Here is a 56,395-nt window from a genome sequence, read left to right on the forward strand (position 1 = left end):
GATCCCGGTCGCTGGCCGTCCTTTGATCGATCGCGCTCTGGACATGGCACGAGAGGTTGCACCGACTGTGATAGTGGCCAACAGCCACTATAAGGGCGACATTCTGGCCCGCCACCTTGCCGACAGTGAAGTGGTGATCAGCCCCGAACAGCCACAAATCCTTGATACCGGGGGTGGACTGCAACAGGCCTTGCCGCTGCTCGGCGCACCGGACGGGCCGGTCTATACCGTGAATCCCGATGTGGTCTGGCGCGGGCCAAACCCGTTGCACCTGCTAAGAGCTGCCTGGAATCCGGAACGCATGGACGCGCTGCTGGCCTGTATTCCCATTGCTCGTACCATAGGGCGCATCGGTGTTGGCGACTTTCATACCGATGGTGACGGGCGCCTGCAGCGGGGCGGCGATCTGGTCTATGGCGGCGTACAACTTCTGCGCACCAACCGATTGGCAGAGATCGAAGAAACCGTCTTCTCACTGAACACACTTTGGGATCTGATGGCACAGGAGGACCGCCTGTTTGCGCTGGAATATCCCGGTCATTGGTGCGATGTCGGCACCCCCGAGGGGATCCCCCTGGCCGAGGAACTGATAGCCCAAGATGAGATTTGAGCCGCAAGACACGCCACGCCTCTTTGCCGTTCCCTGCGGCGTCGATTTCCCGCGCGCCCTTGTTGAGGGGCTAATCACACGCAGCCGAGCCGCACCACCGGAAGCGCTGGCGAAGGTGGAGCTGATCGTCAACACCTCCCGTATGGCGCGCCGGGTGCGGGATCTGTTTGACCAAGGGCCAGCGCTGTTGCTGCCCAAGATTTCTCTGCTCACGGATCTTGATATGCGCGCGACGCTGCGTGGTCTGCCGCCAGCATTGCCGCCGCTGCGGCGGCGACTTGAGCTGTCGCAGCTCATCGCCAAATTGCTGGATGCCCAGCCGGATCTGGCTGCGCGATCCTCGCTTTACGATCTCTCCGACAGTCTGGCAGCACTGTTCGACGAAATGCAGGGCGAAGGGGTCAGCCCTGACACCATTCGATCACTCGATGTCTCCGATATGTCGGGCCATTGGGCGCGTGCGCAGCAGTTCATCGCTATCGCAGATGAATTCGCAGAAACCCATGCAAACGCGATGGACGCGCAGGCCCGCCAGCGGCAGGTTGTGCTGGATCTGATCGAAGACTGGCAGGAGCAGCCGCCCGAACACCCTATCATCCTCGCAGGTTCCACCGGATCGCGCGGCACCACACTGATGCTGATGGAGGCCATTGCGCGGCTGCCGCAGGGCGCCGTGATCCTGCCAGGATTTGATGACCAGCAGCCCCGGCATGTCTGGGAGCATCTTGATGACCCGCTGATGTCCGAGGATCATCCGCAATATCGGTTCTTCAAGATCATGCGCGATCTGGACATGACTGCGGATGATGTTCTCCCATGGGTCGCAACATCACCAGCCTCCGTTGCCCGTAACAGATTGGTATCCTTGGCGTTGCGCCCAGCGCCGGTCACCGATGCCTGGATGCGCGAAGGACCGGAACTGCGCGACATCGACCGGGCCACCGCCGAGATGACCCTGGTCGAAGCGCCCAACCCGCGTGCGGAGGCACTGGCGATCGCGCTACGCCTGCGCCAAGCCGCCGAGGGTGGTCAGACCGCCGCCCTCATCACACCGGATCGTATGTTGACCAGACAGGTGGCCGCAGCGCTGGATCGCTGGGATATTCTGCCGGATGATTCCGCCGGTCAGCCCTTGCAACTGTCGCCGCCGGGCCGTTTTCTGCGCCATATTGCCGAGCTATTCTGTAAACCGCTTACCTGCGATGCGCTGCTGACCCTGCTGAAGCATCCTCTCTGCCACGATGGGGCAGGGCGCGGCGATCACCTGCGCCACACCCGCGAGTTGGAACTGCGCCTGCGCCGCTACGGACCTCCCTTCCCGGATGCCGACAGCTTTGCCGCATTTGAAGTCGGGCGCGACCTGATGCCGGGATGGACCGGTTGGCTGTCCCGGTGCTTTGCCGACAAACCCATCAGCGGAACGCAGCCACTGTCCCGGTGGGTCGATACCCTGCGGCAGCTGGCAGAGGCGGTAAGTCTGGGCAGTCAGGACGCTGCAAGCGGTGGCCTGTGGGACAAGAAAGCCGGCCGCAAGGCGCTGGAAATCATGGACAACCTGCGCGCCGAGGCTGGATATGGCGGCGAAATGACAGCTCGGGACTTTGCCGATCTCCTGCGGGCGCTGCTGTCGCAAGGTGAGGTCCGCGACCGGGATGCACCCTATGGCTCCATCCTGATCTGGGGCACGCTGGAGGCACGGGTGCAGGGCGCCGATCTGGTGATCCTCGGTGGCCTCAATGAAGGCAGCTGGCCGGAGGCAGCCACCCCCGATCCCTGGCTCAACCGCCAGCTTCGCCATCAGGCGGGCCTACTGCTTCCTGAGCGGCGTATCGGACTGTCAGCCCATGATTTTCAACAGGCGGTCGCCGCCCCTCAGGTCTGGATGACCCGCTCCGAACGGTCAGATGAGGCGGATACGGTGCCGTCGCGCTGGCTCAACCGTATGACCAATCTGTTGTCCGGGCTGCCGGGGCAGGGCGGCCCGGCGGCACTGGCGGAGATGCGGGCACGCGGGCAGGAATGGCTCGGCTGGGCCGACGCGCTTGAGGCACCGGTACCGATGGATCCCGCAAAACGTCCAGCACCGCGCCCACCCGTTGCTGCCCGCCCGCGGCGCCTGACCATCACTGAAATCCCTCGGCTGATCCGCGATCCATACGCGATATATGCCAAGCATGTGCTGAAGCTGCGCCCACTCGATCCATTGGTACAGGAACCCGACGCCCTGCTGCGCGGCATCGTTCTGCACAAGATCCTGGAAGATTTCATCAAGGCCACTGTTGCCGACCCAAGCCAGTTGACGGTGCCAAATTTTCTCGCAATCGCCGCCTCTCATCTGGAAGCCAAGGTGCCCTGGGCCATCGCGCGCAGCCTCTGGCTGGCCCGGCTGGAACGTATCGCTGACGATTTCATTAATGGTGAGCGCCAGCGGCAGGCCAACGCACGCCCCTCCGGGTTCGAGGTATCTGGTGCGGTACGGGTGGCACCGTTTGATTTTGAAATTGCTGGCACAGCAGATCGGATTGATGTGGATGAACGTGGAGGCCTGCATCTTTTTGACTATAAGACCGGCGATCCACCATCCGAGAACCAACAGAAAGCGTTCGAGAAACAGCTGCTGATTGAAGCTGCGATGGCGGAACGCGGCGCCTTTGATCGCTATGGTGAGGGCAGGGTGGAGCGCGCCATATTCCTTGGTCTCAAAAGCCCTCTGAAAGAGGTCGCAGCCCCGCTTCTGGACGAACCTCCCGGCAAAGTTTGGGAGGAACTGAGCAAGTTGATCGGTGCATATTTTAAGCCTGATCAAGGATATAGCAGCCGTCGCATGGTGTTTCAGGACACTCAGACCGGCGATTATGACCATCTGGCGCGCTATGGCGAATGGGACCGAAGCGCAACGCCGGAACCGGAGATTCTGACATGACCGCCCGCGATGCCGCCTCCGAAGCGCAGTTCCGGGCCGCCCGCCCGGACGCCTCAACCTGGCTGGCTGCAAACGCCGGATCAGGCAAGACCAAGGTGCTGACCGACCGGGTGGCGCGCCTGTTGCTGCGCGGCGTGCAACCCCAGCATATCCTCTGTCTGACCTATACCAAAGCCGCCGCCAGCGAGATGCAGAACCGGCTGTTCAAGCGGCTTGGTGAATGGGCCATGCTCGGCGATGAGGCGTTGACCACGGCGCTTACGGAGCTGGGTGCGCAGGATGTAATCTCTGCGGAGGGAATGGCGCAGGCCCGCACCCTGTTCGCGCGCGCAATCGAGACACCCGGTGGACTGAAGATCCAGACAATCCACTCCTTCTGCGCCTCATTGCTGCGGCGTTTTCCGCTGGAGGCAGGCGTCAGTCCGCAGTTTTCAGAGATGGATGACCGCGCGGCAGTGCTGCTGCGGGCCGAGGTTGTGGAGGCGATCGCAGAAAGCGCCGATCGGTTTGAGGCTGATCTGATTGGTAAGCTGGCCCGGCAAGTGACAGACAGCGATTTCGAGACTCTGACCGCTGCCATATGCCAACGCCGGTCTGATTTTGATGCGCCGCTCGATCGAGCGGGGCTTTTGACGCTGTTTGATCTGCCTGAAGGATTTGACACTGGTGCGTTGGAAGACGGCGTGTTTCTCGGGGGTGAAGGGGATCTTCTGGCGCGAACCTGCACCATGCTGGAGCAAGGCAGCAGCACGGATATCAAGGCAGCAGCCAAGCTGCGCAAGATAACGGAGCCAACCTGTGCGGACCTGCCGATTCTTGAGTCAGTTTTTCTGACGGGGGCGGCAGCCAAAGCGCCCTTCAGTGCCAAGATCGACGCCTTTCCCACTAAGAAGCTGCGCGAAAACAACGTTGCGCTGATGGATCAGCTGGAACCGCTGATGCGACGTGTCGAGGCCGCACGCGCCCAGCGTCTTGCCTTGGCTGCGGTCGAGAAATCGCTGGTTTTGCACGATTTTGCTGCTGTATTCCTGCCTGAATATGATCGCCGCAAACAGCTGCGCGGCTGGCTGGATTTCGACGATCTGATCCTGAAGGCCCGGCAGCTGTTGAATGATCCGGCTGTTGCGGCCTGGGTTCTTTACCGATTGGACGGCGGGATTGACCACATCCTCGTCGATGAGGCTCAGGACACCAGCCCGGTGCAATGGGATGTCATCGAAAAACTGGCCCAAGAGTTCACCGCCGGCGAGGGCGCACGATCCGACGTTGAGCGAACCATTTTTGTTGTCGGTGACAAGAAACAATCAATCTACTCATTCCAGGGGGCCGATCCAGACGCCTTTGACCGAATGCAGGCTGAGTTTGCCGACCGGCTAGCGGAAACAGGCAGCGCATTGCAGAATGCAGCGCTGGAGTTCTCTTTTCGCTCCTCCGCAGCGATCCTGGGGCTGGTCGATCTGGTGTTCAAGGACAGCCCTGGCGCAGGTTTTCACCGTGACGCGCTGCACCGCGCGTTCAAATCAGAACTGCCAGGACGGGTCGACCTCTGGCCCGTCGTCGACAAGATCGACACAGAGGAAGAGCGTGACTGGACCGATCCGGTAGATCGCCCCGGCGCCCGCCACCACACGGTCATTCTGGCCGAGCAGATCGCCAATACCATCAAGGAGATGATCGACAACAAGGTCACGCTACCCGAGGATGGCCCTGAGCGCAGCAGCTTTCAGCGCCGCCCTGTACAAGCAGGTGACTTTCTCATTCTGGTGCAGCGCCGGTCCGAAATATTTTCTGAGATCATCCGTGCCTGCAAAAAGGCTGAACTGCCTATTGCCGGTGCCGACCGACTGAAAATCGGGGCCGAGCTGGCGGTAAAGGATCTGGCCGCTTTGCTGTCATTTCTCGCCACGCCAGAGGATTCGCTGTCACTGGCCGCCGCCCTCAAATCACCTTTGTTTGGTTGGAACGAACAGGCCCTGTTCGATCTGGCTCACCGTCGTGAGGGCGGCAGCTACCTCTGGACCGCTCTGCGCGACCGGGCGGCGGAATATCCAGACACGATGGCAATTTTGGACGACCTGCGCGGCCAGACCGATTTTCTGCGCCCTTATGACCTGATCGAACGTATCCTGACGCGCCACGGTGGTCGTCAGCGCCTGCTCGGCCGATTGGGGCCCGAGGCGGAGGATGGCATCAACGCCCTGCTCAGCCAGGCGCTCGCCTACGAGCGCACCGATATCCCGAGCCTCACCGGGTTTCTGGTTTGGATGCAGGCCGATGATCTGGAAATCAAACGCCAGATGGGGGCGGCGGGCAATATGATCCGGGTGATGTCAGTGCATGGATCCAAGGGGCTGGAAGCGCCGATCGTGATCCTGCCCGACACAGCCAAACGCAAACCGCCACGCGACGATGAAATCATGCGCGCCGAGGCCGGGCCGATGTGGAAACTGCCCAGCGCCCTGATGCCGCAAGTGATGCACGGCGCCCGTGAAGCGGCGCAGGACAAGGCCAGAAACGAACGGCTGCGACTGCTCTATGTGGCGCTGACACGGGCCGAAAAATGGCTGATCGTCGCCGCTGCCGGCGAGCTGTCCAAAGACGGTGACAGCTGGTACCAGATGGTTGAACGCGCGTTGAGAGAGGCAGGTGCCAGCCCTTATCAGACCAGCTATGGTGAGGGGCTGCGCCTGCAACACGGCGATTGGGACGGGCTGCCGTTTCATTCTGCAGCGCCGGTCGTCCCTCTCCAGCCGCAGCTGCCGGATGTGTTCCGACATGCACCCCCCCCTTACACGCCGCCCGTGCCAACGCTAAGCCCATCGAATCTCGGCGGAGCGAAGGCCTTACCGGGCGATCTGGGACAGGATGAAGAAGCGGCCAAGGCGCGCGGCAGCCGACTCCACAGATTGCTGGAACATCTGCCCGGCACCGGCAAGGAGATGTGGCCGCAACTGGCTGAGACGCTGCTGGCAGGTCACGAAGACACCGCTGAACTATTGGCTGAGGCGACGCGGGTCCTGACCACACCGGAATTGCAGGAGATCTTTGCCCCGGATACCCTGGCAGAGGTCGCCGTATCAGCGGATCTGGATGGTCGCAGGATCCACGGCGTGATTGATCGGCTGATTGTCACCCCAAAACGTGTGCTGGCAATTGATTTCAAATCGAATGCCACTGTGCCGAGCCGTCCTGAGACCTGCCCGGAGGGGCTGTTGCGGCAGATGGGGGCCTACGCCCATGCTCTGGCCACGCTCTATCCGGATCGGCAGATCGAGACGGCTTTGCTCTGGACCCGCACTGCGTCGCTGATGGCCTTGCCACACGATATTGTGTCATCCGCCCTTAAGCGCCGCGAGATACCTTGACGATCCGTTAAGCCGTTCATAGGTTCACAGCCGAACTGCCACACTCTTAGGGAGACATGCCCATGTCCACCGTCGCCGTAACCGATGCCACTTTTGACGCCGAAGTGAAAAATTCCGAAGTCCCCGTTGTGGTGGATTTCTGGGCCGAATGGTGCGGTCCCTGCAAACAAATCGGCCCCGCTCTGGAAGAGCTGGCCGCTGAGTATGGCGACAAGGTGAAGATCGCCAAGGTCGATGTAGACAGCAACCCGAACTCCGCAGCGGCCATGGGCGTGCGCGGTATTCCTGCGCTGTTCATCTTCAAGGACGGTCAGGTCGTGTCCAACCGCTCAGGTGCGGCCCCCAAGGCTGCTTTGCAGAGCTGGATCGACGAGTCGATCTAAGACCGCCGGTAGGCCGAAGAGATCAGAGGCGTCCCATCGGGGCGCCTTTTTTATGGTTAGGTTTCAACCCAATGGACAGGAGCCGCATCATGGCTGAAACACGGGTACTGGTCGAATTTGGCATGGGCACGTCGCTGCGGCGAAATGACTATACCGAGGCCGCCAAACGAGCAATCAGAGACGCGCTCTGGCATAACTCCGTCAATGTTGCGGAGCTATTCGATTTCCCTAAGGAAGCAATGCGAATCCGCGCTGAAATCGGCGTGCAGAACCCTGAGGCCGTAGATCGGGCGGCGCTTTGTGAGATCTTTCCTTATGGTACACCAGACATCCACGTGAGCGAGGGAGGGCTTGATATTGACAAGCCGGGCGGCGGCCAGACCGTCATCGCCAACGCCGCCATCATCGTTTCATTTGATATGGAGCCGATTGCATGACTGAGAAACGCATTATTCTGGAGATGGGAACCGGCAACGATCTCTACGGGCAGGACTACACCAAAGCCGCCCGGCGCGCCGTGCAGGACGCGCTGCACCACTCATCAATCACGCTATTTGCCAAATTGGGCATTGATCATGCCGAAATGCGTGTCGAGGTTACCATCGGCGTTCAGGAACCGGATAAGGTAGATTGCGATCTGGTGGCAGGCGATCTGCCCCGCGGGCGTACGACAGTGCGCGCCGTACAGGGAGGGCTGGATGTGGTCGATGATGCCGATGGCGGCAAACATGTTATTGCAACCGCCGCTATTGAGGCTTGGCTCCCGGATCAGGCAGGGCGCTACCGGCTACGCTCCTGATGTCCTAGCGATCCTACGCAAAAGAAAAAGCCGCCCTGGAAGGAGCGGCCAAATCATCTTTGTGACTGAGGATGGGCGTCCTCAGATCTTTGCGATATCCGCGCGGGTCAGACCGATGTCTTCCAGCTGCGTATCGGTCAGCGCGGACAGAGCCTTGCGGGTGTCACGTGCTTCTTTCCAAGCCACGATCGAAGACTTGGCGTTGTAGACTGCGTCCACCAGGCGGAGTACGGTGACTGCTCCGAGCGGCGCATGGATGTTTGCGGTGGTAGCCATTTGCGCATTCCTTATGAGAACCAGCCGACACCGTGTCGGTTGTGAGCCTCATGTAGGGTGGCCTGCCGAGTCCCACAATTGCCGGTTCGACAGCTCCGAATTGCAGTTTTTGCATAGCATGAATTTCGGGCGCTTTGCCCGGATAAAGGCAACTCTCCCAGCGCGTTCCAGTCGTGACGAACACCTGTTCCATTTCACCTGAACAGAATACCCGCATCAGGGCGCAAATTGTCGGCTCTGCGATGATCATCAGATGACCACTTGTGAAAACCGTCCGGTCGGTCGTTGCAAGAAGATCATAGCCAGGGCGCGGGCAGGGCGCCTATTCGCTTGATCCCCGGCACCCGCAGCGGATAGCACCCGGTTGAGGTACAAAAGACCAGTGCCCATATAGGCCTGGAAACAAGGAGAACACGATGGCAGACGATCAATTCCCGGGCTGGCACGGTACGACAATCATCGGCGTGAAGAAGGATGGCGAGGTCGTCATTGCCGGCGACGGGCAAGTTTCCCTTGGGCAGACCGTGATCAAGGGAACGGCGCGCAAGGTCCGCCGCCTGTCGCCCGGAGGTTTCGATGTCGTCGCGGGTTTTGCCGGCTCCACTGCCGATGCCTTCACCTTGCTTGAGCGGCTTGAAGCCAAGCTTGAGGCCACCCCCGGTCAACTCGCACGTGCCAGCGTGGAATTGGCCAAGGACTGGCGCACCGACAAATATCTCCAGAAATTGGAAGCGATGCTGATCGTGACCGACGGGGCAGATATGTTTGTGATCACCGGCGCCGGGGACGTGCTGGAGCCAGAACATGATGTTGCCGCCATCGGATCGGGTGGAAATTTCGCGCTGGCCGCTGCCCGCGGCATGATGGACAGTGACCGCAACGCCGAAGCCGTGGCCCGTGACGCAATGGCCATCGCGGCTGATATCTGCGTTTACACCAATGGACGTCTGACAGTCGAACGGATCAGCCAGAAGGACTGATATGAGCCATATCGATCAAAACGACATTCGGGCTGCGGTTGGTGCCGGCCTTCTGAGCGAGGCGCAGGCCGCCTCGCTTATGGCGCTGGCCCACAGCAGACGCGGTGCGCGTGAAAATCTGGCACCGGGTGATGAGCCGTTTGAGCTGTTCAAAGGGTTCAATGAGATCTTCATCGTGATCGGTTTGATCATTCTGTCGACGGGCTGGGCCGCTGTTACCGGTATTTCCATGGCCGAAGGGTTGGGCGGGCTGGTTGAGAAAGCCACCATGTCCTCCATCATCGGCGCGGTCGTGCTTTGGCTGCTGAGCGAGTATTTCATCCGCCGTCGTCGCATGGTGGCGCCGGCGATTGCACTGTCGATCCTCTGGACGCTGAATGCAGGCGTCGGACTTACGGCTGAATTTTCGCAGGTGTTCATGGTCATGCAAGGTGACTATGGCAGCCTGCCCTTGCCCCTCGGGCTGACAACGGTTGCCATCGCGGTCTACTGGCTGCGCTTTCGGGTCCCTTTTGCCATGGCTCTGATCGCTCTTGGTGTCTTTGCGCTGGCCCTGATGCTGGCCGCAAATCAGTCGGGCAGCCTGACGGGCATTGGCGATCTCTTCCTGCTTTCTGCGTCGGGCCCGTTTGCCTGGGTGACATTGCTGGTTGGTCTCGCTGTGTTTGCCGTCGCAATGATGTTTGACCTGAGCGACCCGCATCGGGTCACACGACGCTCTGCGCAGGGCTTCTGGCTGCATGTTGTTGCGGCGCCGGCGCTGGTTAATACGATCGCGCTCAGCCTGCTTAACAGCGGCACCTCCGAGGCCAATCTGGCGCTGATGGCAGTGCTGTTTGCATTTGCCGTGGTCGCGATCATCATTGACCGGCGCTCATTTCTGATTGCGGCCATCGGCTATAGCGTCACCCTCGCGGCGACAGTGTTTGACGGCGATGGCGCTGCGACCACCATTCTCGTGCTGGGCCTGTTCCTGGTGATCCTCGGCGCGTTCTGGGCGCGGATCCGGGCCCTGCTGATCTCCCCCCTCTCACGGGTGCTGCCGCTTGACCGGCTGCCGCCCGCCCACTGAAACGGACCCCTCATGACTGATCTCACCCCTCGCGAAATCGTTTCCGAACTTGATCGCTTTATCATCGGCCAGACCGATGCAAAGCGTGCCGTAGCCGTCGCGCTGCGCAATCGCTGGCGTCGCAAGCAGCTGGGCGATGATCTTCGGGATGAAGTCTATCCCAAGAACATCCTGATGATCGGGCCCACCGGCGTCGGCAAAACGGAGATTTCCCGTCGTCTGGCCAAACTGGCCCGCGCGCCGTTTATCAAGGTCGAGGCGACAAAGTTCACCGAGGTCGGTTACGTCGGCCGCGACGTAGAGCAGATCATCCGTGATCTGGTGGATATCGCCATTGTTCAGACCCGCGAACACATGCGTGAGGACGTCAAGGCCAAGGCCCGCCAAGCGGCGGAGGAGCGAGTCATCCAGGCCATCGCCGGCGAGGATGCCCGCGACGCCACCCGCGAGATGTTCCGTAAAAAGCTTAAAGCCGGCGAGCTGGATGATACTGTCATCGAACTGGATGTCGCCGACAGCTCGAACCCGATGGGTTCCATGTTCGAAATCCCCGGTCAGCCCGGTGGCAACATGGGGATGATGAACCTTGGCGATCTGTTCGGCAAAGCTATGGGTGGTCGGACGACCCGCAAGAAAATGACCGTCGCAGACAGCTACGACATCCTGATTGGTGAGGAAGCGGACAAGCTGCTTGACGACGAAACCCTCACCAAGGCGGCGCTGGAGTCCGTTGAACAGAACGGGATCGTCTTCCTGGATGAGATCGACAAGGTCTGCGCACGTCAGGATGCGAGGGGCGGCGATGTCAGCCGCGAAGGTGTGCAACGTGACCTGCTGCCGCTGATCGAGGGAACGACCGTTTCGACCAAACACGGCCCGGTGAAGACCGACCATATCCTGTTCATTGCCTCCGGTGCGTTTCACATCGCGAAACCCTCCGACCTGCTGCCAGAATTGCAGGGGCGACTGCCAATCCGCGTGAACCTGCGTGCCCTGAGCGAGAAAGACTTCGTCCGCATTCTGACCGAAACCGACAATGCGCTCACTCTGCAATATACGGCGCTTCTGGGGACAGAGGATGTCAACGTGAGCTTCACCGACGATGGCATCGCATCACTCGCCAAGATCGCGGCCGAGGTGAATCAGACGGTCGAGAACATCGGGGCGCGGCGACTCTATACCGTGATCGAACGTGTCTTCGAGGAGCTGTCTTTCAGCGCGCCGGATCGGTCGGGTGAAACGGTCGTTGTAGATGCTGCTTTTGTCCGCAAGAACCTCGGTGAATTGACCAAATCGGCTGATGTCAGCCGCTATGTGCTTTAACGGTCGTCAGGGCATCTGCCCGATCTGTGGACATAGCGGCAGGCCGCCAGTAGCCTGCCGCTATTGTTAATAGATGGCCCCTCGCATGAATTTTTCACGAGTCCTGTTCAGCATCAGCATGGTTCTGATCGTGGCAGCAGGCTGCACCGACAGATCCTTTACCCCAACTGTGCCGGAAGCCTTGGAAATCGGCAAAGCCAAGACCATTTTTGGCGCAACGACACGTCGGCCCCTTCCAAATGGAACCTATGGCGCGGAGCGATCCGATACGCTGCGCCTACTGGAACTGACGGTCTCAATCCCGCCGAACCATTCACCGGGACAGCTGGATTTTGCCTATGCTGAACCCGATCCCGAAACGCAATTCACCATGGCGGGCCGGGAAGAGGTTGCCGATATGGCGGAACTGAACAATCGCGTCTCGCGGGAGCTGGATAACTACCCGGTTGGGGAGCGTGATATCACCGTATTTGTGCATGGGTTCAACTCCACCCAGGCTGAAACGGCGTTCCGGGCTGCCCAGCTGAGCAACGATATCAATATCCCCGGCGCCACGATCATCTATTCCTGGCCCAGCCAAGGAAACCCGCTGGGTTACGCCTATGATGGCGATAGCGTGTTGTTTGCACGTGACGGGTTGGAGCAGCTCCTGCGCAATCTGAAGCCCGGTGCGTCAAACCGCGTCGTTCTGGTCGCCCATTCCATGGGATCGCAGCTGGTGATGGAAACCATGCGCCAGATGGAAATCAAAACACCAGGCTGGAGCAGCAAGAACCTCGGCGCGGTGATCCTGATGTCCCCGGATCTTGACGTTGAGGTTTTCCGCAGTCAGATGCGCCGCATTGACCCGGTTCCACAGCCCTTCGTCGTCATGGTTTCGCGCAAGGATAACGTATTGAACCTGTCGCAGCGACTGCGCGGAACACATAACCGCGGTCGGCTTGGCAATCTGAAATCACTGGACGATGTCTCTGAGTTGCCGATCGAAGTGGTCGACACCACCGCCTATGCCGATACGGCGGAATCCGGGCATTTCGTAGCCGCGACCTCGCCGGCAGTGCTGTCGATCTTGAATTCAGCCCGCCAGACCGCAGCAGCCTTTGACCGTGACGCCGTGTCGATTCAGCGGCTGTTCCCCGGTCGTTTGGTTGTCGAAAAGGAAGACAACGCGGTCGAAATCACGCTTTCGGAAAACTATCAGGCCAATGTGTATCGCGGTGAAGATCGCTGAGGCAGTCCACCAATCAGCGATGTCGCCGAAGATAGATGTAATAGGCACCGCCACCACCATGGCTGACATGGGCCGGGGTCACCTGAAGTACGACCTGCGACAGTGGCGGCAGTGACAGCCACTGCGGTACCTGATGACGCAGGACGCCACGCGGAACAGGCATCGGTCCGGGTTCATCTCGATCTTTGCCTTTTCCGGTGATCACCAGAACCAGCCGCTTGCCCGCAGAATGGGCTGACAGGACAAACCGAACCAGCGCAGGGTGGGCTGCATCGACCCGCATTCCATGCAAGTCCAGCTTCCCCTCCGGTTTCAGCTTGCCACGTTTCATCTTGCGGTAGGCTTTGCCATCCATCTGCATCGGCGCAGAAATCAGCCCCCTTGTCACACTGGGCTTAAGATCATGTCTGGTCGGCTGGGATGTGGCTTTGGAACCCAGTTCAAACAGCTCTGGCGTGAACCTCTCCTGCGGTGGCAGAGGCGATTTGCTCGGCCTGGGCTTGGGCAGGGGAGCGGTGGCTGGCGCAGTACGTGTTTTAGGGTGCAGCCGCTCGGCCTGACGCGCCACCCGGTGCCAGAGGTCTATTTCTTCGGAGGTCAGTTTGCGGCGGCTCATCAGAAATCCCCCGGCAATAGCGCATAGGCTCGCTGGATCGGAAGCAGCACCACCATGCGACCGGGATCGCGTAGCTTGCCAGCTTCGATCCCCGCCTCATCCCCGCTGCCAAAGAACACATCGGCCCGCTGCGCGCCCTTTATCGCGGAGCCGGTGTCCTGCGCAATCATCAAGCGCCGCATAGGTTTAGCACCATCCTTTTCCAGCCAGACCGGTGCCCCCAGTGGCGTATATTTCGGATCAACAGCCAGGCTGCGCAAGGTGGTCACCGACCGGTTCATCGCGCCCAGCGGGCCGGCAGAGGCTGGAATACGGCTCACCTCACGGAAGAACACATAGGAGGGGTTGTGCATCAGCAAATCCTCGCCGGCGAGCGGATTGCGCCGCACCCAGCGTTTGATCACCGCAGCGCTGACCTGATGGATATTATAAATCCCACGGCGAACCAATTCGGTGCCAATGGATCGATATTCATGACCATTGGCGCCGCCATAGCCAACCCGGATCGAGGAGCCATCCGACAGGCGAATTCGGCCGGATCCTTGGATTTGAAGAAAAAACAGCTCGACCGGATCATCGACCCAGGCGATCTCCAGCCCGCGCCCTTCCATGATGCCGCTTGTCAGAAGTTCGCGCCGTGTCAGCCATTGGCTGGAGTTGCGCGCCTCCGGCGGCTGCCGGTAGACCGGATACCGATACCGGGAGCTGGGCCTGCGCGCGCCTGACAGCTCAGGTTCGAAGTAACCGGTAAACAACGCCGGCGTGCCATCCTCGATCAGGACAGGGCGAAAAAGCAGCTGAAAGAACCCGCGCGCAGATTGCGGATCCTGTTCACGCGCAAGCGCACAAAGCGCGCGCCAATCCGGATCGTCCAGATCCCGGCAGGTCTGCAGGAAGGCGCCGAGCGCCTCCTCATGATCGTCCTCCGCCCAGCCTTCTAACTGAGCAAAGGACAACATTGTATAGGTCGTTTCTGCCTGCCCGCCCTGCGGGAACAAATATGCGCCAGCCCCAAGGGCCAGCGCACAGAGTGCCCGCCGGAGCCCGTGCATCATGCGTCCGTGGCGACCAGATGCCAGTTCGGATCCGCACTGCCCATGGTGCGGCCAAAGACCCAGGTGTCCTTCTGGCGTTTCAGGGCCTTGGGATCGCCCTCGACGATATCACCGCCACGGTCCCGCACGACGGAGGTCAGTTCCGCGACAAACCTCATGGTGATTTCTGCATTGCCTGTAGCCGGATCAAAGCTGGTATCGGTCAAGGTCGTTTCACGCACGCCGACAAATTCCGCCTCGATGGTCAGACCTTGATCTTCGCGGTGCGAAACAGCGGTGACAAAGCTCTCAAAGACATCGGGCGCGAGGAACGGTTCGATTTCGTCCAGATCCCCTCGTTCAAACGCCATCAGGATCATCTCGTAGGCACCGCGAGCACCCTGCACAAAATCCCGTACCTCAAAGGACGGTTCGGCTTTCTTCATTGCGGCAAGGTCTTTGGCCTGCGAACTATCCTCAGGGACATAGTCAATGATGTCATGGTCCGGCCCACCTTCGATTACCTCGAGCTCGGGACGGCGGCTCTGGCGATCTGACTGAGGCAGGGCCGGCTTTTCGAACCCTTCACGGGTGCCAAGAACGCTCTTCAGGCGCAGGATCAAAAACACGGCAATACCGGCCAAAACCAACAGCTGAATCACGGGCGACTCCATAACAACCTCTACGGTAGATGTTCATGCTTCGTTTGAAACTAAAGCGTTCCAACCTTATGTAGGTGACGGGTCGGCGCAAGTCCACCGTCCCGCGCAAGTTCTGAGGAAACCCCGCATGTATCTTTTTCTGGCCTTCCTGATGGTTCCGATCATCGAAATCGCACTTTTTATTCAGGTCGGTGGCGCGATTGGCCTGTGGCCCACGCTGGCCATTGTGGTCCTGACTGCGGTTTTGGGAACCTGGCTGGTGCGAACGCAGGGTAGGCTGGCATTGGGCCAATTGCGCACGTCTTTTGAACGGTTGAATGACCCCACGGAACCTCTCGCGCATGGTGCGATGATCCTCGTTGCCGGCGCGCTGTTGCTGACACCTGGATTTTTCACTGATGCAGTCGGCTTTGCATTGCTTGTCCCGCAGATCCGTATGGCCGTCTACCGGTACCTGCGTTCCAAAGTGACGGTTGCACGGTTCCAAATGGGTCCTGGGAGCATGCAGGGGCGCAATTACCCCGGCGGTCACTCCTCCGGTAGGCCCGGCGATATCATTGACGGCGACTACGAGGACGTCACTCGGGATAGACCGCGCAATGGCCCGTCCGGTTGGGTCGATGACAAGAGGTGAGCGGCTCGCGTGACACCCCGTTGAGATACGTGCGCCAAGCTGTTAAGCACAGGCGAAACATAGTTTAGGAGTAGCTTCATGGCCGAAAACGGCGCAACAGAAGGCGTGCAGCAGCCGCAAGTCCAGATGAATATCCTGGGTCAGTTCATCCGCGATATGTCGTTTGAAAACGTCATGGCGCAAAAAGGCGTCGGCGCCGACGTTCAGCCCGATGTGAGCGTACAGGTTGCGCTTGATGCAAAGAAGCGTCAGGCCGAAAATCAGTATGAAGTCATGACCAAGCTGAACATCGAATCCAAGGACAAGGAGGGCAATGCTGTCCTGTTCGTTCTGGAACTGGAATATGTCGGCATCTTCAACATTGTCGGCGTGCCGGAAGACCAGCTGCATCCGTTCCTGCTGATCGAATGCCCCCGCATGTTATTCCCGTTTCTGCGCCGCATCGTCTCTGACGTGACCCGCGACGGTGGTTTCCCGCCGCTGAACCTCGACAATATCGACTTCGTCGCGATCTATCGCAACGAGTTGGCACGTCGTCAGGCCGACGCAGCTGCCGCCGACAAACCGCAGTAAGCATCATACAGCGGCGTCCTTGGCCCGCTGACAAAAAACGCCGCCGGGAAACCGCGGCGTTTTTTGGCTGGCAGTCGCGCGGGCGCGGGGGGTCAGCTGCCGGAGCTGTTCCACAGTGCTCCGTCACCCATCTTCGCAACAAACGCGTCATGCGCCTCCTGTTCTTCTGCGGTAAGTCGTGCGGGCAGGGGTGTCGGCCTTGCCGTAGGGCGCCAGTCCTCTGTGATCACAGTCCCGCTGCGCGCCTTATCGCTTGATGCTGAAAGGCCGAAATCGGGCTGCCGACCACCAATCAGTTCAAGATAGACATCTGCCAGAATCTCGGAGTCGAGCAGCGCGCCATGCAACGTACGATTGCTGTTGTCGATATTGAACCGACGGCAGAGCGCATCCAGTGTCGCCGGCGACCCAGGAAAGCGCTTGCGCGCTATGGCAAGCGTGTCAATTGCCTGATCCATCGGCAGTTTTGGCAGGCCCATCCAGTCCAGCTCGGCATTCAGGAATTTCATGTCGAATGCGGCGTTGTGGATGACCATTTTGGAATCCCGCACGAAATCCAGAAATTTCTGCCCGACTTTCGAAAATACCGGTTTGTCGCGCAATGTCGCCGCACCGGGCCCGGGTTGTTGTGGCGGTTCAAGAAGATCCGGCCCAATGCCGTGCACCTTGAACGCGTCCTGCGGCATGGAACGTTCGGGGTTGATATAGACATGAAAGGTTTCGCCCGTTGGCATGTGATTGAGCAACTCAACCGCACCGATCTCGACGATGCGGTCGCCAGAAAACGGATCAAATCCTGTTGTCTCGGTATCAAGGACGATTTCACGCATCTGCAACCTGCTTTCTGATCTGGGCAAGGATGGCGCGCACCTGATCGCGCGCATGGTCGGGCGTATCGGTCTGGATCAGAAAATCCGACCGCGCTTTCTTTTCCTCTATCGGCATTTGTTTCTGAAGGATCTGTTCAAATTGCTCAACCGACATTGTGCCGCGCTCCATGACCCGGCTGCGCTGCGTCTCAGCGTCGATCCACACGCAGGCCACCGCATCCATACCTGCGTCACCCCCGGTTTCAAACAGCAGGGGAATATCGAAGACCAGAACATCATGCGACGACGATGCTCTGAAAGCCTCGCGGTCAGCGGCGACAAGCGGATGCACGATTGCTTCGATGCGGGGCAGGGCGCTTGCATCGCCGGCGATGATCTCACGCAGACGTGCCCGGTCGACCCGTCCGCCGGCGATGGCCGTCGGGAACAGCGCGCCAATCGGCGCAACCGCAGCTCCATCTGCATCGTATAGGCGATGAACGGCTGCGTCGGCATCCCAGACCGCACATCCTTCATCGGCAAAGATCTGCGCGGTTGCGCTCTTTCCCATTCCGATGGATCCGGTTAGCCCCAGTGCAAAGCTCATGCCAACGCGGCCTCACGTGTGGCTTCATCGACCTCCGGTCGTTTGCCAAACCACCGTTCGAACCCTGGTACAGCCTGATGCAACAGCATCCCCAAACCATCTACCGTGGTACAGCCGATATCCTCAGCCCATTGCAGCATTTCCGTCTTCAGCGGAGTATAGACCAGATCGGTCACAACCGTGCCGGGGCGCAGGCCATCCAGCGGCACCCGCAGGCGCGGCTTTCCGATCATTCCCAGTGAGGTCGTATTCACGAGCAGCGCGGCCTGTTCGACGACGTTGCCAACCTGCACCCAATCCACCACCTCGATCCGCGATCCGAACTCACTGCGAAACTGGTCTGCCCGCTCCCGTGTTCGATTGCTGAGCAGGATCTCGGGGACGCCAGCTTCCAACAGGGAGGCAATCACGGCACGGCTGGCGCCGCCAGCGCCAAAGACGACCGCCGGACCTGATGCTGGATCCCAGTCAGGAGCGGATTGATGCAGATTGGTAATGAAGCCATATCCGTCTGTATTATCTGCCAGGATTGACCCATCAGGTCGGAAGATCAACGTATTGGCCGCGCCGATCAATGTCGCACGATCCGTCACCTGATCGGCGATATCCATGATCTTCTCTTTATGAGGAATTGTGACGTTGGCCCCAACAAATCCCATCATCGGCAGGCTGCGCACAACAGTTTCCAGCTGATCGGCTTCAACATGCAGCGGAACATAGTGACCGGCAATGCCATGCGTTCTAAGCCAATGGCCATGGACCAGTGGCGACCGCGAATGCGCCACTGGATTGCCAATCACACCAGCCAGAGGGATGCGTGCGTCGCTCATTGTTCTATCACTCCCTGCAGGGCCAAATAGTTGAGCAGCTCGAGGAGGGGTAACCCAAGAACATTGAAGTAGTCCCCTTCGATCGTGCTGAACAACCGCACCCCTTCTTCCTCAAGTTTATATCCGCCAACAGCATGGCGGATACTGTCCCAGTTACGCGCCACATAACCGCGAAGATAGGCATCCGAGCTGGACCGCATCCGCAATCGCACCTGCCCAACATGCCGCCACATCGGTTGACCATCGCGGTAGATGACCGCAGCGGACAGTAACATATGTCGCTGACCCCGCATTATTTTCAGCTGCGCAAAAGCTTCATCCGAATCTTTTGGTTTTGATAACAATTTTCCATCAAACTCGAGCACCTGATCACAGCCCAATACAAGGGCCCCGGGATACTTGGCACTGACTTTGCGCGCCTTCGCTTCTGCCAGCGTATCGGCGATGTCCCGCGGCTTGGCCTCCTCGGCCAAGAGCGCGGATTTGATGGCCTCCTCGTCGATGCGGGCGGCGGCAACCTCGAAAGGAACGCCGGCCTGTCGCAGGAGCTGGGCGCGAATTTGTGACCCAGAGGCCAGAACGATGTGGGTAGACATGTGGAAAACCCCGTGGGCAAGAGTGTGATGGGCCTTGGACGGTTTGTATGAAATTTCGGCCATTTCGCAAGCCGTGGAGAACCTCAAAATCCCCATTTGCTTGCCGGCAGATTCGCCCTGAGAGGATAGGGATAACTTCCAAATCGTGGATATCTCAGTTGCTCCGATTTCACCCCAAGCTTATCCCCACTTCAAACTTAGCTTACCGGCACAGTATTCCTGTTGTTTTTATGGCCTGCCGGCAAGAGTCATCATGTCGCTGGGGGTAAAGCTGGTAAGTTATCCAGAGCAGGGATAAGCCAGTGGATGAGTCAGTTATCCACCGTATTTCAGGTGCACTACTAAAACATCATCCTTTTAAAATACTTATATTTTAAGGGGAGAGAGGGAACCGAGAGGCCGACCATGGATCTGAGCGATCTACTGTTTGAAATTTACCCCTACGCCAAATCGCTGCACATCATGGCCGTGATCAGCTGGATGGCTGGTCTCTTCTATCTACCGCGTCTTTTTGTCTATCACGTGGAACAGGCAGAGAAGGTGCCAGAGAGCCTTCCGATCTTTGTCATGATGGAGGAGAAGCTGCTTCGTATCATCATGCGGCCCGCCATGTACGTCAGCTGGGCAGCAGGCCTCGTAATGGTGTTTACGCCGGGGTTGGTGGACTGGAGCGTTATCTGGCCCTGGAGCAAGGGCCTGAGCGTTCTGGGGATGACCTGGTTCCATCACTGGCTGTTGTTCCGTCACCGGGACTTCGCAAACGGGCAGAACACCCGAACCGGTCGCAGCTATAGAATGATGAATGAGGTCCCGACGCTGCTGATGGTGGTCATCGTCATATCAGTCATTTTCAAGTTCTGAGCGGGGGTTTGACTCAAACGGCAACACCCCTTATGTATGCGCCTTAACGGGCCCGTCCGGGCACTCGTGTCTTCCTTATACCTATGACACCGCTCCCCAGTTAACAGTGGGAGAATAAAGGCCGTATATATATGACCGTTCAATCCCTGAACCTTTCCGATCTGAAGGCAAAAAGCCCCAAGGATCTTCTGTCCATGGCTGAAGAGCTTGAGATCGAAAACGCCTCCACGATGCGCAAGGGCGAGATGATGTTCCAGATCCTGCGTGAACGCGCAGATGAAGGCTGGGAAATCGCCGGCGATGGCGTGCTTGAGGTACTGCAAGACGGCTTTGGTTTTCTGCGCTCTCCTGAAGCGAATTACCTGCCGGGTCCTGATGACATTTATGTCTCGCCTGACATGATCCGTCAGTATGCGTTGCGGACGGGCGATACCGTTGAGGGTCAGATTAAGTCGCCGCTGGAAAACGAGCGCTATTTTGCGCTGACAAATGTTACTAAGATCAACTTTGAAGATCCCGAAAAAGCGCGCCACAAGATCGCCTTTGACAACCTGACGCCGCTCTATCCTGATGAACGGCTGAAGATGGAGATCGAAGACCCAACCATCAAGGACCGGTCTGCCCGTGTGATCGATCTGGTTTCGCCGATCGGTAAAGGTCAGCGTTCTCTTATCGTGGCACCGCCGCGGACCGGTAAAACGGTGATCCTGCAGAACATCGCGCATTCCATCGCGAAGAATCATCCTGAGTGTTACCTGATCGTTCTGCTGATCGACGAACGTCCGGAAGAAGTCACGGATATGCAGCGGTCGGTGAAAGGTGAGGTTGTCTCCTCAACCTTCGACGAACCAGCGACCCGGCATGTTGCCGTATCCGAGATGGTGATTGAAAAAGCGAAGCGTCTTGTTGAGCATAAACGAGATGTAGTTATTCTTCTGGACTCCATCACAAGACTTGGTAGGGCCTTTAACACTGTGGTGCCATCGTCTGGTAAGGTTCTGACCGGTGGTGTCGATGCAAACGCCCTGCAGCGCCCGAAACGATTCTTTGGTGCGGCGCGGAATATCGAAGAAGGCGGTTCGCTTACCATCATCGCCACCGCATTGATTGACACCGGCAGCCGTATGGACGAGGTGATCTTTGAAGAATTCAAAGGTACCGGTAACTCGGAAATCGTCCTTGATCGTAAGATTGCGGACAAACGCGTCTTCCCGGCAATTGATATTCTCAAGTCGGGTACTCGGAAAGAAGACCTCCTCGTTGATAAGGGTGACCTGGCCAAGACATTTGTCCTTCGCCGTATCCTCAACCCGATGGGGACCACTGACGCAATCGAGTTTCTGTTGTCTAAGTTGAAGCAAACAAAGACAAATTCTGAATTCTTCGACTCAATGAACACCTAATACCCGGGCCGGCACGAAAGGAAGGTTCCGATGGACACGATCTTTGCGCTGGCCTCCGCTCAGGGGAAGGCCGGCGTTTCGGTTATTCGATTGTCAGGTCCTCAGGCGATCAACACCGCTTCTGTTATCAGTGGCGGTGCTTTGCCGTGTCCTGGGCGTAGTCTGCGGGTGATTTCCGATCAGGCTGGCGCTCGGATTGATGAGGCATTGATCCTGACATTTGCCGGCCCCAACAGCTTTACCGGTGAGGATACGGTTGAATTCCAGGTACATGGTAGTACAGCTGTTGTAACCGCGATGCTTGAGCTTCTGGGTATGTTCGATGATGTGCGCCTTGCGGATCCGGGCGAGTTCACTCGGCGTGCGCTCGAAAATGGTAAGCTTGACCTTTCTCAAGTTGAAGCGCTGGCGGATCTTATCGAGGCTGAGACGGATGCTCAGCGTGTCCAGGCGCAAGCCGTTCTCGCCGGCGGCTTGGCAGACCTGGCCGAGCGGTGGCGCAAGGATCTCATTCGCGCAGCCTCACTTATTGAAGTGACTATTGATTTCGCTGATGAAGATGTCCCTGTCGATGTAACCGCCGAGGTTGCGGCGCTGCTCGCCGGTGTAGCTGCTGATTTGCAGCCGCAGATTTCAGGTGTTCAGATTGCTGAACGTATTCGGAATGGATTCGAAGTTGCCATTGTCGGCGCGCCGAATGTCGGAAAATCGACTTTGCTCAATGCGCTCGCCGGCCGTGAGGCGGCTATTACTTCTGAATATGCGGGTACGACGCGTGATGTGATCGAGGTCCGGATGGATCTGGCGGGTCTCCCTGTGACGCTACTCGACACCGCCGGCTTGCGGGAGACTGACGACCATGTTGAAGGGATCGGTATCAAACTTGCAAAGAAGCGCGCTCAAGAAGCAGACCTTCGCGTGTTTCTGACCGACGATCCTGCTGCTATTGATATCGACGTCGAGCCTGACGATATTGTGGTGGTTCCAAAAGCCGACCTGGCCGAAGAACATCAGGATGTGCTGGCGATATCTGGAAAAACCGGGCAGGGCGTCGAGGCTTTGATAGTGGCTATCACTGATATCCTACAGAACAGGGCCGGAAAAGCTGGTATTGCAACGCGTGCGCGTCACAAGGAAGCGATGCGAACCGCATCTGATCGTCTAAACTCGGCACAGATGATCTTAGCCGGTGGACCTGAATACTATGATGTCGCAGCGGAGGATATCCGGTCTGCTATCCGTGCTTTGGAGATGCTTGTGGGACGGGTCGGTGTTGAGAACCTACTGGACGAAATATTCTCAAGTTTCTGCTTGGGGAAATGAGGAGTGTTTCACGTGAAACATCCAGATTATGATGTGATTGTTGTTGGCGGTGGTCATGCCGGCACGGAGGCTGCACATGCAGCAGCCCGCATGGGTGTGAGGACCGCACTCGTGACCCTGACGAAGGAGGGCATCGGTGTGATGTCCTGTAATCCCGCCATTGGCGGATTGGGGAAGGGGCATCTTGTCCGAGAGATAGACGCCCTTGATGGCGTCATGGGGCGTGTTGCAGATAAGGCCGGTATCCAGTTTCGACTGCTGAATAGACGTAAAGGCCCTGCAGTTCAGGGACCGAGAGCGCAATCCGATCGTAAGATCTACCGCCGGCAAATGCTCGCCGAAACTCAGGATCAGTCCAATCTGGATATCGTCATCGGTGAGGTTGTCGACTTTCTTATGACCGGTGACCGCATTCAGGGTGTGCGTCTCGCCGATGATAGTGAAATATTCAGCCGGGCCGTGATCCTGACTTCAGGCACGTTTTTAAGAGGCGTCATTCATATCGGGGACGTCTCCAGGCCCGGCGGCCGAATGGGTGATAAGCCCTCAGTGCGGCTTGCAGAGCGGCTGGACAGTTTTGATCTTCGCCTGGGAAGATTGAAAACCGGCACTCCGCCGCGACTGGATGGTCGGACAATCGCTTGGGATAGACTTGAAGGCCAACCTGGAGATGAAGATCCCACTCTGTTCAGCTTCCTGAGTAAGTCAATTTCAGCGCCTCAAGTGGTGTGTGGGATCACGCACACCAATGAAAACACACATGATATCATCCGGGATAATCTTGCCAGATCTGCGATGTATGGTGGCCATATTGAAGGGGTAGGGCCCAGATATTGCCCATCCATCGAAGATAAAATTGTGCGCTTTGCCGATAAGACAAGCCATCAGATCTTTCTTGAGCCGGAAGGTGCGGATGATCATACCGTTTATCCAAACGGCATCTCAACGAGCCTGCCGGTGGATGTCCAAGAGCGCTACGTGCGCTCGATAGTCGGATTGGAAAAAACCGAAATACTCCAGCCAGGATATGCAATTGAGTATGACTATGTCGATCCTCGCGCGCTTGGGTTGGATCTGGCGCTGAAATCGCATCAAGGCTTGTATCTAGCCGGCCAGATCAATGGCACGACGGGTTATGAGGAAGCTGCAGCTCAAGGGTTAGTGGCTGGTCTGAACGCGGCGCGCTATGCAAAAGGAAACGATCCGGTCACATTCAGTCGCTCTGAAAGCTATATAGGCGTGATGATCGATGATCTGACAACCAATGGCGTAACTGAGCCCTATCGCATGTTCACATCGCGGGCTGAGTTTCGCCTTTCACTTCGCGCCGATAATGCTGATCAACGGCTGACAGGTATTGGCATCGAGTTGGGTTGCGTGGGAGAACGCCGTCACGCTGCCTTCTCCAAAAAAATGGAGAAGCTTGAGGCTGCGCGGGATGTGATGGATAGCCGTCAATTCACGCCAAAGGAGATCAACGAGGCCGGCGTTACTGTGAACCAGGACGGGAACCGGCGAACTGCCACGGATGTGCTGGCGTTCCCGAATGTCGTTTTTGAAGATATCCTGCGCTTGCTTCCCGAGTTGGAGCAGTGCGAGGAGCCTATTCGCCGACAGATCGAGCGGGACGCACTCTATGCGAATTATATCCTCCGTCAGAAGCGCGAGATCGAGGCGATGAAGCGCGACGAAGGATATCTTATTCCCGCTGATTTTACCTATGATTTCGAAGGGCTTTCGAAAGAGTTGCGCGGAAAGTTGGAGCGATCAAGGCCTGAAACCCTCGCGCAGGCTGGTCGGGTGGATGGCATGACACCAGCTGCGCTTGCTTTGATCCTTGCCAGGCTCCGGCGTGGCAGTACTGTGACCCAGGGTAGGACCGCCTGAGATGATTGAAATGCAAATTGGAAAGTCATATGTTTCACGTGAAACATATGATCGCCTTAAGCATTATGAAAGTTTAGTAAAAAAGTGGTCTCCCAAGATCAATCTCGTAGCAAAATCCACTCTGGACAGTGTTTGGGACCGGCATATCGTCGACTCTATCCAGATTTGTGAGCTGACTGAGTTTCCGAAGACTTGGGTCGATATCGGCAGCGGCGGCGGCTTTCCTGGGGTGGTTGTGGCGATCATTGCAGCGGAGCGGGCGCCTGATTGTTCGATCACGCTGATTGAAAGCGATCAAAGGAAATGCGCCTTTCTGCGCACGGCTATTAGGGAATGCGGCGCGACGGCAAAAGTGGTTTCTGAGAGAATTGAAAAGGTTCCATCAATCGGCGCCGATGTCATGTCTGCCCGCGCTCTGGCTGATCTGACGACTCTTCTTGGTTTTGCCGAACATCATCTTCATCCCGGTGGAATTGCTTTGCTTTCCAAAGGAGTGCAATGGAAAAAAGAAGTGGATAACGCGAGGAGCCAATGGCAATTCGACCTGAAATCTACTAGTAGTTGGACTGAACCCGAGGCGGTTATACTAGAAATCAGGGGAGTGACGCGTGTCTGATTTGTCCCGGCCGGCTGGGCCTCGTATTATTGCAGTCGCCAACCAAAAGGGCGGAGTTGGCAAAACCACGACAGCAATCAATTTGGCGGCGGCCTTGGTAGAAACCGGCTACAGGGTTTTGGTGGTCGATCTTGATCCGCAAGGAAACGCATCTACAGGTTTAGGTATCGAAGCAGCTGACCGAACCCATACGACATATGATCTTCTCGTTGATGATGTCGCATTGAGCGATGTCATTCGAGAGACTGAGATCGAAGATCTTTGCATTATTCCTGCTACCGTCGACCTGAGTTCGGCTGATATCGAGCTTTTCACCAATGAAAAGCGCAGCTTCCTTCTGCACGATGCACTTCGTCAGCCGGCAATGGATGAATACGACTGGGATTATATCCTGATCGACTGCCCACCATCGCTGAACCTATTGACGGTTAATGCTATGGTGGCTTCGGATTCGGTTCTCGTTCCTTTGCAGAGTGAGTTCTTTGCTCTGGAAGGGGTGTCTCAGCTGATGTTGACCATCCGTGAGGTGCGTCAAACCGCCAATCCCAATCTTCGTATTGAGGGGATTGTCCTTACCATGTTTGATCGCCGGAATAATCTGTCTCAGCAGGTTGAGCAAGACGCTCGCGGTCATTTGGGGGAGTTGGTATTCGAAACGAAGATCCCTCGTAACGTACGTGTCAGTGAGGCGCCGTCTTATGCGCTGCCGGTGCTGAACTACGACACAAACTCGCTTGGGGCGAATGCGTATCGCGCCCTTGCAGAAGAACTGATTGCGAGACATCAGAAACTCGCAGCCTGACCACAGCTGGAGGCGCAGTAATGTCAGAAAAGAAAAACAAACCCAGAGGATTGGGAAGAGGCTTGTCAGCTCTAATGGCGGATGTGAACCCGGAACCTGTTAGCACAGAAAAACAGGCAATCAGAAGCACCGAAGTCATGGTGCCGATCGAAAAAGTAATCGCGAACCCGGATCAGCCGCGTCGCCAGTTCCTACAGGAGGATTTGGACGATCTGACGGCGTCAATCAGGGAAAAGGGCGTACTGCAGCCGCTGATCGTGCGCCCGCGCCCAGGCGGTCAATACGAGATTGTTGCCGGCGAACGTCGTTGGCGTGCCGCGCAAGGCGCTCAGCTGCACGAGGTCCCAGTTATTATTCGGGATTACTCGGATGTCGAGATGATGGAAGTCGCCATTATCGAAAACATTCAGCGGTCCGACCTGAATGCGATGGAAGAGGCGCAGAGCTATAAACAGCTTATGGATAAATTTGGCCATACCCAGGAGAAAATGGCCGAGGCATTAGGGAAGAGCCGTAGTCACATTGCAAATCTCGTCCGGCTGTTGCATTTGCCGGATGATGTTCAGACCTTGGTTCAGGAGCGCCGCCTTTCGGCCGGTCATGCTCGTGCTCTGATCACCTCAGACAACGCGTCAGAGCTCGCCAAGAAAATCGTCAAGGGTGGTCTGTCGGTTCGCGCAACTGAGGCTCTGGTGAAGAAGGATGCAGCGGGTCTTCAGGCTGCGACCTCTCGCTCGGCGAAGAAGTCTGCAGAGAAGGATGCCGATACCCGTGCGTTGGAAGCTGATCTATCAGCTGCCTTGCGTATGAAGGTGTCGATTGACCATCGTGCTGGTGGCGAGAGCGGGGTTGTATCTATCAGCTACGCGTCTCTGGATGAGTTGGATGATCTTTGCGGACGTCTCAGCCGTTAGGGCGCGTCCAAATAAAGACCATCACTGCGCTTAGGACAATGGCCTGGATGATCAGGACATGTGAAGGGGCAGACAGTAGAATGGATAGGCTAAAAACGGCGGCAACCGATAGGGTTGCCGCTTTTTTTGCGGCCGGGCGAATCGCTCCTCTTTCGTGCCAGTCCTGAATCATGGGGCCGAATAAGCGGTGACTGATGATCCAGTCATGCAGGCGTTCGGAGGAGTTGGCAAAGAAGAAGCTTGCAAGAAGAAGGAAGGGGACTGTCGGCAGAAGTGGGAGGGCAACACCCAGTAGCGCCAGGCCAACACAGAGCATTCCGAGCGTGGCGTATAGAACCCTCATTCGATCACTCCACCAACAGTTCGCGGAGGACCGCATTCAAGACTGCACGACCGGAATCGGTTGCCCGCAGACGGTTGCCCGAAATCTCGATCATACCGATATCTGCCAAGTCGGAGATACGGTCAGCAGGAAGTGATCGGCCGGAGATTTCCTGAAAACGATCACTATCTAGCCCCTCGACAAGCCGCATGCCCATCATCATGTATTCGGCGCTAGACTCTTCTGATGTCAATTGCGTGCGGCTGGTCTCACCAGTTGTGCGTTCGGCTGCATTGAGCCAGGCACCGGGTTGAAGATAGGTTTCAGTAGCATATCGCTGACCTCCAATGGTGAGGCGTCCATGGGCGCCCGGACCGATACCAAGGTAATCACCATACCGCCAATAGATCAGATTGTGTCGGGACTCGGCACCGGGGCGCGCATGATTGGAGATTTCATAAGCGGGCAATCCATGATTGTCGCAGATTTCTTGTGTCGCTAGATACATGTCTGCTGCGTTGTCATCACTGGGAAGGTCCCGCAGCTTGCCCTTGGCATAGCGATCCCCAAAGGCAGTGCCTTCCTCAATTGTCAGCTGGTAGAGAGACAGGTGATCAATGGCCATCGACAGGGCCTGATCAAGCTCCTGTCGCCAGTCGGTGAGTGTTTGGCCCTGTCGGGCATAGATCAGATCGAAACTGACTCGGTCAAAGCAGTTTCGAGCCACATCAAACGCCTTCTGCGCCTCGGCGACGTTGTGCAAACGCCCCAAGCGGCGTAGGTCATCGTCGTTAAGTGACTGAATACCCATAGAAATCCGATTGACCCCGGCATCTCGGTAGCCAGCAAAGCGACCGGCTTCGACCGAGGTCGGATTTGCCTCAAGCGATATCTCTATGTCATTGGAAAACGGCCATATTTCACGCGCCGTTTCGATGATGGAGGCGACAGTACCCGGATGCATCAGCGACGGCGTACCGCCTCCGAAGAAGATAGTGTTCAATACACGACCAGAAAGCTCTGGAGCAGCGCGCAGCATCTCTGCGCGATAGGCGGCGGCCCATCTGGTTTGGTCAATCTGCGCCGTGACATGGCTGTTGAAATCGCAGTAGGGGCATTTGGCCTGGCAGAACGGCCAGTGGATATAAAGCCCAAAACCCCCGTTGCGCCAATCATCCACCGAAACAAGCCTCGACGAATTTGGCAACGGCCTGGCCGCGGTGGCTGATCTTGTTCTTGGCCCAGCGATCCATTTCGGCGCAGGTCTGACCATGACCATCAGGTTGGAACATTGGGTCGTAGCCAAAGCCGTCCTTGCCCCGAATGGGCCAGACGAGTTGTCCGGGCATCACACCTTCAAAGACCTCATCATGACCATCTGGCCAGGCCAGAACCAAAGTGCAGCGGAATTGGGCGAGCCGCGGGTGGGGGGCTTGTTTCGCTTCCAGTTCATTATGGGCGCGCGTCATTGCCATCATGAAATCGCGTCCGTCACCGGTTTCTGCCCAGTCGGCAGTATACACTCCGGGGGCGCCGTCGAGCGCATCAATGGTGATACCCGAGTCATCGGACAGGGCGGGTAGGCCGGTCGCCTTTGCGGCGGCATGGGCCTTGATCCGCGCATTTCCGACAAAGGTATCTTCTGTCTCGGCCGGCTCGGGCAGGTCCATTTCGCCGGCACCAATTACCGTGACGCCAAACGGCTGGAGGAGATGCTTCATCTCCTCCAGCTTGCCTTTGTTGTGTGTGGCGACAAGCAGGCGGTCGCCGGCAAACTTGCGTGTCATGCGCAGGCTGCCTTTTGCATCTCGGCCAGTTCAGCGGTGCCTTTGGTCGCCAAATCCATCAGGGTGTTCAATTGCTCACGGCTGAACATGGATCCTTCGGCGGACATCTGGACTTCGATCAACTGGCCCGATCCAGTCATGATGAAATTGCCATCCACGCCGGCTTCGGAATCCTCCGGGTAGTCGAGATCCAGGACAGGTTGGCCTGCATAGATACCGCAGGAAACGGCCGCGACGGGATCAACAAGCGGGTCTATCTTGACCTCACCTGTCTTCATCAGTTTGTTCACTGCAAGCCGCAATGCCACCCAACCACCGGTGATCGACGCACAGCGCGTGCCGCCGTCTGCCTGGAGGACATCGCAGTCGATGCTGATCTGCCGTTCGCCAAGCGCGACTCGGTCAACACCTGCGCGCAGGGCACGACCGATGAGGCGCTGGATTTCGACAGTGCGGCCACCCTGTTTGCCCATTGCGGCTTCACGGCGCATACGGGTGTTCGTGGCACGGGGCAGCATCCCATATTCTGCGGTGACCCAGCCCAACCCGGTGCCTTTGATAAAGGGCGGAACGCGGTCCTCGATGGTTGCGGTACACAGCACATGGGTGTCGCCCATTTTGATCAGGCAGGACCCTTCGGCGTGTTTGGTGAAGCCTGTTTCGATGGAAACGGCGCGCATTTGGTTCAAGTCTCGTCCAGAGGGTCGCATGGGTCATCCTTTGTTTGCTTACCAATCGGGATAGCGCCCGCAGGGTTGACGATGCAAGCATGATTGACCTTTTGATGCTGCGCTCTTTAATGACAAGGGTAGGGGCGGGCAAAGCCTTGCGCAGAAACGGCAGCGACCACACATAGAGTGCGATGAACAGCAGTAGTGACATTCTGAAGGATATGAACGACCGGTCGCGGGACGTGTTCCGCGCTGTTGTGGAATCCTATCTTGAGACGGGAGACCCGGTTGGCAGCCGTACCCTGACGCGCTCCCTGAACGAGAAGGTAAGCGCCGCCACGGTGCGTAACGTAATGCAGGATCTGGAGCATCTGGGGTTGCTGAACAGTCCGCACACCAGTGCCGGGCGGGTGCCAACACAGGTCGGTTTGCGGATGTTTGTTGATGGTCTGTTGGAGGTCGGTGATCTCAATAATCAGGATCGTCAAAAAATTGATGAAACCATGGGTACGAATTCCGGGACCGGGTCCGCAGGTCTTGCAGGTATGTTGGATCGTGTCGGCTCCGCGCTGTCAGGCGTGACACGGGGAGCATCTCTGGTGCTGACGCCCAAGCACGAGGCAGAGATCCGGCACATCGAATTCGTCACCCTGGCCCATGATCGCGCTCTGGTCGTGCTGGTGTTCTCAGACGGCCACGTGGAAAATCGTCTGTTCACGCCACCGCCGGGGCAAACGCCAAGTTCGATGCGGGAGGCGGCAAATTTTCTGAACGCTTTGATCGAAGGGCGCACATTGGGCGATGTGCGCGGTTCGATACAGGAAGAGATCAAGGCCCGTCAGCAGCAGATCGACGTTCTGGCCCGTGAAATGATCGAAAGCGGTCTGGCGGCTTGGGAAGATGAGGGCAGCGATACGGCGCGACTGATTGTGCGCGGCCGGGCGAATCTGCTGTCGGAAGGGGGGGCGGCTGAGGAGCTGGACCGGATCCGAAACCTGTTTGATGACCTCGAACGGAAGCGCGATATCGAGGAGTTTCTCCAGCTGACCGAGGATGGCGAAGGTGTGCGCATTTTTATCGGTTCGGAGAACAAACTTTTTTCACTTTCGGGTTCCTCTTTGGTGGTGTCTCCCTATATGAACGCGGATCGAAAGATCATTGGTGCGGTGGGTGTCATTGGCCCGACCCGCCTGAATTACGGCCGGATCGTGCCGATTGTGGACTATACGGCGCAACTGGTCGGGAAGCTTCTTTCCGACCGGACTTAGAGGTGAAATATGGCAGAGCCCAAGAACGACGATTTTTTGGACGACATCACAGAAGCCGAAGCGGAAGAGCTCTCTGCGCAGACTGAAGAATATGATGATGCTGCACTGGAATTGGACAGCCTGCGTGCCGAACGGGATGAACTGAAAGACCGTTTCATGCGCGCGCTGGCGGATGCGGAAAACGCCCGCAAGCGCGGCGACAAGGCGCGTCGCGAAGCTGAGCAATACGGTGGGTCCAAACTGGCACGTGACATGCTGCCGGTATACGACAACATGAAACGCGCGATTGAAGCGGCGACCGATGAGCAGCGTGAAGTTTCTGCAGCGCTGATCGAAGGCGTCGAACTCACCATGCGGGCGCTGCTCGGCGTGTTTGAAAAACATGGTATGCAGGTGATCGCGCCGGAAGTGGGCGATAGATTTGACCCGCAGGTGCATGAAGCCATGTTCGAAGCTCCGGTTCCGGGAACCAAAGCCGGCGATATCATTCAGGTATCTGCCGAGGGGTTCATGCTGCACGACCGTCTTCTGCGCCCGGCGCAGGTTGGCGTGTCTTCGACACCGGCAGGTTGATACCGGCGGTCGTAGGCGGGCCTATGGCCCGTGCCTGCGGCGCGAGTATTTTTGGAAAGATGACAAGCGGCCCTTGGTGATCCAAGCTGGCCGCTTTTCTATGTCAGCTCGCGGCCTCCTTCAGGCGGTAGAGTGCCTCCAGCGCCTCTCTTGGTGAGAGATCGTCAGGGTGGATGTCACCCAGGAGCTGTTCCAATTGTGACGGGCCTGCCGGAGCTTTCGGTTGCGGAGGCGGGGCGGCTGCAAACAGCGGCAAATCGTCGATCTGAATTTTGCCGGCGCCACTGCGGCTGCCTTCCTCCAGCATGTCGAGCACATCGCGGGCCCGGGTGACAACGCTTGCCGGGAGCCCTGCGAGCTGGGCCACCTGTACCCCGTAGGAGCGATCTGCTGCGCCTTTCTTCACTTCGTGAAGGAAGATCACATCGCCTTCCCATTCCTTGACTGAAACCGTGGCATTCTCGACGCCAGGCAATTTGCCGGCGAGCTGGGTCAGCTCGTGATAATGGGTGGCAAACAGCGCCCGGGCTCGGTTGACCTCATGCAGGTGTTCCAGTGTTGCCCAGGCAATCGAGAGGCCGTCATAGGTTGCGGTGCCGCGTCCGATTTCATCGAGGATCACCAGCGCCCGGTCATCCGCCTGATTGAGGATTGCTGCGGTTTCGACCATTTCCACCATAAAGGTTGACCGGCCCCGTGCGAGATCGTCAGAGGCACCGACACGGCTGAACAATTGGCTGATCAGCCCGATATGAGCGCTGTCGGCGGGTACATAGCTGCCGATTTGCGCGAGTATGGCGATCAAGGCATTCTGGCGCAGAAAGGTTGATTTGCCGGCCATATTCGGGCCGGTCAGCAACCAGATCGCGGCACCACCGTTGGCCGTGAGTGCACAGTCATTTGCCACAAATGAAGTTCCACCCTGCTGGCGCAGGGCCTGCTCCACAACTGGGTGCCGTCCACCGGTGATGTCAAAGGCTCGGGAGTTATCAACCGATGGTCGTTGCCAGTTCTCACCTAGGGCCAGATCGGCAAGCGCTGTAACAAGATCCAGTTCCGCCAACCCGCGCGCGGCAGCATTCAATCTCGCGGCATGGTCGAGAATAGCGCAGGAAAGCCTTGTATAGAGCCGTTTCTCTATTTCCAAGGCGAGGTTGCCCGCGTTCAGGATGCGTGTTTCGATCTCACTGAGTTCGACAGTGGTGAAACGCACCTGGTTGGCGGTGGTCTGACGATGAATATATGTCTCTGACAATGGGGCAGAGAGCATTTTCTCGGCATGGGTTGCCGTGGTTTCAATGAAGTAGCCCAGCACATTATTGTGCTTGATCTTCAACGAGGTGATACCGGTGTGGTCCGAGTATTTCTTTTGCAGGGCCGCAATGACGGACCGCCCTTCGTCGCGCAGGGTGCGGGCTTCGTCCAGATCGCTGTCGTAGCCTTCGGCAATGAAACCGCCGTCGCGCGCCAAAAGTGGCGGTTCTGCGATCAGCGCTGCGTCAAGGAGGGGGAGGAGATCATCAAACCCGGTCAGGCCAGCGAGTGCCTGCTGCAACAGCTCAGGCATCTCCATCGTCGCGCATAGATTGGAAATCGCCTCCGCCTGGATCAGCGTATTGCGTACGGCGGCGAGGTCTCGGGGGCCGCCACGCTCAAGCGCAAGGCGGGAGAGTGCCCGATCAAGATCAGGTGTTTTGCGCAGGGTGGCCCGCAGAGATTGGGCCAGCTGCGTTTGCTCGACGATGAAGTCCAGAGACGCCAACCGCGCTCTGATTACATCGAGATTGCGGGAGGGGCTGGACAGCCGTTGTTCGAGCAGACGCCCACCGGCGGGCGTCACCGTGCGATCAACCACTGAAAGCAACGAGCCGCTTCGCCCCCCGGTCATCGAGCGGGTGAGTTCCAGGCTGCGGCGGGTTGCGGCGTCAATCTGCACGACGCGGTCTTCGGCTTCCTGTACCGGTGGCTGGAGAAGGGGCAATTTGCCCTTCTGGGTGATATCAAGATAGTCGATAACCGCGCCCATCGCCGAAATCTCGGCGCGGCTGAAGGTGCCGTATGCCTCGAGCGTCGAGACCTTGAACAGATCGCAGATACGTTTCTCAGCAGCGCTGCTGTCGAAGCTGGACTTGGCCAATGGGGTCACGGGGATCTGGTGGTCGTCAGCTATGGGACGCAGATGATCCAGCGCTGGGCCATCAGCCACAATCAGTTCGGAAGGGGCCAGACGCGCCAGTTCGGGCGATAGTCGCACGGCCGCGACGGGCATCACGTGAAATGCACCCGTCGAGATATCGGCCCAGGCAAGCGCCGCCTGGTCGCGCAATTCGCAATAGGCGGTCAGAAAGTTATGACGACGCGCCTCCAGCAGGGAATCCTCGGTGATGGTGCCGGGTGTGACCAGTCGCACCACATCGCGTTTCACAACGGATTTGGACCCGCGTTTCTTGGCCTCTGCGGGGCTTTCGAGCTGTTCACCGACCGCCACGCGAAAGCCTTTGCGGATCAGCGTCAACAGGTATCCCTCCGCCGCATGGACGGGCACGCCGCACATCGGGATATCCTCGCCTTCGTGTTTACCGCGTTTGGTCAGCGCAATGTCGAGCGCTTCGGCAGCGTTTACGGCATCGTCGAAGAACATCTCGTAGAAATCACCCATGCGGTAGAACAGGAGGGCATCCGGGTACTGCGCCTTGATGTCGAGGTATTGGGCCATCATCGGCGTGACTGTGGACAAAGTTCGGCTCCGTAAAATGGGGGATTTGGTTGGCGCGACCTTACAAATCAGGCGACTGCGACGAAAGGTGAAAACGCAACTTCGTTGAGATGATGCGCGTGCTGAGCTATGACGCTTGGGACAGTGAGAGGACACCCAAAGCCAATGCCCAAAGCCAAGATTACCAACGAAGAGGCGCTTGCCTTCCATCTGGAACCGACACCCGGAAAATGGGAGATCAACGCAACGGTCCCGATGACCACGCAGCGCGATTTGTCGCTGGCTTACTCGCCCGGTGTAGCTGTGCCCTGCGAGGCGATCGCCGCGAACCCGGAGACGGCTTATGATTATACGAACAAGGGCAACCTTGTGGCCGTGATCTCCAACGGGACCGCGGTGCTGGGTTTGGGAAATCTGGGTGCGCTTGGATCCAAACCGGTAATGGAGGGCAAGTCGGTCCTGTTCAAACGATTTGCGGATGTGAATTCCATCGACATCGAGTTGGACACCGAGGATCCGGATGAGTTCATCAAGGCGGTGCGCCTGATGGGGCCGACGTTTGGCGGGATCAATCTTGAGGATATCAAGGCGCCGGAGTGTTTCATTATCGAGCAGAAGCTCAAGGAAGAGATGGATATCCCGGTCTTCCATGATGATCAGCACGGCACCGCTGTGATCTGCGCGGCCGGCCTGATCAATGCACTGCATATCTCTGGCAAGAAAATCGAGGATGTGAAGATCGTCCTCAATGGTGCCGGAGCTGCCGGCATTGCCTGTATCGAGCTCCTGAAAGCTATGGGCGCGCGGCATGAGAACTGTATCGTCTGTGATACCAAGGGCGTGATTTATCAGGGGCGCACCGAAGGTATGAACCAGTGGAAGTCGGCCCACGCCGTCAAGACGGAACTGCGCTCCCTTGAAGAGGCCATGAAGGACGCGGATGTGTTCCTTGGCGTTTCTGTCAAAGGGGCGGTGACACAGGACATGGTAAAATCCATGGCCGACAATCCGGTGATTTTTGCGATGGCAAACCCGGATCCGGAGATTACACCGGAAGAAGCCCATGAAGTGCGCGTTGATGCTATCGTCGCCACAGGCCGATCAGACTACCCCAATCAGGTGAACAACGTGCTGGGGTTCCCATATCTGTTCCGCGGCGCACTGGATATTCATGCGCGCGCCATCAACGACGAGATGAAAATTGCCTGCGCCCATGCTCTGGCAGGTCTTGCGCGTGAGGATGTGCCGGATGAGGTGGCGCTGGCCTATGGGAAATCGCTGTCCTTTGGCCGTGACTACATCATCCCGACTCCCTTTGATCCGCGTTTGATCCATCGCATTCCGCCAGCAGTTGCCAAGGCTGGTATGGACACTGGTGTCGCGCGTCGGCCGATCATAGATATGGATGCCTATGAGCACGGCCTGCGTGGTCGGATGGATCCGACTCAGTCGATCCTTCGCGGATTGAACGCGCGTGCACGCGCAGCGCAATCGCGGATGATCTTTGCCGAAGGTGACGATCCCCGCGTCTTGCGTGCGGCGGTGATGTATCAACGCTCCGGCTTTGGTAAGGCGCTGGTTGTTGGACGCCCCGATGATGTGCGTAGCAAGCTGGAAACAGCCGGGCTGGGGGATGCGGTTCGTGAGTTGGAAATCGTGAACGCGGCCAATACTCAGCATTTCGAAACCTATAAGGACTTTCTTTATGAGCGGCTGAATCGCAAGGGGTTTGACCGTAAGGATGTTCACCGGCTGGTTGGCCGTGATCGCCATGTGTTCTCGGCCCTGATGCTTGCGCACGGGCATGGTGACGGCTTGGTCACCGGGGCGACGCGGAAGTCGGCGCATGTGCTGGACCAGATCAATCATGTGTTTGATGCGGATGCGACAAATGGATCGGCTGGTGTAACCGCACTGCTGCACAAGGGTCGTATCGTTCTGATCGGTGATACATTGGTGCATGAATGGCCGGATGAGAATGATCTCGCCAATATCGCCGAACATGCGGCCGGGGTGGCCCGTCATATGGGCCTGGAGCCACGGGTTGCGTTTGTGAGCTTCTCGACCTTTGGCTATCCGGTCTCCGAACGGGCCGAGAAAATGCACATCGCGCCGGCAGTTCTGGACAAGCGCGGCGTTGATTTTGAGTACGAAGGCGAAATGACGGTCGACGTGGCGCTGAACGCCAAGGCACAGGAGGCATATCCGTTCCAGCGTCTCACTGGTCCGGCCAATATCCTGATCGTGCCTGCGCGGCACTCTGCGTCGATCTCGGTCAAGTTGATGCAGGAAATGGGGGGCGCTACAGTTGTTGGTCCAATCCTGTCCGGTGTTGATAAACCGATCCAGATCTGCTCCACCACGTCGACTGCAAACGACATTCTGAACATGGCGGTTCTGGCTGCCTGCAACATCGGGTGATTTCATGGCGATCTGGAATTTGGGCTCAATCAACGCCGACATGATCTATGCGCTGCCTCACATGCCAGCTGCGGGGGAAACTCTTGCGGCGGAGGGGCTGGAGCAGTTCCTGGGCGGAAAGGGAGCAAATATGTCTGTGGCCGCCGCGCGCGCAGGCAGTCATGTCTGCCATCTTGGCGCGGTCGGACCGGACGGGGCCTGGGCCGTCACGCGGTTGTTGGAATATGGCGTCGACACGCGCCATATTGCGCAGCTGGAGGTGCCGACCGGCCATGCAATCATCGCGGTTGATCCGTCGGGCGAGAACCAGATTATCCTGTTTCCCGGGGCCAACCGTCAGATCGGCGAAGATCAGGTCGGCTCTGCGCTGTCAGAGGCGAGTGCGGGCGACATATTGGTGATGCAGAACGAGACCAACATGCAGGCCGAGGCTGCACGAATGGGTCGCGATCTTGGCCTGAAGGTTGCCTATGCCGCCGCGCCTTTTGATGCAGAGGCAGTCCAGGCGGTCCTGCCGTATCTCGACTATCTGTTCCTGAACGAGGTCGAAGCTGAACAGCTGCGTGAAGCGACCGGCAAGACGCCCGAAGCGCTGGGCGTGTCAGATGTTATCGTGACTCTGGGGGCCAAGGGCGCGCGCCATTATGCGTGCGAGAGTGGTGAAACCCACGATGTTGCAGCGCATTCGGTTGTTCCGGTCGACACAACGGGTGCCGGGGATACCTTCACGGGGTATGTGCTCTCGGGATTGGACCGTGGCATGCCGATGGCGCAGGCCTTGGCGCAGGCCAGTCGCGCAGCTGCATTGATGGTCACCCGCAAAGGCACCGCCGATGTGATCCCCGACCTGAAAGAGGTGCAAGACGCAAGTTTCTGACGACATCAATCAGTCAATATGAAAAAGGCGCGTGTTCCACCGCGCCTTTTTCGTGCAGTTATCCATGGTGCCGCACCTAGTGCTGCTTGGCAAAAGGCGCTGCGGCCCCCCATAGCTGCAATACCCTTGCATCGCGACCACAGGCCTGCCGATATCGCTTATACGCCTCCGATTGACGTTTGGGACCAAATCGCGTGAGCACCAGCCGGTTCCCTTTGTAATAATCCTGATGGTAGGCATCGGCGGGATAGAATGCCGTTGCAGGCAGGATCGGTGTGACGATGGCCTGACCGAGTTCTGCTTGCGCCTTGGCCTTGGCAGCCTCTGCGGCAGATTTCTGATCTGATCCAGAGACGAATATGGCCGTTCTGTAGCTGTCGCCGCGGTCGCAGAACTGACCACCGGCATCTGTCGGATCAACTGACCTCAGGAACATGGACAGCAACTGATGGCGCGTAACTTTTTGGGGGTCAAACCGGATTTGAACCGCTTCGTAGTGACCGGTGCCGCCGGCGGTGACCTGTTTGTACGTAGGTGATGGCACGCTGCCGCCCGTGAAGCCGGATACTGCCGAGAGAACACCTGGAACGCTTTCAAAATCGCTTTCCACGCACCAGAAGCAGCCACCCGCCACGGTCAGGGTTTCGACGTTCTGGGCATGGGCCTGATGACCTTTCAAGGCCACGGCCAGCACCATGAACAAGGTCAGTACGATTGGTCTAAGGGATTTGGTCGAACGCATCATGGCCTCCATCGTTGCTCTACTGTGGCTCGGGGCTCTTTCGGGCTCAATCACATGACATGGTTTGTCACGGCTTGGTGACGGGAAGTTACCGCTTGGAAATGGGATCCAATGCTTCTAGCGTGCGCCTCGCAGGAGGAGCAGATGACCAAGAAAATGAGTACGCACCAAGCGGAAGAAGATCAGCGCAACGAAGAGATCCTGATCTATCTGAACGGCGAGATTGTTCCGAAAGCTGACGCCAAGGTCAGCGTCTATGACAGCGGTTTCATGCTGGGTGACGGCGTTTGGGAGGGGCTGCGCCTCTATGATGGGACCTGGGCCTTCATGGATGAGCATCTGGACCGCCTGTTCGAGGCTGCAAAGGCGATTGATCTGGATATCGGCATGTCCCCTGATCAGGTCAAACAGGTCGTGCTGGACACGCAGAAAGCCAATGGTATGACCACAGATGCCCATGCGCGGCTGATGGTGACACGCGGCGTGAAAACTCGGCCTTTTCAACATCCCTCGCTGTCGCAGCAGGGACCGACCTTCACCATCATCATGGAGCATTCGCGCCCTCACCTGCCGCGCCCGATCCGGCTGGCAACCGTGCCACATCTGCGCGGACTGCCGATGACGCAGGATCCGAAGCTGAATTCGCATTCCAAGCTCAACTGCATCTTGGCCTGTATCGCAGCCGAGAAGGCGGGCGCCGACGAAGGGCTGATGCTGGACGTGAACGGCTTTGTGAACACGACGAACGCCTGCAATTTCTTTATCGTGCGCAAAGGTGAAGTTTGGACCTCGACCGGTGACTACTGCATGAACGGGATCACCCGACAGAAGGTGATCGACCTGTGCCGCGCCAACGACATCCCTGTCTTTGAGCGCAACTATTCACTGGTGGATACCTACGGCGCGGAAGAGGCTTTCCTGACCGGAACCTTTGGTGCGCAGACGCCCGTGGGCGAGATTGATGGTCGCCAGATCGGTGAGGGTGCCATGGGGCCTGTGACCGAGCGGATCCGCTCGCTCTACAAGGATCTCATCGCGCGGGAGTGCGCCTGATGCGGATTGCGATGTGGTCAGGGCCGCGCAATCTGTCGACGGCGATGATGTATGCCTTTGGCAATCGCGGCGATTGTGCTGTGGTGGATGAACCTTTTTATGCGGCGTATCTGGCGAAAACGGGACTGGAGCACCCAATGCGCGCCGAGATCCTGGAGAGCCAGCCACAGGAGCCGGCAGCGGTCGTGGATTTGTTGCTGGGGCCGGTCCCGGCTGCAAAACCGTTTTTCTATCAGAAGCACATGACGCAGCATATGATCGAGGGCATACCCCGTGACTGGATGCGTGAGGTCACAAATGTGTTTCTGATCCGCCATCCGGCGCGGGTCATTGCCTCCTACGCGGAGAAACGGGAAAATCCGACGTTGGATGACATAGGGTTTCGCCAGCAGGCGGAATTGCTCGATCTGGTCCAGAGTTGGGGTCAGAGTCCGGTGGTTCTGGACAGCAACGATATTCGCAGAGATCCCGCGCAGATGCTGGAACGGCTCTGTGACAGGATCGAGATGCCGTTTTCCCCGAAGATGCTGTCATGGCCCATGGGCGGACACAAGGATGACGGCATCTGGGCGGCACATTGGTATGGATCTGTCTGGCAGTCGACGAAATTCGCAGGACCAGAAGGACCGTTGCCCGAGGTTCCGGATGAACTGCAACCGGTTCTGCAAGCGGCATTGCCCTATTACGAGCAGCTGCAAACGACAAAGATCTGACGGAAGGGAACGAGGGGGGCGCTGCCCCCTCGCGCCTGCGGCGCTTCACCCCCGGAGTATTTTTTGGAAAGTTGACAGGCCGCAGGGCTGCGTCGTGATCAGCCGATCAGCTTGCCCAGTTTCATTGCCACCCCCATATCACCTGAAATTTTCAGTTTGCCCATCATCACGCCGGTCATCGGGTTCAGTTTTCCGGTGAGCAGCTTCTTCAGGTTTTCGGTACTGATGCGGATGGTGCAGTCGGTGTCACGGTTTTCTGTCGTGGCATCGCCATCTGCGAGAACGATGACGCCATCGTCGCCGCAATCGAATTTCAACGAACCGTCAAAGTTTTTCCCGGTCAGCCCGGCGCGGATACCATCCGCCAGCGGTTGAAGTGCCATCGTCTCCCCCTCGGTATCTTTGCGCCAAGGGTTAGGCATCCGTCTGTCAGCAGGCAAGGGTGACCAAAGGGGAGGTTACGTCAGCTTTCAAGACAGGCTGCTACGGGTGACCGGGCAGGGGGTTCCGTCGAAAAACGTCTCTAATACTTGTGAATACACATCTGATGCGCCAGGAACGGCAGCAAAGAGCGTCATTGATGAGCAGAGTTTCCTGGCGTCAGTTTCGCCGAGGATGGACGCGGCGCTGCGGTCTTTGTGGGTGAGCAGCAGCTCGCTCGCCTCGGTCAACCGTGCGTTCAGGACCGGATGGGCCAGATACGCGGTGGCCTCCGTCAGATCCTCGATCCCGTAGAGCTGCGCCATATGGGACTGGCCAAGGTCAGCAAGCTGGGGAAAGACGAACCACATCCAGTGGCTCGTCTTTTTACCGGCGGAGAGTTCGGCGCGGACATCGTTCCAAACGGTGTCCTGCGCCTCGACGAACATCTCCATCTCTTCGGTCAGATCGTCGTCTATATCATCTTCGATATCGACGCGGTCGCTCATTTCTTCAACCGGCGCTCGCGAGAGGCGAGAAGTTTCAGCCGCAGCGCGTTGAGCTGGATGAAGCCTGCTGCGTCCTTCTGATCATAGGCACCTGCGTCTTCCTCGAAGGTGACATGTGCTTCGGAGTAGAGCGAGTGATCTGACCAGCGGCCTACGGTGGATACAGAACCTTTGTACAGTTTCACACGTACGGTGCCGGTGACATGTTCCTGGCTGCGGTCGATGGCGGCTTGCAGCATTTCGCGCTCGGGCGAGTACCAGAAACCATTGTAGATCAGCTCGGCATATTGCGGCATCAGCTGGTCTTTCAGGTGCATTGCGCCCCGGTCCATCGTGATGGACTCAATGCCGCGGTGGGCTTCGAGCAGGATGGTGCCGCCCGGTGTCTCATAGATGCCGCGGGATTTCATGCCAACAAACCGGCCTTCGACCAGATCGAGACGACCGATGCCGTGCTTGCCGCCGTATTCGTTCAGTTTGGTGAGAATGGTCGCGGGTGACATTGCCTTGCCGTTGATGCTGACGGCGTCACCTTTTTCAAAGCCGATCTCGATGAATTCAGCTTCATTCGGAGCATCCTCCGGGTGGACGGTGCGCTGATAGACATAGTCAGGCGCTGCCACGGCGGGGTCTTCCAGCACCTTGCCTTCGGAGGAGGTGTGCAGAAGGTTCGCATCCACGGAGAAGGGGGCTTCGCCACGTTTGTCCTTGGCCACAGGGATCTGGTGCGCCTCTGCGAATTCTAGCAGACGGGTGCGCGAGGTCAGATCCCATTCGCGCCAGGGGGCGATCACCTTGATATCAGGGTTCAGCGCATAGGCCGCCAGTTCGAACCGGACCTGATCGTTGCCCTTGCCGGTGGCGCCATGAGCAACCGCATCGGCGCCGGTTGCCTCGGCGATCTCGACCAGACGCTTGGAGATCAGCGGGCGCGCGATGGAGGTGCCCAGCAGGTAGAGGCCTTCGTAGACGGCATTGGCGCGGAACATCGGGAAGACGAAGTCCCGCACGAATTCTTCCCGTACGTCTTCGATGTAGATGTTCTCTGGTTTGATGCCCAGCAGCTCTGCCTTCTGGCGGGCAGGTTCCAGTTCCTCACCCTGGCCGAGATCGGCGGTGAAGGTCACAACCTCACAACCGTATTCGGTCTGCAGCCATTTCAGAATGATTGACGTATCAAGGCCGCCGGAGTAGGCGAGGACAACTTTCTTGGGCGCGGACATGGGATTTCCTCTTGATCAGAACGCCAGCGGCCTATCCGGTTTTTGACAGAAGAGCAAGGTTTTCCCCATATCGGAACCGGAGTGTCCGCATAGTGGTCGCGTGCGACGATTGAGCAGTATTGGAGTCTGAATAAATGATTGGCTGGAAGCTATTTCTACACTCGGTAAGCATGGTGCAGCGGAACGTCCCGCAGCTGATGCGGATCTTCCTTGTTCCCTCGCTGATTGCCATGGGGATTGCCTATTTGGCCATCGGTGGCTTGCTAGGCGATATTGGGCTTCAGGCGCGCGGGTTTGACGGCAACATGTTCTTTTCAGTTCTCTGGCGCATCGTTGGACTATGGCTTGTGATTGGCTTGATTGGCACGTGGACCGTGGTGGCCTGGCATCGCTACATTCTGCTGGAAGAGCATCCTCGCGGCTGGCTTCCAGCTTTGCATAAGGCGGAGATGGGCAACTATATCTTGGGTCTGATCAAGCTGTTTTTTATCGGAATGCTGTTCTTGTCTGTCCTGGCATTTATTGGGCCGGCCTTGATCCAGAGTCTCGGGATGGTTGGCCAATACCTGTTATTGGCCGCTGGCGCGCTGATCGCGATATTCATGTTCAGGTTTGCATTGGTCCTGCCGGCGGCGGCGCTTGGTAAGCCTATTGGTGTGAGTGAGTCATCGGCACTGACAACCGGCGCATTCGGAACCTTGTTTGTCCTTGGCCTCTGTCTTTTTGGTCTGCAGCTCGTGGCTGAACTGATCCTGTTCCTTGTGGCCGATGCTGTACTGATCGCGATGGTTCTTGAGATAGCGTTCTCTGTCGTGCTTGCGATCTTGAATATCAGTGCTCTCACGACGCTTTACGGCTACTACGTCGAGAAACGTGCGATCTGATCTGCGGTATTCTTCAGTATGCTTTGATCCTGCCCCCTTGTCTTGGGGGCGGGGTTGGGTCACTCAAGTGGCATGAGTGATTTTCAGACCCAGGCCCGGGCCGCCGAACAGGCCATGCGCGCGATTTTCCCTGCCACGCCGCTGCAGCGCAGCACGCTGCTGTCGGAACGGTTCGATGCGGATATCTACCTGAAACGAGAAGATCTGAGCCCGGTGCGGTCCTACAAGATCCGCGGTGCGTTTAATGCAATGCGTAAGCAGCTGGACCAATCGCTGTTTGTCTGTGCGTCAGCTGGAAATCATGCGCAGGGCGTTGCCTTTATGTGCCGCGAGCTGGACAAGCGCGGGGTGATCTTTATGCCAGTGACCACCCCTCAGCAGAAGATCCAGAAGACCCGCATGTTTGGCGGCGACAACGTCGAAATCCATCTGGTTGGCGACTATTTTGACGACACACTGTCGGCAGCTCAGACTTGGTGTGCAACGGAAGGCGGGCATTTTCTGTCACCATTTGATGATGATGATGTCATCGAAGGCCAGAGCTCCATCGCGGTCGAAATCGAGGCTCAGCTGGGCGCCGTTCCCGATCATGTGATCCTGCCGGTGGGCGGTGGTGGCATGTCGTCGGGCGTGGCCCGCTGGTTCGGCGACAAGGTGCATTGTCTTTTTGCAGAACCCTCTGGCGGCGCATGTCTGAGGGCGGCGCTAACTGCTGGACACCCCGTAGCACTGGACCATGTCGACACATTCGTCGATGGCGCCGCAGTTGGCCGCATCGGTGAGCGGCCGTTCGAGGTGCTGAAACATGTGCCCCTGCCGGACGTCCTGTCGATTGCCGAAGATCGGATCTGCACGACCATCCTTGAGATGTTGAACGTCGAAGGTGTGGTTCTGGAACCGGCTGGCGCGCTGGCGATCGAGGCCTTGCGCGATGTACGCTCCTGGATCCGTGGCAAGACGGTGGTCTGTCTCACGTCGGGCGGCAACTTTGACTTCGAGCGGTTGCCAGAAGTGAAGGAACGAGCACAGCGCTATATGGGGTTGAAAAAGTATTTCCTTCTGCGCTTGCCGCAGCGACCCGGGGCACTGAAGGAGTTCCTGGGTATTCTGGGGCCAGAGGATGATATCGCCCGGTTCGAATATATGAAGAAATCAGCGCGCAACTTCGGTTCTGTTTTGATTGGTATAGAAACCAAGCGACCTGAGAATTTCGCTGATCTCTACGTCCGGTTGGATGCTGCCGGCTTTGCCTATACCGACATCACCAGCGATGAAACCCTGGCGCAATTCGTGATCTGAGCAGGTGCTGGCTCAGAGCTTGCTGCTCATGTCGCGCAGGAACTCTTCTTTTGATGCCTCATAGCTGGCGATGATCGTGGCTGTGTCCACATCCTTTGCCTCGCCCTGTGCCGAACGGCGCTCGCCTTCCTGACAGAGGCGGGAGAATTGAGAGAAGCCCAAATTAAGGGCGCTGCCTTTCAGGAAGTGCAGGTCCTGTTCCAAGGTGGTCAGATCCGGGGATCTCAGCTTTTCGATGACGCCTTCGACCTCTTCGAGGAAGATCTCGACAACTTCAGAGAAGTCCTCAGCGCCGACTTCCTCGTGCAGCTCCTTCGCGCGTGACCAATCAATCATCTTTGCAATCCTTGTTTTGATATCGCATTTTACGATTGCTTTACTTATAAACTCGTAAATCACCGTTTAACGCGAGGCTAGATCCATATTTCGCAAACTTCACTTCCTGTTAAGCGAAGAGCGCGATAGTGACTTGCGTTTAAGGTATCTTGCGCCGTTTTTTGTGGGGTTCACTCGGTGTTGCCAGACAGTTCGATCGAAATAAACCAAGAGGTTACGACCAATTCGATCCGCCGTGTCCTGGTGGTCGATGACAGCCGTCTGCAGCGACGAATCCTGGTGGCATCACTGAAGAAATGGGGATTCGACGTCGTCGAAGCTGAAAGCGGCGAGGTCGCGATGGAGATCTGCGAGAGCGATCCGCCAGATCTGATCCTCAGCGACTGGATGATGCCGGGAATGAATGGGCTGGAGTTCTGCCGGGCGTTCCGGGCCAAATCGCAGGATAACTACAGCTATTTCATCCTGCTGACCTCCAAGAGTGAAAAGAACGAGGTGGCGCAGGGGCTGGATGCCGGCGCGGATGATTTTCTGACCAAACCTGTCAGTTCGGACGAGCTGCGCGCCAGAATCTCTGCGGGTGAGCGTATCCTGCGGATGCAGCGAGAACTCTCAGAGAAGAACCGGATCGTCTCGGATACGCTGGATGAATTGCAGCGGGTCTATGATGCTATCGACAAGGATCTGATTCAGGCGCGCAAAATTCAGGAATCGCTGGTTCCAGAACTGTCGCGAAAATTCGGGTCATCCACTGTCAGCCTGCTCTTGAAACCCTGCGGTCATATCGGTGGTGATCTGGTTGGCATGTTTTCACCCGGGGTGAATCGGATTGGCTTTTACTCGGTCGATGTCTCCGGTCATGGCATTACGTCCGCAATGATGACGGCGCGACTTGGCGGCTATTTGTCGTCGACCTATTTCGATCAGAACGTCGGCATGGAGAAGCGATTCAACCGCTTTTACGCCCTTCGCCAACCTGAAGAAGTTGCAAGCCTGCTGAATGCCCGGCTGATCGCCGACACCGGGATCGAAGAGTATTTTACTATGGCCTATTGCATCGTCGATCTGCGCAGCGGCGTGTTGAAGATGGTGCAGGCCGGCCATCCGCACCCATTGCTGATCCGCAAGGATGGCAGCACAGAGTTCATCGGGAAGGGCGGCGTTCCTGTGGGGCTGGTGCCAGATATCACCTATTCCCAAGAAGATGTGGTGATGGAGAAGGGCGACAGGCTGCTGCTGTATTCGGACGGTTTTACTGAGGCGCGCTTGGAGAATGGCGAGATGCTTGAGGCCGAGGGATTGGTGGATCTGATCGGCAAGTGCAACTCGGATCAGACCGGCCAGGAATTCCTCGACGATCTCTACTGGAACCTGACACAGGTGATGTCGTCGCAATACGGTTTGGAGGATGATGTATCCGCCACCCTATTCGAATATGAAGGCCCGTAAGCTGAGCCTTCACCGGGTCGCTCGCCAATCTTCGGCCGATTTCTAGCTTTGTCCCATCCATCGCGCGATATATCCGGCAAAGTGGCGATCACCGGCATTACCGAGCATCTCTTGCGCGACATCCGCTCGCATCCAGAGCGCTTCATGCAGTGGTTCGCTCGGGTCTGAGATCTGCCGGGCCGGGCGCGCAATATAGATATGGCAGAGTTTCTCAGCCCATAGATCATACTCCGGCATATAGGCAAATCGGCGGAATGCCCCCAGCTTGCGGGGGGAGGAAATGGTCCAGCCGGTCTCCTCCATCACCTCGCGGTGCAATGCAGGAATAGGTGATTCGCCCGGATCTATGCCGCCTCCGGGCAGCTGAATATCCGGGCCTGGATCCTGCTGGCAGGTCACCAGAAGCTTGCCATTTCGCGGCAAGAGAGCGTAGACGCCGGGCCTGCGCCGGTATCTTTTCGATTTATCCGGCGTATCGCCAAAACGTCTGATCACGGCGCTGACCTCTTCACTCTGATGGTGTAAACCCTATATAGGCCCGATATGCCAATCCACGGCGCGTAAGGAAACCCCATGACACTTGTATCGAAAATCGCGTGGGACGATACCGTCCTGCCCTTCCAGCTTGACGTATCGGACATGCGCGGCCGCGTTGCGCGGCTGGACGGTGTGTTGGATGGTATTCTGAAGCAGCATAATTACCCACCTGTCGTCGAGGCGCTGGTGGCCGAGATGGCATTGCTGACGGCTTTGATTGGTCAGACAGTCAAATTGCAATGGAAACTGTCCTTGCAGGTGCAGTCCAAAGGTGCGGTGAGGATGATCGCGACCGACTACTATGCCCCCCAGGCAGAAGGCGAGCCGGCCCGTATCCGCGCCTATGCCAGCTATGATGAAACACGGCTGACGGATGGCGCCCCCTTTGATCAGGTGGGTGAAGGGTATTTTGCGATTCTTGTCGATCAGGGTGAAGGGATGAAACCCTATCAGGGGATCACCCCTCTGGCGGGCGGATCGCTGGCCACCTGTGCCGAAGCCTATTTCGCCCAGTCCGAGCAGCTGCCAACGCGGTTCTCGCTCAGCTTTGGCCGTTCCGCCGAGCCTGGTGTGCCGGAGCACTGGCGGGCCGGGGGGATTATGCTGCAGCAGATGCCAAAGGCGTCTCCCTTTGTTGCCGATGGTACCGGCTCTGGCGATACGCTGGTGGCTGAAGATCTGGTGAACGGCGAAGAGGGCGAGAACTGGAACCGTGTGATGCACCTGCTTGCGACCGTCGAAGACATGGAGCTGATCGGCCCATCGGTAACGCCGACAGATCTGCTCCTGCGATTGTTTCACGAGGAACAACCGCGGGTTTTCGATGCCCAACAAGTCAAATTCGGATGTACCTGTTCCACCGAGCGGGTACGCGCAAGCCTGTCGATCTACTCCGCCAAGGACATCGCAACGATGACCACTGACCAAGGCCGCGTGACAGCCGATTGCCAGTTCTGTGGCGCCCATTATGATCTTGATCCGGCGACGCTGGGGTTTGAGGCCGATAAAACGGATGAGGCAGAGGGCGATAGTGCCTGATCTGCGAGAAAAGCTGACCGCTGCGCTGGGCGCTGAGGGGGGAGGGTCATCCGATTTTGATCTGAACCCGGACGTCGTTCTACCTGTTGATCGTAAATTGCGACCGGCAGGCGTTCTGGTGGCGATCAGCATCGCTGAGGGCGTGCCGCAGGTCATCCTGACAAAACGCTCATCGGCGTTGAAACATCATCCCGGCCAGATCGCTTTTGCCGGTGGGAAGCAGGACGCAGGTGATGCAAGCGTGACCGATGCCGCCCTGCGTGAAGCATGGGAAGAGATCGGGCTGCCGCGTGATCTTCCGCAGATTGTCGGTCACCTACCTGCGCATGAAACTGTCACCGGGTTCATGGTGACGCCGGTGGTGGCCCTGATTGATCAGACCTTTGATATCAAGGCCGAAGCTGGCGAGGTTGCCGAGGTTTTCAGTGTCCCACTCTCACATCTCTGCGATCCGTCTCGCTATCAGATCCAGTCGCGTCGCTGGCGTGGGGTGCGGCGAAACTACTTCGCTGTTCCATACGGTCCCTATTACATCTGGGGCGCAACCGCGCGGATGCTGCGCGGCCTCGCCGACCGGATGCAGTCATGAGATATCTGACCGCGCCCTGGCTCGATGATCCGGCTGTCCAGCGCGTCTGCGAGGCGCTGACCGAGGGCGGTGCGGAGGTCTATTTCGTCGGCGGATGTGTGCGAAATGCGCTATTGGGCGCGCCGGTTTCAGATCTCGACCTGTCCACTAACGCGCTGCCGCAACAGGTTATCGAACTGGCCGACAAGGCCGGCATCAAAGCCATACCAACAGGTATCGATCACGGCACTGTAACACTGGTGCATCGCGGTACGCCCTATGAGATCACCACCTTTCGTCGTGACGTTGCTACCGACGGTCGTCGCGCTCTCGTCGCATTTGCGGATCGTATCGAGGAGGATGCGGCGCGACGCGACTTTACCATGAATGCGCTTTACGCTCGCCCGGATGGGGAACTGGTTGATCCCCTGAACGGTCTTCCGGATCTGCGCGCGGGGATTGTGCGGTTCATCGGCATTGCCGAACACCGCATTCGCGAGGACTATCTGCGCTCGCTTCGGTACTTCAGATTCCACGCCTGGTACGGAGATGTGGATGCTGGGTTTGATCCGGACGCTCTGTCGGCGATCGCGAGCAACCTGGATGGCATCGCAACCCTATCGCGTGAGCGCGTCGGGAGTGAGATCCTGAAGCTTCTTGCAGCCCCCGATCCGGCGCCGGCGATTGCGATTATGCGGCAAATCGGATTGCTCGCATTGATTCTGCCGGGCAGCGATGATCGCGCCCTGGCACCGTTGATCCATCTGGAAGAGGGGTCCGCCGCCGATCCCATTCGCCGTCTTGCAGCGCTCGGCGGTAGCGCTCCGGGCGAGGTTCTGAGGTTGAGCAAATCTCAGGCCGCCGAGATACGCTTGCTTCGCAAAGAGGTTGAAGGAACCCAAAGTCCGGCTGCCCTTACCTATTATCATGGGGCGGCCATCGCCCGCAGCGTGATCCTGTTGCGATCTGCCCTGCTTGAGATGCCGATTTCGCCTGATTTAGAGACTGAAATCAATCTTGGCGCGTCCGCCGTATTCCCCGTGTCGGCGCAGGATCTGATGCCTGAACTCCAGGGGCCTGCTCTTGGCGCGGAGCTCAACTCCTTGCGTGATAAATGGATCAGATCCGGGTTTGCCCTGACGCGGAAAGAGCTGCTGGGACTGGCCTGAAGCGCACGTGCCGATTGTCGTGCGTCGCCCACCGCGTCAAAAGGGGTGACAGAGTGGAATTTTTTTCCTACCCATATGGGACCATCTTATGACGGGAGGAATACGCATGTATCACGGGATCTGGCGCAATTAACGCCTGACCTGTCCGACGTTTGTCGGAGGGGCCATGGCGATGGCCTTTGTTCGCATGACTATTCCATATGCTCAATTGTTGGAGCACCCGCATGTTTCGTTTCTTCGAAAACCTTATCGACCCCTATTGTGATTACCCGGAAACCGACACTCCGCCACGGCGACTTTGGCCGTTCCTGAAAGATTATTCGCAGCCCTTCAAAAAGGTCTTTGCGGCCACCGCGTTTATGTCGGTCATCGTCGCAGCCGTTGAAATCGGTCTGATCCATTACATGGGACGGGTTGTGGACCTGTTGTCCGGTGAACCGGCCGATGTCTGGCAGGCTCACGGGACAGAGTTGATCCTGCTGGCTGTATTTATCCTGACCATTCGGCCGCTGCTGCAGCTAGTGGATGTGCTGTTGCTGAATAACGCTATCCTTCCAAACTTCGGAACTTTGATCCGCTGGCGTTCACATAAGCATGTATTGCGGCAATCCGTTGGCTGGTTTGAGAATGATTTTGCCGGGCGGATCGCAAACCGGATCATGCAGACACCGCCTGCCGCTGGTGAGGTGGTGTTTCAGGTCTTTGATGCGATCACATTCGCATTGGCCTATCTGGCTGGCGCGGCTCTCTTGCTGTGGTTGGCGGACATGCGACTGATGATGCCCCTGCTGGTGTGGTTTGCGCTTTATGCGATGCTGATCCGCTGGACAGTGCGCCGGGTCGGGCCAGCCAGCCAAGCCGCCTCCGACGCCCGATCCACGGTGACCGGTCGGGTTGTTGACAGCTATTCCAACATTCATTCGGTCAAGATGTTCGCCCATCACGATACCGAACTGACCTATGCCAAAGAGGCGATTGAGCGTACGCGCAAGACGTTCCAGGCGGAGATGCGGCTCTATACAATCATGGATGCCGCATTGGTGACGCTGAATGGCCTGCTGATCGTTGGGGTGGTCGGTTGGGCGATCCTGCTGTGGATGCAGGGGCAGGCTTCAGTCGGGGTTGTTGCCTCTGCTACGGCGCTGACCCTGCGTCTCAATGCTATGACCGGGTGGATCATGTGGGCGCTGACCACGTTTTTCCGGCAGCTTGGTGTCGTGGCCGAGGGGATGGAAACCATTGCCCAGCCGATTGATCTGGTGGATGCAGCTGATGCCAAGCCGCTTGATTTACGCGATGGGGAGATGGAGCTCCGGCAGCTGTCCCATCATTACGGGCGCGGCTCTGGCGGTCTGGATCAGGTCAGTCTGACCATTCGTCCGGGAGAGAAAATCGGCCTGATCGGGCGGTCTGGTGCCGGGAAATCGACCTTGGTGAAACTGCTGTTGCGGTTCTACGATCCCGAGGGCGGGCAGATCCTGATCGACGGGCAAGATATCCGTACCGTCACACAGGACAGTCTGCGCGCCCAGATTGGGATGGTGCAGCAGGACAGTGCCCTATTGCACCGATCGGTGCGAGACAACCTGCTCTATGGTCGGCCTGACGCCAGCGAGGCCGAGATGATCGAGGCCGCAAAGCAAGCGCGGGCGCATGAGTTCATCCTTGACCTAGAGGATCCCGAAGGCCGCAGGGGCTACGACGCGCATGTCGGTGAACGGGGCGTGAAGCTCTCAGGCGGGCAACGTCAGCGAGTGACACTGGCTCGGGTAATCCTGAAGGATGCACCTATCTTGATTCTGGATGAGGCGACATCGGCGCTGGACTCAGAGGTTGAGGCCGAAATCCAGCAAACGCTATACGGGATGATGCAAGGCAAGACGGTGATAGCGATTGCCCACCGTCTGTCCACCATCGCCCAGATGGACCGTATTCTGGTTCTGGATGACGGTCGTATTGTCGAGGAGGGCACCCATGACGTGCTTTTGCGGTCAGAGGGCCTATATGCCCAGTTCTGGGCGCGGCAATCCGGCGGCTTCCTGAACATTGAGGCAGCAGAATGAAACTGGGCAATCTGATCGACGCATTTCAACCGGCCGACGGCGCCCCACCAGATCAGTTGGGGCGCTTTTTGCGATGGTGTCTGTCCGGCGCCTGGCCAATGCTCACGGTGGCTGCGGTCTTTTCGGCGCTCGCGGGGGGAATGGAGGCGGTCACGGCTTATATTCTGGGTCTGGTGATAGATACGGCGATAGCCAGCGGGCCGGACCGGTTCTTCTCGGCAGGTAATCTGGTGATACTTGCCGGTGCGTTGGGTTTCTTCCTGTTGTTGCGGCCGATCCTTTTTGGCCTCTCTGCGGCGTCCAACGCAATTATTGTGCAGCCGAACGTCAATCCGCTGGTGCTGTCCCGTCTCAATCGTTGGACAATGGGGCAATCGGTGCGTTTCTTCGATGATGATTTTGCAGGTCGCATCGCACAGAAGCAGATGCAGACTGCCAATGCGGTGACGTCGGTCGCGGTTGAGGTGATCAATGTCGTCGCCTTCGCGCTGGCATCACTGCTTGGCGCGCTGGCATTGCTAGGGGCGATTGACTGGCGGATCACTGGATTGTTCGTGGTTTGGCTGGTCGGGTATTTTGCCACAATCCGTTGGTTTCTGCCGCGCATCAGAAAGCGGTCTGCGGCCCGGGCTGGCGCGCGGGCTATGGTTACCGGGCAGGTGGTCGATACGATCACCAACATCAAAACGGTGAAGCTGTTCGCCCATGCCGATTTTGAAGAACGGACGGCACAGGATTCGATGGCCGATTTCCGTAACAAGGCGCTTCATTTCGGCTATCTGTCGGCGACCTTCCGGTTCTGTCTGATGACTCTGGCAGGAGTGCTGCCTGTCCTGCTGATTGGTGCTACGCTTGTGTTGTGGCGGGACGGGATGGCGACCGAAGGTGATATCGTTGCGGCGGGCGCGGTGTCGGTGAGGATCGCGCAGATGACGGGCTGGGTCAGCTTTACGCTGATGGCGATCTACTCCAACATTGGCGAAATCGAAAACGGCATGAAGACGCTAACGCGTCCTGACCGGGTTGAGGATCAAGACACCGCCAAGACGCTGCGGACCAAAGGTGGACGCATTGAATTCCGAAATGTCGGCTTTGCCTATGGGCGCGATGTCGGCGGTATTCAGGATGTTTCCCTGACAATTGAACCGGGTGAAAAACTGGGGATTGTCGGGGCTTCCGGCGCGGGGAAATCCACGCTCGTGTCGCTTCTGTTGCGGCTCTACGATGGGGAAAAAGGCCAAATCCTGATCGATGGGACAAACGTTTCAGAGGTGACGCAGAACTCGCTGCGCAGCCAGATCGGCATGGTCACGCAGGAAACCGCAATGTTCAATCGCTCGGCGCGCGACAATATCCTTTACGGTCGGCCGGACGCCAGCGAACTGGAGCTTATTGCCGCCGCTAAAAAGGCGGAGGCTCATGAATTCATTCTTGACCTGGAGGATGCACAGGGCCGCAGCGGCTATGATGCCCATCTCGGCGAACGGGGTGTGAAACTGTCCGGCGGCCAGCGTCAGCGGATCGCGCTGGCCCGAGCCATCCTGAAGGATGCACCCATTCTGGTACTGGATGAGGCGACCTCGGCGCTCGACTCCGAGGTGGAGGCGGCGATTCAGTCGGCGCTGGAGCGGGTCATGCAGGGCAAGACGGTTCTGGCCATCGCACACCGCCTGTCGACGCTGAGTGAAATGGATCGGATCATCGTCATGGATCAAGGTCGGATTGCGGAGGTGGGCACCCATGATGCACTGCTGAAGCAAGGCGGTCTTTACGCGAAGTTCTGGTCGCGGCAATCCGGCGGCTTCATTCGGACCGAAGGCGATGATGATGAGGTCGATCCGATCACTCGACGATCGTGGGATGCGGCGGAATAGGAAGTACTGAGCGCCCGCACAAAAGTCGTTCACACGCAGACTGCGCATTTTTCTTTTGCGCGGGCCAGTCGCAGGGTATGCAGCGGCCATGACACATGCAGCTAGAACCACAGCCACAATCATTCGTCTTGGCCATCAGGGGGACGGAGTCGCCGAGGGCCCGCTTTTTGCGCCGCGCACCCTGCCGGGAGAGACCGTCAGCGGTATTCGCGACGGGCACCAGCTCACGGATATCCGCATCGAGAACCCGTCAGAGGCACGCGTCCAGGCGCCTTGTCGGCATTATAAATCCTGTGGTGGCTGTCAGCTGCAACATGCGACAGATGATTTTGTCGCGGGCTGGAAGGTCGATATTGTGCGCAATGCGCTGGCTGCCCAGGGGATTGAGACGGCGTTTCGCCCGATCCACACCTCACCGCCACAATCGCGCCGTCGCGCCACGCTGTCAGTGCGCCGCACCAAGAAAGGGGCGATGGCTGGATTCCATGGCCGCGCGTCCGGGGTGATTACCGAGATACCCGATTGCCAGTTGCTGGCACCACAGCTTCTGGCTGCTGTGCCGATGGCGGAGGCACTGGCCATGGCTGGCGCCAGCCGCAAGGCACCGCTTTCGGTGACGGTGACCCTCTCGGAGGTTGGCGTTGATGTACTGGTGACCAACGGCAAGCCGCTGGATGGCGCGCTTCGGATCGCGTTGGCGCAGGTGGTCGACGCGCATCGTATTGCAAGGCTGACCTGGGAGGACGAGCTGATCGGTATGGAACAGCCGCCAACTCAACCCTTTGGTCCGGCACATGTCTGCCCGCCGCCGGGTGCCTTTCTACAGGCTACCCGTGATGGCGAGGCGGCCTTGCTCGCGGCGGTCGAGGAGGTTGTCGCGGGGGCAAAACGTCTCGTCGACCTATTTGCCGGCTGCGGGACTTTTTCGCTGCCACTGGCGAAAAACGCTGAGGTCCACGCTGTCGAGGGTGAAAGCGCCATGTTGCGCGCATTGGATGCCGGTTGGCGGCAGGCCAAAGGCTTGAAGAAAGTCACCACCGAGACCCGCGATCTGTTTCGCAACCCGTTGCTGCCGGAGGATCTGAATCCGTTTGGAACGGAGTTTGACGCTGCAGTGATTGACCCGCCGCGCGCTGGTGCTGAGGCCCAGGCCACTCAGCTGGTTGCAGCACGTACGAAACGGGTTGCCTATGTTTCCTGCAATCCTGTCACCTTTGCCCGTGATGCGAAGATTTTGACCGATGGCGGCTATCGGCTGGATTGGGTACAGGTGGTCGATCAATTCCGCTGGTCCTCGCATACGGAACTCGCGGCCAGCTTTTCCTACGTGGGGTAGAACCGGTGAGCATCAGTGCAAAACAAACCCTGAACCAGCGGCTTAGCGATCTTATCGCCAGTGATCGTTTTGGCAACTTCATCACTGTGGTGATTCTGATCAATGCCGTGACGCTGGGAATGGAGACATCTGATACGATCATGTCCCGGTTCGGGACGATCGTTCTGTTTGTCGATCAGCTGTGCCTGGGGATTTTTGTCGTTGAACTGCTGGCAAAACTCTGGGTACAGCGGCTGCGGTTTTTCCTGCGCGGCTGGAACATCTTTGACTTTGTGATCGTTAGCATCGCCTTTCTTCCTGGGGCGCAGGGGATGTCCGTCCTGCGGGCGCTGCGCATATTGCGGGTGTTGCGCGTCATCTCCGTTGCGCCGCGGCTGCGCCGGGTGGTTGAGGGTTTCATTACTGCGCTACCGGGCATGGGCTCAGTCTTCCTGCTGATGGCGATCATCTTCTACATCGGCTCCGTCATCGCGACGAAACTCTTCGCGGACAGTTTCCCGGAATGGTTCGGTAATCTCGCGCTGAGCGCATATTCCCTGTTCCAGATCATGACTTTGGAAAGCTGGTCCATGGGCATCGTACGCCCTGTCATGGAAATCTATCCCTATGCCTGGGCGTTCTTTGTGCCGTTTATCATGGTCACCACCTTTGCGGTTGTGAACCTCTTGGTCGGCCTGATCGTGAATTCGATGCAGGATGCCCATCACGAGGAAGAAGGCGAACGCACGGACGCTTATCGGGATCTGGTTCTGGCTCGGCTGGAGGCAATCGAGCAGCAAATCGCGACGCTGCAACCGCCGCACGAGAAGAAGTGATTTTGAATTTTCCACCGAAGATAGTAGTTGGAAAATGAGGCAAATCAGGCAGAGACCTAGAATAATGGATAGACGTACATTCGGATTGGGCGCCGCGGCGACCCTTGGGCTGGCGGGCTGCAGCTCCGGCCCTAGCAAATTCCGCAGTTATAATGGCCCCGAGGTAACCTCGGTTGTTGTCAATAAAGGCGCCCGCAAGGTCTATCTTCTGCACAATGAGGATATTCTGCGCGAATATGAAATGGAGCTGGGTTTCGCACCGCAGGGCCACAAGCAGATCGAGGGCGATGGCAAAACTCCCGAAGGCACCTATCTGATCGACCGGCGCAATCCCAACAGTCGTTATCACCTCTCCATCGGGATCTCTTACCCCAACGCACAGGACCGGGCAAAGGCAGCGGCGATGGGCAAGAAACCGGGTGGCGAGATTTTCATTCACGGTGAGCCAAACAACCCCAAGGAACGCAAACGCGCTGCGCGGGTGGATGACTGGACTGCGGGCTGCATTGCGGTCAGCAACGATGAGATCGAAGAGATCTATGCGATGGTGCGCGACGGTACGTTGATTACCCTGCGTCCCTGATCGTCTGCACTGTAACCGTG

General features: G+C 57.9%; 55 protein-coding genes (1 of these 55 cut by a window edge). 36 read left to right on the forward strand and 19 right to left on the reverse strand.

Annotated elements, in window-relative coordinates:
• The 6 genes from VWZ85_RS04150 to VWZ85_RS04175 form a co-directional block, all read left to right on the forward strand.
• Positions 1 to 610: the 3' portion of a nucleotidyltransferase family protein gene (locus tag VWZ85_RS04150; protein ID WP_416587214.1), read on the forward strand. 65 nt of this gene lie to the left of the window's left edge; the window shows 610 of its 675 coding nt (coding positions 66-675); the start codon falls outside the window, past its left edge; it ends in the stop codon at positions 608 to 610.
• A complete protein-coding gene (addB, locus tag VWZ85_RS04155; protein ID WP_416587215.1) occupies positions 600 to 3,533 on the forward strand; it encodes a double-strand break repair protein AddB in 2,934 nt (977 codons plus the stop codon). The genes VWZ85_RS04150 and addB overlap by 11 nt, the downstream gene beginning before the upstream one ends.
• The gene (gene addA, locus VWZ85_RS04160) at positions 3,530 to 6,898 is read left to right on the forward strand and encodes a double-strand break repair helicase AddA (protein WP_416587217.1); all 3,369 of its coding nucleotides are present in this window, start codon (positions 3,530 to 3,532) and stop codon (positions 6,896 to 6,898) included. Before addB ends, addA begins: the two co-directional genes overlap by 4 nt.
• Before the next feature lie 62 nt (positions 6,899 to 6,960).
• Positions 6,961 to 7,281, forward strand: a complete 321-nt coding sequence (trxA, locus tag VWZ85_RS04165) for a thioredoxin (RefSeq protein ID WP_340547099.1) — start codon at positions 6,961 to 6,963, stop codon at positions 7,279 to 7,281.
• Between the two features lie 89 nt (positions 7,282 to 7,370).
• Positions 7,371 to 7,718 carry a Lin0512 family protein gene (locus VWZ85_RS04170; RefSeq protein ID WP_340547100.1) on the forward strand — a complete coding sequence of 116 codons (348 nt, stop codon included), beginning with the start codon at positions 7,371 to 7,373 and terminating at the stop codon, positions 7,716 to 7,718.
• A complete protein-coding gene (locus VWZ85_RS04175; RefSeq protein ID WP_416587219.1) occupies positions 7,715 to 8,080 on the forward strand; it encodes a Lin0512 family protein in 366 nt (121 codons plus the stop codon). Before VWZ85_RS04170 ends, VWZ85_RS04175 begins: the two co-directional genes overlap by 4 nt.
• 81 nt (positions 8,081 to 8,161) lie before the next feature.
• Here the strand turns inward: VWZ85_RS04175 and VWZ85_RS04180 are convergent, their stop codons facing one another.
• Positions 8,162 to 8,356 carry a DUF1127 domain-containing protein gene (locus VWZ85_RS04180; RefSeq protein ID WP_340547102.1) on the reverse strand — a complete coding sequence of 65 codons (195 nt, stop codon included), beginning with the start codon at positions 8,354 to 8,356 and terminating at the stop codon, positions 8,162 to 8,164.
• A 416-nt stretch (positions 8,357 to 8,772) separates the two neighbouring features.
• Here VWZ85_RS04180 and hslV point away from each other — a divergent pair, with 416 nt between their 5' ends.
• The 4 genes from hslV (at position 8,773) to VWZ85_RS04200 (ending at position 12,962) form a co-directional block, all read left to right on the forward strand.
• The gene (gene hslV / locus VWZ85_RS04185; RefSeq protein WP_340547103.1) at positions 8,773 to 9,336 is read left to right on the forward strand and encodes an ATP-dependent protease subunit HslV; all 564 of its coding nucleotides are present in this window, start codon (positions 8,773 to 8,775) and stop codon (positions 9,334 to 9,336) included.
• A 1-nt stretch (position 9,337) separates the two neighbouring features.
• Positions 9,338 to 10,408: a hypothetical protein gene (locus VWZ85_RS04190; protein WP_340547104.1), complete on the forward strand. Its 1,071-nt coding sequence runs from the start codon at positions 9,338 to 9,340 to the stop codon at positions 10,406 to 10,408.
• Between the two features lie 12 nt (positions 10,409 to 10,420).
• A complete protein-coding gene (hslU, locus tag VWZ85_RS04195; RefSeq protein WP_416534354.1) occupies positions 10,421 to 11,731 on the forward strand; it encodes an ATP-dependent protease ATPase subunit HslU in 1,311 nt (436 codons plus the stop codon).
• An 85-nt stretch (positions 11,732 to 11,816) separates the two neighbouring features.
• The gene (locus tag VWZ85_RS04200) at positions 11,817 to 12,962 is read left to right on the forward strand and encodes an alpha/beta hydrolase (protein WP_416539889.1); all 1,146 of its coding nucleotides are present in this window, start codon (positions 11,817 to 11,819) and stop codon (positions 12,960 to 12,962) included.
• A gap of 13 nt (positions 12,963 to 12,975) precedes the next feature.
• Here the strand turns inward: VWZ85_RS04200 and VWZ85_RS04205 are convergent, their stop codons facing one another.
• Genes VWZ85_RS04205 through VWZ85_RS04215 form a run of 3 tightly spaced genes read right to left on the reverse strand, consistent with a single transcriptional unit; the run spans position 12,976 to position 15,286 of the window.
• The gene (locus VWZ85_RS04205; RefSeq protein ID WP_340547107.1) at positions 12,976 to 13,578 is read right to left on the reverse strand and encodes a Smr/MutS family protein; all 603 of its coding nucleotides are present in this window, start codon (positions 13,576 to 13,578) and stop codon (positions 12,976 to 12,978) included.
• Entirely contained in the window at positions 13,578 to 14,633 is a 1,056-nt protein-coding gene (locus VWZ85_RS04210) for a murein transglycosylase A (RefSeq protein ID WP_416534351.1), read from the reverse strand. The genes VWZ85_RS04205 and VWZ85_RS04210 overlap by 1 nt, the downstream gene beginning before the upstream one ends.
• On the reverse strand, positions 14,630 to 15,286 hold the full coding sequence (locus VWZ85_RS04215) for a Tim44/TimA family putative adaptor protein (RefSeq protein ID WP_416534350.1): 657 nt from the start codon (positions 15,284 to 15,286) through the stop codon (positions 14,630 to 14,632). The genes VWZ85_RS04210 and VWZ85_RS04215 overlap by 4 nt, the downstream gene beginning before the upstream one ends.
• 115 nt (positions 15,287 to 15,401) lie before the next feature.
• Between VWZ85_RS04215 and VWZ85_RS04220 the strand changes: the two genes are divergently transcribed.
• Positions 15,402 to 15,908: an FxsA family protein gene (locus tag VWZ85_RS04220; RefSeq protein WP_416539888.1), complete on the forward strand. Its 507-nt coding sequence runs from the start codon at positions 15,402 to 15,404 to the stop codon at positions 15,906 to 15,908.
• 78 nt (positions 15,909 to 15,986) lie between these two features.
• Entirely contained in the window at positions 15,987 to 16,481 is a 495-nt protein-coding gene (secB, locus tag VWZ85_RS04225) for a protein-export chaperone SecB (RefSeq protein ID WP_416587222.1), read from the forward strand.
• Positions 16,482 to 16,573: 92 nt separating this feature from the next.
• Here secB and dnaQ read toward each other — a convergent pair whose 3' ends face one another.
• The 4 genes from dnaQ to VWZ85_RS04245 are packed head-to-tail and all read right to left on the reverse strand — an operon-like array spanning position 16,574 to position 19,323.
• On the reverse strand, positions 16,574 to 17,311 hold the full coding sequence (gene dnaQ / locus VWZ85_RS04230) for a DNA polymerase III subunit epsilon (protein ID WP_416587224.1): 738 nt from the start codon (positions 17,309 to 17,311) through the stop codon (positions 16,574 to 16,576).
• Entirely contained in the window at positions 17,304 to 17,897 is a 594-nt protein-coding gene (gene coaE / locus VWZ85_RS04235) for a dephospho-CoA kinase (protein ID WP_416539887.1), read from the reverse strand. The genes dnaQ and coaE overlap by 8 nt, the downstream gene beginning before the upstream one ends.
• The gene (locus VWZ85_RS04240; RefSeq protein WP_416587225.1) at positions 17,894 to 18,727 is read right to left on the reverse strand and encodes a shikimate dehydrogenase; all 834 of its coding nucleotides are present in this window, start codon (positions 18,725 to 18,727) and stop codon (positions 17,894 to 17,896) included. Before VWZ85_RS04240 ends, coaE begins: the two co-directional genes overlap by 4 nt.
• Positions 18,724 to 19,323: a Maf family protein gene (locus VWZ85_RS04245; RefSeq protein ID WP_340547115.1), complete on the reverse strand. Its 600-nt coding sequence runs from the start codon at positions 19,321 to 19,323 to the stop codon at positions 18,724 to 18,726. Before VWZ85_RS04245 ends, VWZ85_RS04240 begins: the two co-directional genes overlap by 4 nt.
• Before the next feature lie 405 nt (positions 19,324 to 19,728).
• Here VWZ85_RS04245 and VWZ85_RS04250 point away from each other — a divergent pair, with 405 nt between their 5' ends.
• The 7 genes from VWZ85_RS04250 to VWZ85_RS04280 all read left to right on the forward strand — a co-directional run bounded on the left by VWZ85_RS04250 (position 19,729) and on the right by VWZ85_RS04280 (position 27,129).
• Positions 19,729 to 20,184 carry a CopD family protein gene (locus VWZ85_RS04250; protein WP_416542698.1) on the forward strand — a complete coding sequence of 152 codons (456 nt, stop codon included), beginning with the start codon at positions 19,729 to 19,731 and terminating at the stop codon, positions 20,182 to 20,184.
• Positions 20,185 to 20,315: 131 nt separating this feature from the next.
• On the forward strand, positions 20,316 to 21,587 hold the full coding sequence (gene rho / locus VWZ85_RS04255) for a transcription termination factor Rho (RefSeq protein WP_416534345.1): 1,272 nt from the start codon (positions 20,316 to 20,318) through the stop codon (positions 21,585 to 21,587).
• A 30-nt stretch (positions 21,588 to 21,617) separates the two neighbouring features.
• Positions 21,618 to 22,910 carry a tRNA uridine-5-carboxymethylaminomethyl(34) synthesis GTPase MnmE gene (gene mnmE, locus VWZ85_RS04260; RefSeq protein ID WP_416587227.1) on the forward strand — a complete coding sequence of 431 codons (1,293 nt, stop codon included), beginning with the start codon at positions 21,618 to 21,620 and terminating at the stop codon, positions 22,908 to 22,910.
• 12 nt (positions 22,911 to 22,922) lie between these two features.
• Complete coding sequence (gene mnmG, locus VWZ85_RS04265) at positions 22,923 to 24,797, forward strand: tRNA uridine-5-carboxymethylaminomethyl(34) synthesis enzyme MnmG (protein ID WP_416587228.1); 1,875 nt, start codon at positions 22,923 to 22,925, stop codon at positions 24,795 to 24,797.
• A gap of 1 nt (position 24,798) precedes the next feature.
• Positions 24,799 to 25,413 (forward strand): 16S rRNA (guanine(527)-N(7))-methyltransferase RsmG, encoded by a 615-nt coding sequence (rsmG, locus tag VWZ85_RS04270; RefSeq protein WP_416539884.1) that lies wholly within the window; start codon positions 24,799 to 24,801, stop codon positions 25,411 to 25,413.
• The gene (locus tag VWZ85_RS04275; RefSeq protein WP_340547121.1) at positions 25,406 to 26,215 is read left to right on the forward strand and encodes a ParA family protein; all 810 of its coding nucleotides are present in this window, start codon (positions 25,406 to 25,408) and stop codon (positions 26,213 to 26,215) included. Before rsmG ends, VWZ85_RS04275 begins: the two co-directional genes overlap by 8 nt.
• A 20-nt stretch (positions 26,216 to 26,235) precedes the next feature.
• On the forward strand, positions 26,236 to 27,129 hold the full coding sequence (locus VWZ85_RS04280; RefSeq protein WP_416539883.1) for a ParB/RepB/Spo0J family partition protein: 894 nt from the start codon (positions 26,236 to 26,238) through the stop codon (positions 27,127 to 27,129).
• Here the strand turns inward: VWZ85_RS04280 and VWZ85_RS04285 are convergent.
• The 4 genes from VWZ85_RS04285 to rph are packed head-to-tail and all read right to left on the reverse strand — an operon-like array spanning position 27,119 to position 29,948.
• Complete coding sequence (locus VWZ85_RS04285; RefSeq protein ID WP_340547123.1) at positions 27,119 to 27,472, reverse strand: YbaN family protein; 354 nt, start codon at positions 27,470 to 27,472, stop codon at positions 27,119 to 27,121. The two genes, VWZ85_RS04280 and VWZ85_RS04285, sit on opposite strands and share 11 nt — an antisense overlap.
• A 4-nt stretch (positions 27,473 to 27,476) precedes the next feature.
• Positions 27,477 to 28,631, reverse strand: coding sequence for a radical SAM family heme chaperone HemW (hemW, locus tag VWZ85_RS04290; protein WP_416587230.1), 1,155 nt, complete (start codon positions 28,629 to 28,631; stop codon positions 27,477 to 27,479).
• A complete protein-coding gene (gene rdgB / locus VWZ85_RS04295) occupies positions 28,624 to 29,238 on the reverse strand; it encodes an RdgB/HAM1 family non-canonical purine NTP pyrophosphatase (RefSeq protein ID WP_416587232.1) in 615 nt (204 codons plus the stop codon). The genes hemW and rdgB overlap by 8 nt, the downstream gene beginning before the upstream one ends.
• Complete coding sequence (gene rph, locus VWZ85_RS04300) at positions 29,235 to 29,948, reverse strand: ribonuclease PH (RefSeq protein WP_102855693.1); 714 nt, start codon at positions 29,946 to 29,948, stop codon at positions 29,235 to 29,237. The genes rdgB and rph overlap by 4 nt, the downstream gene beginning before the upstream one ends.
• Before the next feature lie 152 nt (positions 29,949 to 30,100).
• Here rph and hrcA point away from each other — a divergent pair, with 152 nt between their 5' ends.
• Entirely contained in the window at positions 30,101 to 31,177 is a 1,077-nt protein-coding gene (gene hrcA, locus VWZ85_RS04305; protein ID WP_416587234.1) for a heat-inducible transcriptional repressor HrcA, read from the forward strand.
• A 9-nt stretch (positions 31,178 to 31,186) separates the two neighbouring features.
• Positions 31,187 to 31,750, forward strand: coding sequence for a nucleotide exchange factor GrpE (locus tag VWZ85_RS04310; protein WP_340547127.1), 564 nt, complete (start codon positions 31,187 to 31,189; stop codon positions 31,748 to 31,750).
• 103 nt (positions 31,751 to 31,853) lie between these two features.
• On the opposite strand, the gene mutS is transcribed toward VWZ85_RS04310, so the two are convergent.
• Entirely contained in the window at positions 31,854 to 34,469 is a 2,616-nt protein-coding gene (gene mutS / locus VWZ85_RS04315) for a DNA mismatch repair protein MutS (RefSeq protein ID WP_416587282.1), read from the reverse strand.
• 162 nt (positions 34,470 to 34,631) lie between these two features.
• Here mutS and VWZ85_RS04320 point away from each other — a divergent pair, with 162 nt between their 5' ends.
• Both VWZ85_RS04320 and VWZ85_RS04325 read left to right on the forward strand, forming a co-directional pair.
• Entirely contained in the window at positions 34,632 to 36,887 is a 2,256-nt protein-coding gene (locus tag VWZ85_RS04320; RefSeq protein ID WP_340547128.1) for an NADP-dependent malic enzyme, read from the forward strand.
• A gap of 4 nt (positions 36,888 to 36,891) precedes the next feature.
• Positions 36,892 to 37,764, forward strand: coding sequence for a ribokinase (locus tag VWZ85_RS04325; protein ID WP_340547129.1), 873 nt, complete (start codon positions 36,892 to 36,894; stop codon positions 37,762 to 37,764).
• Between the two features lie 76 nt (positions 37,765 to 37,840).
• On the opposite strand, the gene msrA is transcribed toward VWZ85_RS04325, so the two are convergent.
• A complete protein-coding gene (gene msrA / locus VWZ85_RS04330; protein WP_340547256.1) occupies positions 37,841 to 38,506 on the reverse strand; it encodes a peptide-methionine (S)-S-oxide reductase MsrA in 666 nt (221 codons plus the stop codon).
• 144 nt (positions 38,507 to 38,650) lie between these two features.
• On the opposite strand from msrA, the gene VWZ85_RS04335 reads away from it, so the two are divergent.
• Positions 38,651 to 39,559 (forward strand): D-amino acid aminotransferase, encoded by a 909-nt coding sequence (locus VWZ85_RS04335; protein WP_340547130.1) that lies wholly within the window; start codon positions 38,651 to 38,653, stop codon positions 39,557 to 39,559.
• A complete protein-coding gene (locus tag VWZ85_RS04340; protein ID WP_340547131.1) occupies positions 39,559 to 40,272 on the forward strand; it encodes an HAD family hydrolase in 714 nt (237 codons plus the stop codon). The genes VWZ85_RS04335 and VWZ85_RS04340 overlap by 1 nt, the downstream gene beginning before the upstream one ends.
• Before the next feature lie 98 nt (positions 40,273 to 40,370).
• Here the strand turns inward: VWZ85_RS04340 and VWZ85_RS04345 are convergent, their stop codons facing one another.
• The 3 genes from VWZ85_RS04345 to VWZ85_RS04355 form a co-directional block, all read right to left on the reverse strand.
• Positions 40,371 to 40,655 carry an SCP2 sterol-binding domain-containing protein gene (locus VWZ85_RS04345; RefSeq protein WP_416534335.1) on the reverse strand — a complete coding sequence of 95 codons (285 nt, stop codon included), beginning with the start codon at positions 40,653 to 40,655 and terminating at the stop codon, positions 40,371 to 40,373.
• An 87-nt stretch (positions 40,656 to 40,742) separates the two neighbouring features.
• On the reverse strand, positions 40,743 to 41,201 hold the full coding sequence (locus tag VWZ85_RS04350; protein WP_416587236.1) for a DUF1810 domain-containing protein: 459 nt from the start codon (positions 41,199 to 41,201) through the stop codon (positions 40,743 to 40,745).
• Positions 41,198 to 42,424: an argininosuccinate synthase gene (locus VWZ85_RS04355; protein ID WP_416587238.1), complete on the reverse strand. Its 1,227-nt coding sequence runs from the start codon at positions 42,422 to 42,424 to the stop codon at positions 41,198 to 41,200. The genes VWZ85_RS04350 and VWZ85_RS04355 overlap by 4 nt, the downstream gene beginning before the upstream one ends.
• Positions 42,425 to 42,558: 134 nt before the next feature.
• Between VWZ85_RS04355 and VWZ85_RS04360 the strand changes: the two genes are divergently transcribed.
• A complete protein-coding gene (locus VWZ85_RS04360; protein ID WP_416587239.1) occupies positions 42,559 to 43,308 on the forward strand; it encodes a hypothetical protein in 750 nt (249 codons plus the stop codon).
• Between the two features lie 72 nt (positions 43,309 to 43,380).
• Positions 43,381 to 44,607, forward strand: a complete 1,227-nt coding sequence (ilvA, locus tag VWZ85_RS04365) for a threonine ammonia-lyase IlvA (RefSeq protein WP_340547136.1) — start codon at positions 43,381 to 43,383, stop codon at positions 44,605 to 44,607.
• Positions 44,608 to 44,619: 12 nt separating this feature from the next.
• On the opposite strand, the gene VWZ85_RS04370 is transcribed toward ilvA, so the two are convergent.
• A complete protein-coding gene (locus VWZ85_RS04370; protein ID WP_340547137.1) occupies positions 44,620 to 44,943 on the reverse strand; it encodes an Hpt domain-containing protein in 324 nt (107 codons plus the stop codon).
• 177 nt (positions 44,944 to 45,120) lie between these two features.
• Between VWZ85_RS04370 and VWZ85_RS04375 the strand changes: the two genes are divergently transcribed.
• Positions 45,121 to 46,392 (forward strand): fused response regulator/phosphatase, encoded by a 1,272-nt coding sequence (locus VWZ85_RS04375; protein WP_340547138.1) that lies wholly within the window; start codon positions 45,121 to 45,123, stop codon positions 46,390 to 46,392.
• A 42-nt stretch (positions 46,393 to 46,434) separates the two neighbouring features.
• Here VWZ85_RS04375 and VWZ85_RS04380 read toward each other — a convergent pair whose 3' ends face one another.
• A complete protein-coding gene (locus VWZ85_RS04380; RefSeq protein WP_340547139.1) occupies positions 46,435 to 46,887 on the reverse strand; it encodes an NUDIX hydrolase in 453 nt (150 codons plus the stop codon).
• Between the two features lie 78 nt (positions 46,888 to 46,965).
• On the opposite strand from VWZ85_RS04380, the gene VWZ85_RS04385 reads away from it, so the two are divergent.
• From VWZ85_RS04385 to VWZ85_RS04420, 8 genes are all read left to right on the forward strand, one after another.
• Positions 46,966 to 47,967, forward strand: coding sequence for an Hsp33 family molecular chaperone HslO (locus VWZ85_RS04385; RefSeq protein WP_416587240.1), 1,002 nt, complete (start codon positions 46,966 to 46,968; stop codon positions 47,965 to 47,967).
• Positions 47,960 to 48,556 carry a CoA pyrophosphatase gene (locus VWZ85_RS04390; protein WP_416587241.1) on the forward strand — a complete coding sequence of 199 codons (597 nt, stop codon included), beginning with the start codon at positions 47,960 to 47,962 and terminating at the stop codon, positions 48,554 to 48,556. Before VWZ85_RS04385 ends, VWZ85_RS04390 begins: the two co-directional genes overlap by 8 nt.
• On the forward strand, positions 48,553 to 49,704 hold the full coding sequence (locus VWZ85_RS04395) for a CCA tRNA nucleotidyltransferase (RefSeq protein ID WP_416587242.1): 1,152 nt from the start codon (positions 48,553 to 48,555) through the stop codon (positions 49,702 to 49,704). The genes VWZ85_RS04390 and VWZ85_RS04395 overlap by 4 nt, the downstream gene beginning before the upstream one ends.
• 224 nt (positions 49,705 to 49,928) lie before the next feature.
• Complete coding sequence (locus VWZ85_RS04400; protein ID WP_416587243.1) at positions 49,929 to 51,767, forward strand: ABC transporter ATP-binding protein; 1,839 nt, start codon at positions 49,929 to 49,931, stop codon at positions 51,765 to 51,767.
• Positions 51,764 to 53,641, forward strand: coding sequence for an ABC transporter ATP-binding protein (locus VWZ85_RS04405; protein WP_416587244.1), 1,878 nt, complete (start codon positions 51,764 to 51,766; stop codon positions 53,639 to 53,641). Before VWZ85_RS04400 ends, VWZ85_RS04405 begins: the two co-directional genes overlap by 4 nt.
• Before the next feature lie 88 nt (positions 53,642 to 53,729).
• Positions 53,730 to 54,977 (forward strand): class I SAM-dependent RNA methyltransferase, encoded by a 1,248-nt coding sequence (locus tag VWZ85_RS04410; RefSeq protein WP_416534327.1) that lies wholly within the window; start codon positions 53,730 to 53,732, stop codon positions 54,975 to 54,977.
• A 5-nt stretch (positions 54,978 to 54,982) separates the two neighbouring features.
• A complete protein-coding gene (locus tag VWZ85_RS04415) occupies positions 54,983 to 55,792 on the forward strand; it encodes an ion transporter (RefSeq protein WP_416587245.1) in 810 nt (269 codons plus the stop codon).
• A 64-nt stretch (positions 55,793 to 55,856) separates the two neighbouring features.
• Entirely contained in the window at positions 55,857 to 56,375 is a 519-nt protein-coding gene (locus VWZ85_RS04420; protein ID WP_340547147.1) for a L,D-transpeptidase family protein, read from the forward strand.
• Positions 56,376 to 56,395: the final 20 nt, after the last annotated feature.

The sequence above is a fragment of the Phaeobacter sp. JH20_29 genome (genome assembly GCF_048056175.1).
GTDB classification, from domain to species: domain Bacteria; phylum Pseudomonadota; class Alphaproteobacteria; order Rhodobacterales; family Rhodobacteraceae; genus Phaeobacter; species Phaeobacter bryozoorum.

Bases quoted from the DNA above. Each gene is read 5' to 3' on its own strand.
- addB (WP_416587215.1), top strand. From the start codon at position 600: ATGAGATTTGAGCCGCAAGACACGCCACGCCTCTTTGCCGTTCCCTGC.
- addA (WP_416587217.1), top strand. From the start codon at position 3,530: ATGACCGCCCGCGATGCCGCCTCCGAAGCGCAGTTCCGGGCCGCCCGC.
- trxA (WP_340547099.1), top strand. From the start codon at position 6,961: ATGTCCACCGTCGCCGTAACCGATGCCACTTTTGACGCCGAAGTGAAA.
- VWZ85_RS04170 (WP_340547100.1), top strand. From the start codon at position 7,371: ATGGCTGAAACACGGGTACTGGTCGAATTTGGCATGGGCACGTCGCTG.
- VWZ85_RS04175 (WP_416587219.1), top strand. From the start codon at position 7,715: ATGACTGAGAAACGCATTATTCTGGAGATGGGAACCGGCAACGATCTC.
- VWZ85_RS04180 (WP_340547102.1), bottom strand. From the start codon at position 8,356: ATGGCTACCACCGCAAACATCCATGCGCCGCTCGGAGCAGTCACCGTA.
- hslV (WP_340547103.1), top strand. From the start codon at position 8,773: ATGGCAGACGATCAATTCCCGGGCTGGCACGGTACGACAATCATCGGC.
- VWZ85_RS04190 (WP_340547104.1), top strand. From the start codon at position 9,338: ATGAGCCATATCGATCAAAACGACATTCGGGCTGCGGTTGGTGCCGGC.
- hslU (WP_416534354.1), top strand. From the start codon at position 10,421: ATGACTGATCTCACCCCTCGCGAAATCGTTTCCGAACTTGATCGCTTT.
- VWZ85_RS04200 (WP_416539889.1), top strand. From the start codon at position 11,817: ATGAATTTTTCACGAGTCCTGTTCAGCATCAGCATGGTTCTGATCGTG.
- VWZ85_RS04205 (WP_340547107.1), bottom strand. From the start codon at position 13,578: ATGAGCCGCCGCAAACTGACCTCCGAAGAAATAGACCTCTGGCACCGG.
- VWZ85_RS04210 (WP_416534351.1), bottom strand. From the start codon at position 14,633: ATGATGCACGGGCTCCGGCGGGCACTCTGTGCGCTGGCCCTTGGGGCT.
- VWZ85_RS04215 (WP_416534350.1), bottom strand. From the start codon at position 15,286: ATGGAGTCGCCCGTGATTCAGCTGTTGGTTTTGGCCGGTATTGCCGTG.
- VWZ85_RS04220 (WP_416539888.1), top strand. From the start codon at position 15,402: ATGTATCTTTTTCTGGCCTTCCTGATGGTTCCGATCATCGAAATCGCA.
- secB (WP_416587222.1), top strand. From the start codon at position 15,987: ATGGCCGAAAACGGCGCAACAGAAGGCGTGCAGCAGCCGCAAGTCCAG.
- dnaQ (WP_416587224.1), bottom strand. From the start codon at position 17,311: ATGCGTGAAATCGTCCTTGATACCGAGACAACAGGATTTGATCCGTTT.
- coaE (WP_416539887.1), bottom strand. From the start codon at position 17,897: ATGAGCTTTGCACTGGGGCTAACCGGATCCATCGGAATGGGAAAGAGC.
- VWZ85_RS04240 (WP_416587225.1), bottom strand. From the start codon at position 18,727: ATGAGCGACGCACGCATCCCTCTGGCTGGTGTGATTGGCAATCCAGTG.
- VWZ85_RS04245 (WP_340547115.1), bottom strand. From the start codon at position 19,323: ATGTCTACCCACATCGTTCTGGCCTCTGGGTCACAAATTCGCGCCCAG.
- VWZ85_RS04250 (WP_416542698.1), top strand. From the start codon at position 19,729: ATGGATCTGAGCGATCTACTGTTTGAAATTTACCCCTACGCCAAATCG.
- rho (WP_416534345.1), top strand. From the start codon at position 20,316: ATGACCGTTCAATCCCTGAACCTTTCCGATCTGAAGGCAAAAAGCCCC.
- mnmE (WP_416587227.1), top strand. From the start codon at position 21,618: ATGGACACGATCTTTGCGCTGGCCTCCGCTCAGGGGAAGGCCGGCGTT.
- rsmG (WP_416539884.1), top strand. From the start codon at position 24,799: ATGATTGAAATGCAAATTGGAAAGTCATATGTTTCACGTGAAACATAT.
- VWZ85_RS04280 (WP_416539883.1), top strand. From the start codon at position 26,236: ATGTCAGAAAAGAAAAACAAACCCAGAGGATTGGGAAGAGGCTTGTCA.
- VWZ85_RS04285 (WP_340547123.1), bottom strand. From the start codon at position 27,472: ATGAGGGTTCTATACGCCACGCTCGGAATGCTCTGTGTTGGCCTGGCG.
- rdgB (WP_416587232.1), bottom strand. From the start codon at position 29,238: ATGACACGCAAGTTTGCCGGCGACCGCCTGCTTGTCGCCACACACAAC.
- rph (WP_102855693.1), bottom strand. From the start codon at position 29,948: ATGCGACCCTCTGGACGAGACTTGAACCAAATGCGCGCCGTTTCCATC.
- hrcA (WP_416587234.1), top strand. From the start codon at position 30,101: ATGAACAGCAGTAGTGACATTCTGAAGGATATGAACGACCGGTCGCGG.
- VWZ85_RS04310 (WP_340547127.1), top strand. From the start codon at position 31,187: ATGGCAGAGCCCAAGAACGACGATTTTTTGGACGACATCACAGAAGCC.
- mutS (WP_416587282.1), bottom strand. From the start codon at position 34,469: ATGATGGCCCAATACCTCGACATCAAGGCGCAGTACCCGGATGCCCTC.
- VWZ85_RS04320 (WP_340547128.1), top strand. From the start codon at position 34,632: ATGCCCAAAGCCAAGATTACCAACGAAGAGGCGCTTGCCTTCCATCTG.
- VWZ85_RS04325 (WP_340547129.1), top strand. From the start codon at position 36,892: ATGGCGATCTGGAATTTGGGCTCAATCAACGCCGACATGATCTATGCG.
- msrA (WP_340547256.1), bottom strand. From the start codon at position 38,506: ATGCGTTCGACCAAATCCCTTAGACCAATCGTACTGACCTTGTTCATG.
- VWZ85_RS04335 (WP_340547130.1), top strand. From the start codon at position 38,651: ATGACCAAGAAAATGAGTACGCACCAAGCGGAAGAAGATCAGCGCAAC.
- VWZ85_RS04340 (WP_340547131.1), top strand. From the start codon at position 39,559: ATGCGGATTGCGATGTGGTCAGGGCCGCGCAATCTGTCGACGGCGATG.
- VWZ85_RS04345 (WP_416534335.1), bottom strand. From the start codon at position 40,655: ATGGCACTTCAACCGCTGGCGGATGGTATCCGCGCCGGGCTGACCGGG.
- VWZ85_RS04350 (WP_416587236.1), bottom strand. From the start codon at position 41,201: ATGAGCGACCGCGTCGATATCGAAGATGATATAGACGACGATCTGACC.
- VWZ85_RS04355 (WP_416587238.1), bottom strand. From the start codon at position 42,424: ATGTCCGCGCCCAAGAAAGTTGTCCTCGCCTACTCCGGCGGCCTTGAT.
- VWZ85_RS04360 (WP_416587239.1), top strand. From the start codon at position 42,559: ATGATTGGCTGGAAGCTATTTCTACACTCGGTAAGCATGGTGCAGCGG.
- ilvA (WP_340547136.1), top strand. From the start codon at position 43,381: ATGAGTGATTTTCAGACCCAGGCCCGGGCCGCCGAACAGGCCATGCGC.
- VWZ85_RS04370 (WP_340547137.1), bottom strand. From the start codon at position 44,943: ATGATTGATTGGTCACGCGCGAAGGAGCTGCACGAGGAAGTCGGCGCT.
- VWZ85_RS04385 (WP_416587240.1), top strand. From the start codon at position 46,966: ATGACACTTGTATCGAAAATCGCGTGGGACGATACCGTCCTGCCCTTC.
- VWZ85_RS04395 (WP_416587242.1), top strand. From the start codon at position 48,553: ATGAGATATCTGACCGCGCCCTGGCTCGATGATCCGGCTGTCCAGCGC.
- VWZ85_RS04400 (WP_416587243.1), top strand. From the start codon at position 49,929: ATGTTTCGTTTCTTCGAAAACCTTATCGACCCCTATTGTGATTACCCG.
- VWZ85_RS04405 (WP_416587244.1), top strand. From the start codon at position 51,764: ATGAAACTGGGCAATCTGATCGACGCATTTCAACCGGCCGACGGCGCC.
- VWZ85_RS04410 (WP_416534327.1), top strand. From the start codon at position 53,730: ATGACACATGCAGCTAGAACCACAGCCACAATCATTCGTCTTGGCCAT.
- VWZ85_RS04420 (WP_340547147.1), top strand. From the start codon at position 55,857: ATGGATAGACGTACATTCGGATTGGGCGCCGCGGCGACCCTTGGGCTG.